Annotated in this window: 57 protein-coding genes, 2 tRNA genes and 1 rRNA gene (1 of these 60 running past the window's edge); 59 read left to right on the plus strand and 1 reads right to left on the minus strand. The window is 34.6% G+C overall.

Annotation, left to right across the window (positions count from 1 at the left end):
• From rrf to rsmI, 12 genes are all read left to right on the plus strand, one after another.
• Positions 1–116: ribosomal RNA gene (rrf, locus tag ACSVDA_RS18115) — 5S ribosomal RNA — on the plus strand.
• 252 nt (positions 117–368) lie between these two features.
• Positions 369–563, plus strand: a complete 195-nt coding sequence (locus ACSVDA_RS18120; RefSeq protein WP_485884921.1) for a sigma factor G inhibitor Gin — start codon at positions 369–371, stop codon at positions 561–563.
• 251 nt (positions 564–814) lie between these two features.
• Positions 815–2,254: an aminotransferase class I/II-fold pyridoxal phosphate-dependent enzyme gene (locus ACSVDA_RS18125; protein ID WP_485884923.1), complete on the plus strand. Its 1,440-nt coding sequence runs from the start codon at positions 815–817 to the stop codon at positions 2,252–2,254.
• Positions 2,255–2,270: 16 nt separating this feature from the next.
• Positions 2,271–2,909 (plus strand): dTMP kinase, encoded by a 639-nt coding sequence (gene tmk, locus ACSVDA_RS18130; protein WP_485884925.1) that lies wholly within the window; start codon positions 2,271–2,273, stop codon positions 2,907–2,909.
• A 139-nt stretch (positions 2,910–3,048) separates the two neighbouring features.
• A complete protein-coding gene (locus tag ACSVDA_RS18135; RefSeq protein WP_214484105.1) occupies positions 3,049–3,378 on the plus strand; it encodes a cyclic-di-AMP receptor in 330 nt (109 codons plus the stop codon).
• A 20-nt stretch (positions 3,379–3,398) separates the two neighbouring features.
• The gene (locus ACSVDA_RS18140) at positions 3,399–3,839 is read left to right on the plus strand and encodes a YaaR family protein (protein WP_485884927.1); all 441 of its coding nucleotides are present in this window, start codon (positions 3,399–3,401) and stop codon (positions 3,837–3,839) included.
• 7 nt (positions 3,840–3,846) lie between these two features.
• Positions 3,847–4,851 (plus strand): DNA polymerase III subunit delta', encoded by a 1,005-nt coding sequence (gene holB / locus ACSVDA_RS18145; protein ID WP_485884929.1) that lies wholly within the window; start codon positions 3,847–3,849, stop codon positions 4,849–4,851.
• A gap of 1 nt (position 4,852) precedes the next feature.
• Positions 4,853–5,680: a competence/sporulation regulator complex protein RicT gene (gene ricT / locus ACSVDA_RS18150; RefSeq protein WP_214484102.1), complete on the plus strand. Its 828-nt coding sequence runs from the start codon at positions 4,853–4,855 to the stop codon at positions 5,678–5,680.
• Between the two features lie 13 nt (positions 5,681–5,693).
• A complete protein-coding gene (gene yabA / locus ACSVDA_RS18155) occupies positions 5,694–6,056 on the plus strand; it encodes a DNA replication initiation control protein YabA (protein WP_214484101.1) in 363 nt (120 codons plus the stop codon).
• Between the two features lie 186 nt (positions 6,057–6,242).
• Positions 6,243–6,983 carry a tRNA1(Val) (adenine(37)-N6)-methyltransferase gene (locus ACSVDA_RS18160; RefSeq protein ID WP_485884932.1) on the plus strand — a complete coding sequence of 247 codons (741 nt, stop codon included), beginning with the start codon at positions 6,243–6,245 and terminating at the stop codon, positions 6,981–6,983.
• Positions 6,973–7,269, plus strand: coding sequence for a GIY-YIG nuclease family protein (locus ACSVDA_RS18165; RefSeq protein WP_485884934.1), 297 nt, complete (start codon positions 6,973–6,975; stop codon positions 7,267–7,269). Before ACSVDA_RS18160 ends, ACSVDA_RS18165 begins: the two co-directional genes overlap by 11 nt.
• On the plus strand, positions 7,241–8,113 hold the full coding sequence (gene rsmI, locus ACSVDA_RS18170; RefSeq protein ID WP_485884936.1) for a 16S rRNA (cytidine(1402)-2'-O)-methyltransferase: 873 nt from the start codon (positions 7,241–7,243) through the stop codon (positions 8,111–8,113). The genes ACSVDA_RS18165 and rsmI overlap by 29 nt, the downstream gene beginning before the upstream one ends.
• 273 nt (positions 8,114–8,386) lie before the next feature.
• Here rsmI and abrB read toward each other — a convergent pair whose 3' ends face one another.
• Positions 8,387–8,665 (minus strand): transition state genes transcriptional regulator AbrB, encoded by a 279-nt coding sequence (gene abrB / locus ACSVDA_RS18175; protein WP_410626667.1) that lies wholly within the window; start codon positions 8,663–8,665, stop codon positions 8,387–8,389.
• A gap of 464 nt (positions 8,666–9,129) precedes the next feature.
• On the opposite strand from abrB, the gene metG reads away from it, so the two are divergent.
• The 47 genes from metG to lysS all read left to right on the plus strand — a co-directional run.
• Positions 9,130–11,112 (plus strand): methionine--tRNA ligase, encoded by a 1,983-nt coding sequence (gene metG, locus ACSVDA_RS18180; protein WP_485884999.1) that lies wholly within the window; start codon positions 9,130–9,132, stop codon positions 11,110–11,112.
• A gap of 173 nt (positions 11,113–11,285) precedes the next feature.
• Positions 11,286–12,053 carry a TatD family hydrolase gene (locus ACSVDA_RS18185; RefSeq protein ID WP_485884938.1) on the plus strand — a complete coding sequence of 256 codons (768 nt, stop codon included), beginning with the start codon at positions 11,286–11,288 and terminating at the stop codon, positions 12,051–12,053.
• A 239-nt stretch (positions 12,054–12,292) separates the two neighbouring features.
• A complete protein-coding gene (locus ACSVDA_RS18190; RefSeq protein WP_485884940.1) occupies positions 12,293–13,468 on the plus strand; it encodes a ubiquitin-like domain-containing protein in 1,176 nt (391 codons plus the stop codon).
• 190 nt (positions 13,469–13,658) lie between these two features.
• Entirely contained in the window at positions 13,659–14,222 is a 564-nt protein-coding gene (gene rnmV, locus ACSVDA_RS18195; protein WP_485884942.1) for a ribonuclease M5, read from the plus strand.
• Positions 14,215–15,093: a 16S rRNA (adenine(1518)-N(6)/adenine(1519)-N(6))-dimethyltransferase RsmA gene (gene rsmA / locus ACSVDA_RS18200; RefSeq protein WP_485884944.1), complete on the plus strand. Its 879-nt coding sequence runs from the start codon at positions 14,215–14,217 to the stop codon at positions 15,091–15,093. Before rnmV ends, rsmA begins: the two co-directional genes overlap by 8 nt.
• Positions 15,094–15,436: 343 nt before the next feature.
• Entirely contained in the window at positions 15,437–16,318 is an 882-nt protein-coding gene (gene yabG / locus ACSVDA_RS18205; RefSeq protein ID WP_485884946.1) for a sporulation peptidase YabG, read from the plus strand.
• Positions 16,319–16,751: 433 nt separating this feature from the next.
• The gene (gene veg, locus ACSVDA_RS18210; RefSeq protein ID WP_214484090.1) at positions 16,752–17,021 is read left to right on the plus strand and encodes a biofilm formation stimulator Veg; all 270 of its coding nucleotides are present in this window, start codon (positions 16,752–16,754) and stop codon (positions 17,019–17,021) included.
• Between the two features lie 558 nt (positions 17,022–17,579).
• Entirely contained in the window at positions 17,580–17,765 is a 186-nt protein-coding gene (locus ACSVDA_RS18215) for a small, acid-soluble spore protein, alpha/beta type (protein ID WP_214484089.1), read from the plus strand.
• Between the two features lie 165 nt (positions 17,766–17,930).
• Positions 17,931–18,800 (plus strand): 4-(cytidine 5'-diphospho)-2-C-methyl-D-erythritol kinase, encoded by an 870-nt coding sequence (gene ispE, locus ACSVDA_RS18220; RefSeq protein ID WP_485885001.1) that lies wholly within the window; start codon positions 17,931–17,933, stop codon positions 18,798–18,800.
• A 56-nt stretch (positions 18,801–18,856) separates the two neighbouring features.
• Positions 18,857–19,681, plus strand: coding sequence for a pur operon repressor (gene purR / locus ACSVDA_RS18225; protein ID WP_320211132.1), 825 nt, complete (start codon positions 18,857–18,859; stop codon positions 19,679–19,681).
• Between the two features lie 21 nt (positions 19,682–19,702).
• Positions 19,703–20,077, plus strand: coding sequence for a RidA family protein (locus tag ACSVDA_RS18230; protein ID WP_485884949.1), 375 nt, complete (start codon positions 19,703–19,705; stop codon positions 20,075–20,077).
• A 133-nt stretch (positions 20,078–20,210) separates the two neighbouring features.
• The gene (gene spoVG / locus ACSVDA_RS18235) at positions 20,211–20,498 is read left to right on the plus strand and encodes a septation regulator SpoVG (protein ID WP_214484085.1); all 288 of its coding nucleotides are present in this window, start codon (positions 20,211–20,213) and stop codon (positions 20,496–20,498) included.
• A 446-nt stretch (positions 20,499–20,944) separates the two neighbouring features.
• The gene (glmU, locus tag ACSVDA_RS18240; protein ID WP_485884952.1) at positions 20,945–22,318 is read left to right on the plus strand and encodes a bifunctional UDP-N-acetylglucosamine diphosphorylase/glucosamine-1-phosphate N-acetyltransferase GlmU; all 1,374 of its coding nucleotides are present in this window, start codon (positions 20,945–20,947) and stop codon (positions 22,316–22,318) included.
• Between the two features lie 77 nt (positions 22,319–22,395).
• Positions 22,396–23,343: a ribose-phosphate diphosphokinase gene (locus tag ACSVDA_RS18245; protein ID WP_485884954.1), complete on the plus strand. Its 948-nt coding sequence runs from the start codon at positions 22,396–22,398 to the stop codon at positions 23,341–23,343.
• 86 nt (positions 23,344–23,429) lie between these two features.
• Complete coding sequence (locus ACSVDA_RS18250) at positions 23,430–24,056, plus strand: 50S ribosomal protein L25/general stress protein Ctc (protein WP_485884956.1); 627 nt, start codon at positions 23,430–23,432, stop codon at positions 24,054–24,056.
• A 294-nt stretch (positions 24,057–24,350) separates the two neighbouring features.
• Positions 24,351–24,908 carry an aminoacyl-tRNA hydrolase gene (pth, locus tag ACSVDA_RS18255; protein ID WP_485884958.1) on the plus strand — a complete coding sequence of 186 codons (558 nt, stop codon included), beginning with the start codon at positions 24,351–24,353 and terminating at the stop codon, positions 24,906–24,908.
• 69 nt (positions 24,909–24,977) lie between these two features.
• Positions 24,978–25,208 (plus strand): anti-sigma-F factor Fin, encoded by a 231-nt coding sequence (gene fin, locus ACSVDA_RS18260; RefSeq protein WP_214484080.1) that lies wholly within the window; start codon positions 24,978–24,980, stop codon positions 25,206–25,208.
• Between the two features lie 396 nt (positions 25,209–25,604).
• A complete protein-coding gene (gene mfd / locus ACSVDA_RS18265; protein ID WP_485884960.1) occupies positions 25,605–29,138 on the plus strand; it encodes a transcription-repair coupling factor in 3,534 nt (1,177 codons plus the stop codon).
• A 183-nt stretch (positions 29,139–29,321) separates the two neighbouring features.
• The gene (gene spoVT, locus ACSVDA_RS18270; RefSeq protein ID WP_485884962.1) at positions 29,322–29,858 is read left to right on the plus strand and encodes a stage V sporulation protein T; all 537 of its coding nucleotides are present in this window, start codon (positions 29,322–29,324) and stop codon (positions 29,856–29,858) included.
• 285 nt (positions 29,859–30,143) lie between these two features.
• A complete protein-coding gene (locus tag ACSVDA_RS18275; RefSeq protein WP_485884964.1) occupies positions 30,144–31,745 on the plus strand; it encodes a putative polysaccharide biosynthesis protein in 1,602 nt (533 codons plus the stop codon).
• Entirely contained in the window at positions 31,745–33,211 is a 1,467-nt protein-coding gene (gene yabN / locus ACSVDA_RS18280; RefSeq protein ID WP_485885003.1) for a bifunctional methyltransferase/pyrophosphohydrolase YabN, read from the plus strand. The genes ACSVDA_RS18275 and yabN overlap by 1 nt, the downstream gene beginning before the upstream one ends.
• Before the next feature lie 121 nt (positions 33,212–33,332).
• Positions 33,333–33,593, plus strand: a complete 261-nt coding sequence (locus ACSVDA_RS18285; RefSeq protein ID WP_485884966.1) for an RNA-binding S4 domain-containing protein — start codon at positions 33,333–33,335, stop codon at positions 33,591–33,593.
• 155 nt (positions 33,594–33,748) lie between these two features.
• Positions 33,749–34,054 carry a sporulation protein YabP gene (gene yabP / locus ACSVDA_RS18290; protein WP_214484075.1) on the plus strand — a complete coding sequence of 102 codons (306 nt, stop codon included), beginning with the start codon at positions 33,749–33,751 and terminating at the stop codon, positions 34,052–34,054.
• Positions 34,051–34,701, plus strand: coding sequence for a spore cortex biosynthesis protein YabQ (gene yabQ / locus ACSVDA_RS18295; RefSeq protein WP_485884968.1), 651 nt, complete (start codon positions 34,051–34,053; stop codon positions 34,699–34,701). Before yabP ends, yabQ begins: the two co-directional genes overlap by 4 nt.
• A gap of 2 nt (positions 34,702–34,703) precedes the next feature.
• Entirely contained in the window at positions 34,704–35,075 is a 372-nt protein-coding gene (locus ACSVDA_RS18300) for an FtsB family cell division protein (RefSeq protein ID WP_485884970.1), read from the plus strand.
• An 89-nt stretch (positions 35,076–35,164) separates the two neighbouring features.
• Positions 35,165–35,569, plus strand: coding sequence for a S1 domain-containing RNA-binding protein (locus tag ACSVDA_RS18305; RefSeq protein ID WP_214484072.1), 405 nt, complete (start codon positions 35,165–35,167; stop codon positions 35,567–35,569).
• A 428-nt stretch (positions 35,570–35,997) separates the two neighbouring features.
• Positions 35,998–36,071 (plus strand) — tRNA-Met (locus ACSVDA_RS18310).
• A gap of 30 nt (positions 36,072–36,101) precedes the next feature.
• A tRNA-Glu gene (locus ACSVDA_RS18315) sits at positions 36,102–36,173 on the plus strand.
• 375 nt (positions 36,174–36,548) lie between these two features.
• Positions 36,549–39,023 (plus strand): stage II sporulation protein E, encoded by a 2,475-nt coding sequence (spoIIE, locus tag ACSVDA_RS18320; RefSeq protein ID WP_485884972.1) that lies wholly within the window; start codon positions 36,549–36,551, stop codon positions 39,021–39,023.
• A gap of 69 nt (positions 39,024–39,092) precedes the next feature.
• Positions 39,093–39,830 (plus strand): vWA domain-containing protein, encoded by a 738-nt coding sequence (locus ACSVDA_RS18325; protein WP_485884974.1) that lies wholly within the window; start codon positions 39,093–39,095, stop codon positions 39,828–39,830.
• Complete coding sequence (locus ACSVDA_RS18330) at positions 39,799–40,779, plus strand: protein kinase domain-containing protein (protein ID WP_485884976.1); 981 nt, start codon at positions 39,799–39,801, stop codon at positions 40,777–40,779. The genes ACSVDA_RS18325 and ACSVDA_RS18330 overlap by 32 nt, the downstream gene beginning before the upstream one ends.
• Before the next feature lie 102 nt (positions 40,780–40,881).
• On the plus strand, positions 40,882–42,267 hold the full coding sequence (tilS, locus tag ACSVDA_RS18335) for a tRNA lysidine(34) synthetase TilS (protein WP_485885005.1): 1,386 nt from the start codon (positions 40,882–40,884) through the stop codon (positions 42,265–42,267).
• 21 nt (positions 42,268–42,288) lie between these two features.
• Positions 42,289–42,831, plus strand: a complete 543-nt coding sequence (hpt, locus tag ACSVDA_RS18340; protein WP_320211149.1) for a hypoxanthine phosphoribosyltransferase — start codon at positions 42,289–42,291, stop codon at positions 42,829–42,831.
• Between the two features lie 105 nt (positions 42,832–42,936).
• Positions 42,937–44,868 (plus strand): ATP-dependent zinc metalloprotease FtsH, encoded by a 1,932-nt coding sequence (ftsH, locus tag ACSVDA_RS18345; RefSeq protein WP_485884978.1) that lies wholly within the window; start codon positions 42,937–42,939, stop codon positions 44,866–44,868.
• Positions 44,869–45,277: 409 nt separating this feature from the next.
• Complete coding sequence (locus ACSVDA_RS18350) at positions 45,278–46,057, plus strand: type III pantothenate kinase (RefSeq protein ID WP_485885007.1); 780 nt, start codon at positions 45,278–45,280, stop codon at positions 46,055–46,057.
• A gap of 68 nt (positions 46,058–46,125) precedes the next feature.
• Positions 46,126–47,004, plus strand: coding sequence for an Hsp33 family molecular chaperone HslO (gene hslO / locus ACSVDA_RS18355; RefSeq protein ID WP_485884980.1), 879 nt, complete (start codon positions 46,126–46,128; stop codon positions 47,002–47,004).
• A gap of 411 nt (positions 47,005–47,415) precedes the next feature.
• Entirely contained in the window at positions 47,416–48,342 is a 927-nt protein-coding gene (locus ACSVDA_RS18360; RefSeq protein ID WP_485884982.1) for a peptidyl-prolyl cis-trans isomerase, read from the plus strand.
• A gap of 104 nt (positions 48,343–48,446) precedes the next feature.
• On the plus strand, positions 48,447–49,370 hold the full coding sequence (cysK, locus tag ACSVDA_RS18365; protein WP_485884983.1) for a cysteine synthase A: 924 nt from the start codon (positions 48,447–48,449) through the stop codon (positions 49,368–49,370).
• 514 nt (positions 49,371–49,884) lie between these two features.
• Entirely contained in the window at positions 49,885–51,300 is a 1,416-nt protein-coding gene (trpE, locus tag ACSVDA_RS18370; RefSeq protein ID WP_485884985.1) for an anthranilate synthase component I, read from the plus strand.
• 76 nt (positions 51,301–51,376) lie between these two features.
• Positions 51,377–51,955 carry an aminodeoxychorismate/anthranilate synthase component II gene (gene pabA, locus ACSVDA_RS18375; protein WP_485884987.1) on the plus strand — a complete coding sequence of 193 codons (579 nt, stop codon included), beginning with the start codon at positions 51,377–51,379 and terminating at the stop codon, positions 51,953–51,955.
• An 8-nt stretch (positions 51,956–51,963) separates the two neighbouring features.
• A complete protein-coding gene (gene pabC / locus ACSVDA_RS18380; RefSeq protein ID WP_485884989.1) occupies positions 51,964–52,833 on the plus strand; it encodes an aminodeoxychorismate lyase in 870 nt (289 codons plus the stop codon).
• Between the two features lie 74 nt (positions 52,834–52,907).
• Positions 52,908–53,684 (plus strand): dihydropteroate synthase, encoded by a 777-nt coding sequence (gene folP / locus ACSVDA_RS18385; protein ID WP_485885009.1) that lies wholly within the window; start codon positions 52,908–52,910, stop codon positions 53,682–53,684.
• On the plus strand, positions 53,677–54,036 hold the full coding sequence (gene folB, locus ACSVDA_RS18390) for a dihydroneopterin aldolase (protein ID WP_485885011.1): 360 nt from the start codon (positions 53,677–53,679) through the stop codon (positions 54,034–54,036). The genes folP and folB overlap by 8 nt, the downstream gene beginning before the upstream one ends.
• Positions 54,037–54,564 (plus strand): 2-amino-4-hydroxy-6-hydroxymethyldihydropteridine diphosphokinase, encoded by a 528-nt coding sequence (gene folK, locus ACSVDA_RS18395; protein ID WP_485884991.1) that lies wholly within the window; start codon positions 54,037–54,039, stop codon positions 54,562–54,564.
• Positions 54,516–54,728, plus strand: coding sequence for a helix-turn-helix domain-containing protein (locus ACSVDA_RS18400; protein WP_485884993.1), 213 nt, complete (start codon positions 54,516–54,518; stop codon positions 54,726–54,728). The genes folK and ACSVDA_RS18400 overlap by 49 nt, the downstream gene beginning before the upstream one ends.
• A 43-nt stretch (positions 54,729–54,771) precedes the next feature.
• Entirely contained in the window at positions 54,772–55,773 is a 1,002-nt protein-coding gene (gene dusB, locus ACSVDA_RS18405; protein ID WP_485884995.1) for a tRNA dihydrouridine synthase DusB, read from the plus strand.
• A 442-nt stretch (positions 55,774–56,215) separates the two neighbouring features.
• A protein-coding gene (gene lysS, locus ACSVDA_RS18410; protein WP_485884997.1) for a lysine--tRNA ligase crosses the window boundary here: on the plus strand, positions 56,216–57,671 show its 5' portion. 29 nt of this gene lie beyond the right edge of the window; only the first 1,456 of its 1,485 coding nucleotides appear in the window; its start codon is at positions 56,216–56,218; its stop codon lies off the right edge, out of view.

The following is a 57,671-nucleotide window of genomic DNA, read 5'->3' on the forward strand; positions in this document are numbered from 1 at the left end:
TCTGGTGGCGATAGCGAAGAGGTCACACCCGTTCCCATACCGAACACGGAAGTTAAGCTCTTCAGCGCCGATGGTAGTTGGGGGTTTCCCCCTGTGAGAGTAGGACGTTGCCAGGCAATTAAAAGTACAGAGCATTAGGCTATGTGCTTTTTTTGTACGCTTTTTTATGCAATGTACAAGTATCATTGAATATGTATACTTTAAAAATTTTGAAGATATGTTGTACTTATTGAATATAGACATACACATTTATTTTAAATAAGAAATACACTAATAGAAATAGTAAAAAAATATTCTATAACCAAAATTCTAAATTATGTATAAATTTTAAAAATACTGATGATAATATGTGTATGGAGGTGGAGGTGTTGAGTTCACTTGTAGTAAAAAAACAACTTATTGGGGAAACGTGTTTAATATGTGAACAGAGAAAGTATCAAGGGATTCATTTATATAAGACATTTATTTGTATTGAATGTGAAAAGAATATGATAACAACAGATACTAGCGATCCAAAGTATCAGTTTTATCTACAACAGTTAAAGAAGGCAACATCTTCATAGAGCAGTACCATATCACACTACAAATAATTATTTACTAAAATATTATAATTAATTACTGAACACTTGTGTAGAAAAATACATAGGTGTTTTTATTATAGGCGGATAGTCGCATAATAACAATGTTTAGATCTTAATCTTAAAAGCAAATACTAACTGTTGTAATAGACCTTATTTAATAAGATTTAAGACCTGAAATAAGTTATAATAATGAGGTATGTAAAGTATATAATTCAGTTCTAGAAGGAGTAGTAATGGATCAAAAATTAACACCTATGTTTGATGCGTTAGTTCAACATATTAATTATAACCCGCATTCTTACCATGTTCCTGGTCATAAAAATGGTGCTCTCTTCCCCAAAAAAGGTTTACACTTCTTTGAAAATATATTAAGGATAGATGCGACTGAATTAACAGGGCTAGATGATTTACATGCACCTGAATCTGCTATTGCGCAAGCGCAACAATTAACAGCTGAGTTATATGGTGCAGACCAGAGCTTTTTTTTAGTTAATGGTAGCACAGCTGGTAATTTAGCAATGGTACTTGCTGTATGTGAGGAAAATGACACTGTTCTTGTACAAAGGAATAGTCATAAGTCTATTTTTAATAGTATTCAATTGGCAGGGGTTAAGCCAGTTTTTTTAGCCCCTTATTATGATGACAAAGTAAAAACTGCAGCTCATGTCCCAATTGAAACGATTAAACAAGCAATTAAAGAACATCCTAAAGCGAAAGCTATCATTTTAACAAATCCCAATTATTATGGGCAGTCAGTTGACTTAACAGAGGTTATTTCATTTGCTCATGATTATAATATTCCAGTACTAGTTGATGAAGCACATGGTGCTCATTTTAATCTAGGTCAGCCATTCCCTATTTCTGCAATTGAGTGTGGAGCGGATATTGTTGTTCATTCCGCACACAAAACCTTACCCGCAATGACTATGGGTTCATTTATTCATGTGAAAAGTAATCTTGTCGATATAAATAATTTGGTGTATTACTTACAGCTATTTCAAACAAGTAGTCCCTCTTATCCAATAATGGCTTCTTTGGATTTAGCAAGATACTATCTTAACGATATGAAAGATACTGGAAAAATCAATCAACTTGTTGAGAAAATAAATCAATATACTGAAATTTTACATTCTATACCACAGATTCAAGTAGTGAGAACAAACAATCCATCTATACTAACTGATCCATTGAAGGTTACCGTTCAATCTGATTGTGTATTATCTGGGTATGATCTCCAAAAATTGTTTGAGGATTATGGAGTTTATACAGAATTAGCCGATCCTGATAATGTGTTGTTTATATTTCCATTATCAAATGATGATAACTTATTTAAGCCGTTACTTTCTATAGAAAATATATTACGTTCTGTCGAAATAACTAAGATGAAGAGTTCTAACGTAAAAATGTATTCGAACGATAACATTTCCACTTTAACTATTTCATATAGCCAGTTAAAAAGCTACAATAAGAAAGTAATTCCGTTAAAAGATGCGGTAGGTCAATTATGTGCTCAAATGTTAATACCTTATCCGCCAGGAGTACCACTTTTAATAGTAGGAGAAGAAATTACAGAATCTCATATTGAAAGAATCCTTAACTTTAAGGCATTGGGTGCAAAATTTCATGGTGGACAATTATTGAAGCAAAACGAGATAGAAATTTTTGATAGATAGCAAAGGAGAATATTGAGTGTCTGGATATTTTTTTTCATTCGAAGGCCCTGAAGGTGCTGGAAAAACAACAATCATTGATAAATTAGCAAATTATTTATATAAAAAAGGGTATGATGTCATTTCAACTCGTGAACCTGGTGGCATTGCCATTTCAGAGCAAATTAGGAAAGTAATATTAGATCAACACAACGATAAAATGGATGGTCGTACAGAAGCTTTATTATACGCAGCTGCAAGACGTCAACATCTCGTTGAAAAAGTAATCCCAGCCTTAGAGGAAGGGAAAGTAGTATTGTGTGACCGTTTTATAGATAGCTCACTTGCTTACCAAGGTTATGCTAGAGGAATTGGTATTGATGAAGTTTTTGGGATAAATAAGTTTGCCATTAACAACTTAATGCCTCATTTTACTTTATATTTTGATATAGAACCAATTGTCGGACTACAAAGAATTCAACAAAATAATAAAAGAGAGGTTAATAGGTTGGATATGGAGAATATCTCCTTTCATGAGAGGGTGCGTGAAGGATATTTATTACTAGTTGACCGTTTTTCAGATCGTATTAGACTAGTCGAGGCAGACAGGACGCTTGAAGAAGTGTTTAATGAAGCAAAAATGCATATAGAGCATTTTATAGAAGGACATGAACGATAATAATTTAAAATACATGATAAGTACCTAGATAAAGTGGTGGAAAATGATGTTATAATAAACGAAACATAAACGATATTTTCCAACATCCTAAACATGATGATAAAGAAATTTCGTGATAAAATGATAGGAGGCTGATGTTATGAAATTAATTTTAGCAGTCGTCCAAGATCAGGATAGTAATCGATTATCAAATGCACTAGTTGACCATAATTTTCGAGCGACAAAGCTTGCAAGTACTGGTGGTTTTTTAAAATCTGGAAACACAACATTTATAATTGGTACAGAAGACATTCGTGTTGAAAAAGCCTTACAGGTCATAAAAGAAAGTTGCCAACATCGTGATCAATTAGTTGCCCCTATTTCTCCAATGGGCGGAAATGTAGATACTTACGCATCATATCCGGTTGAAGTAGAGGTAGGAGGAGCTACAGTATTTGTTCTTCCAATCGATCAATTTCACCAATTTTAGACGGATATGAGGTATTTATAATGAAAATTAATCAAGATGTAAAGACAACCATTGAAAAGGCTCAACCAGAAATTAAGCAATCATCTAGTAATCAAATGAAGTTTCATGAGCTTGTACAGAAACAAGATTCGAAAATGCATGTTGAACAATTAAACAAGCTTATGAAAGATATTGAAGTAGCTGGTAATCTGCTCGCTCGCTCAAGAACCTTTAAAGATTTAACTAAGTATAAAGCGTTAGTGAAACGCTTTGTTGAGCAAGCTGTTGATTTCGGCATGGACTTAAAGCAATCTCATAGTTGGAATTCTAGAGGACAGGGTAGAAAGCTAAAAATTATCGAAAACATCGATCAAGAATTGATTGATTTAGCTGATACACTGATTGATAAAGAAAGTAATTCAATTTCTCTATTAAATAAAATAGGGATTATAAAAGGATTATTAATAAATTTGTATACGTAAGAGAGTGATGTTTGTGGTAAATGATACGTGGGACAAGCTAGAAACCTATCAACCGACAATAATAAAAATGCTCACTAATAGTATACTTAAGGATAGAGTAGCCCACGCATATATATTTGAAGGTGGTCGAGGGACGGGAAAAAAACATGTTAGCCTTATGTTAGCTAAAAGCATGTTATGTAAACATTTGAATGGAAGCATCCCTTGCCAAAATTGTATTAATTGTCGTAGGGTAGATTCGAAAAACCACCCTGATGTGCATATCATTGAACCAGATGGCCAATCAATTAAAAAATCACAAATTCAAGATTTACAAAGTGAATTTTCTAAAACTGGAGTAGAGTCATCCAAAAAGTTATATATTATTGAACATGCTGATCGGATGACGACAAATGCTGCTAACAGTCTATTGAAATTTTTAGAGGAGCCTGATTCTGATACAATAGCTATTCTCCTTACAGAAAATATACAAAAAATGTTAAATACTATTATTTCTCGTTGTCAAGTGTTATCTTTTCAACCAATTGCTTCAATTGTTATGAAAGATTTCCTACTAGATAAAGGGGCCCCACCCCATTTAGCTGCACTAGTGGCTCAAATGACCAATAATTTTGAAGAAGCAACTGAATTATGTCAAGATGATTGGTTTGCGCAATCTAGGATGATAGTGATACAATTATATGAAATGCTAAATATGAATTATGCTAAAGCTTTATTATATATTCAAGAGAAGTGGCTCTCTCATTTTAATGATAAAGACAAGCTTGATAGTAGTTTAGACTTATTATTACTTTTGTTAAAAGATTTACTATATATTCAGTTAGGTGAAAATGAATACGTTGTGTATACTGACCAATTAGAAAAATTAAATCAATATGCCCTTCATATTTCTCAAAATCATATTGCTGAACAAATGTCAGCAGTTTTAGAGGCCAAAAGTCGTTTACACACCAACATGAATCCACATTTATTAATGGAACAACTTGTATTGAATTTGCAGGAGGGATTTTAATTTGTATGATGTAGTTGGTGTACGTTTTAAAAAAGCTGGGAAAATTTATTATTTTGATCCAGGGGAATTTAAAATAGATGATGGAGAATTTGTTATAGTAGAAACAGTACGTGGAATTGAATTCGGCAAGGTAGTTATAAATAAAAAACAAGTTGATGAGAGCGACATAGTTCTTCCATTAAGAAAAGTTATTAGAATTGCTGAATCAAAAGATAAACTTATTGTTGAAGAGAATAAACAAGCTGCACAAGAAGCATATGAAGTATGTATCGAAAAGGTTAATCAACATGGCTTGGAGATGAAATTAGTAGATGTAGAATATACCTTTGACCGAAATAAGGTGATTTTCTACTTCACAGCAGATGGCCGCGTTGATTTTAGAGAACTAGTGAAAGATCTTGCAGCTATTTTTCGAACAAGAATTGAATTGCGTCAAATTGGTGTTCGTGATGAAGCCAAAATGTTAGGTGGTATAGGTCCGTGTGGAAGAATGCTCTGCTGTTCGACATTTTTAGGGGACTTTGAGCCAGTCTCTATAAAAATGGCAAAAGACCAAAACCTCTCTTTAAATCCTACTAAAATATCTGGTCTATGTGGCCGGTTGATGTGTTGCTTAAAGTATGAAAATGATGAATACGAATCTGCTAAACAACTGCTACCTGATATTGGTGAGAAGATCGTAACACCTAATGGAGCAGGCCGTGTAGTTGGATTGAATATATTAGAACGTGTATTACAAGTTGAATTAAACGATAGAGAACGAGTAATTGAATACACATTGGATGAACTAATGAACGAGGGAGCTGTATCAATTCAAGCCACAGATTAATGAGGTGGATTTTGTGGATAAAAAAGAGATTTTTCATTCAGTAAGCAGTATGGAGGAGCAAATAGGGCATTTATATCGTCAACTGGGAGAGCTCAAAGATCATCTTGCACAATTATTGGAAGAAAATCACCATTTGATAATTGAGAATGAGCATCTTAGACGTAGATTAGAGCAAACCTCAGAAGAGCCAAAAAAATTAAAGAAGAACAAATCTAATAACAAAAGGAAACAAAATAAGCAAGTTGATATTGGGGAGGGTTATGATAATTTAGCCCGTTTATATCAAGAAGGCTTTCATATATGTAATGTTCACTATGGTAGTGTTCGTGCAGAAGGAGATTGCTTGTTTTGTTTATCATTTTTAAATAAAAAATAATGTATAGTCTTCCACTTTGGAAGACTATTTTTACTAGGAATTTTAATAAAGAAGTGTTGAACTTTTAATTAGGCACTTGTCACTTAAATTTAAGTGACAGAAGTGTATTATATGATAAGAAAAGGTGTCGAATGTGTTTAGTTCTTCATGCGACAACATTGTTATAAACAGAAAGGAGTGTCTATGATGGTTAAGCTTATAGGGGATGAGCGATTAGATCATTTACTTGGTGAAAATATGCGAATTATTCAGAGCCCATCGATGTTTGCCTTTTCACTAGATACAGTTTTATTAGCTAAATTTGTTTATGTACCAATTCAAAGGGGTAATTTAATTGATTTATGCTCTGGAAATGGCGTTATTCCATTATTACTTAGTAAAAGGACAAAAGGGCATATTACAGGAGTCGAAATCCAAGAAAAAATTTATCAGATGGCTGAGAGAACAATTGCATTTAATAAACTAGATAGCCGGATAAAATTTATTCATGGCGATATAAAAGATATGCCCACATTATTAGGACAAGGAAAGTTTGATATTGTTACTTGCAATCCACCTTATTTTCCAACACCTAGTAATGAAGAAATTAATAAAAATGAACATTTAGCTATTGCTAGACATGAAATTTATTGTACGCTAGAGGATACAATTAGAGTAAGTAGTATGCTACTTAAACAGGGAGGGAAAGCGGCATTTGTACACCGACCAGGTCGTCTTATTGACATGATTACTTTAATGAGGAAATATCGTTTAGAGCCAAAAAGATTACAATTCGTTTACCCTCGACATGGAAAAGAAGCAAATACCCTATTAATTGAAGCGACCAAGGATGGAAGCCCAGATTTGAAGTTATTACCCCCGCTAGTAGTATATAATGAACACAATGAATACACTGACGATGTGAGGAACATTCTATATGGAAAGTAAACAGCATTTCATATATGTGTTAGAATGCAGTGATGGAAGCTATTATGCTGGTTATACAAATGACCTTAAGAAACGCATAAGAACACATAATGAGGGCAAAGGGGCAAAGTATACGAGAGGGCGTATTCCCGTATCATTACTGTTTGCCAAATCGTATGCTACAAAAAGTGAAGCACTTCGGGCAGAATGGGATTTCAAGCAACTTAAAACACGACAGAAGAAAGAGCAATTTATAGCAAAGGAGAACAAGCTAAAGTATGTGGCAACAAAACAGCTTTCAAAATGAAGATATAGAAGGATGCTTATATCTTGTTCCAACACCTATTGGTAATTTAGAAGATATGACATATAGGGCAATACGTATACTTAAAGAATCAGACATTATAGCAGCAGAAGATACAAGACAAACGAAAAAGCTATTGAATTACTTTCAAATATCAAATGCAGTCATGAGTTATCATGAGCATAATAAAGAAACGAGTGGCGAAAAAATAATAAACCTGCTTAAATTAGGAAAAAAGGTAGCATTAGTTAGTGATGCAGGGATGCCGACAATCTCTGACCCAGGTTTTGAAATTGTTGTTGCAGCATTAAAAGAGCAGTACAAGGTGATTCCATTGCCAGGTGCAAATGCAGCATTAACATCGTTAATTGCTTCTGGAATAAAAACACAACCTTTTTATTTCTACGGCTTTTTACCTCGTCACAAAAAAGAAAAACGTAAACAATTGGAGCTTTGTAATCAAGTACAAGAAACGATGATATTTTACGAATCACCGCATAGGTTGCAAGAGACGTTAAAAATGATGTTAGAACAATTAGGTGATCGCCCTGCAGTCCTTTCTAGAGAGTTGACAAAAAAGTATGAAGAATTTATTAGGGGAACGATACAAGATCTATTTCAATGGTCACAGCAATCGAATGTGCGTGGTGAGTTTTGTATTATAGTAGAAGGAAGTAGTATAGAAAGTCATATGGAAAATCAATGGTGGGAAGAATTAACTGTTGTAGAGCATATCGATTATTATATAAATAAACAATCGTACACGTCAAAGGATGCGATAAAAAAAGTAGCAAAAGATAGAGATATGGTAAAAAGAGAAGTTTATCAACAATACCATGTAAGGTAGAATACAAATTATCATCCTTTTTCCTAGGAAATAAAAGGATGTGTCACATTAATTGTTTCTTTTCGCAATAAGAGCTAAACACGAATATTACTAACTTTCTGGACATCTCTCTTCTCTAAAGACAATAAAAGTCATATGATACACTACATTAGTTTCTCAAATTAAAGTAAAAACAACAAAGTTTATGAAAAATAGCCAAATAAAAAGAAAAAAGCGCCTTCTAGACATTCCGTATAATAGAAATGTAAGGCGCTTATTTTTATGATAACTTCATTATTTTACTAGGTTTGATTTAATTTCATCTATTAGCTTTTCTGCACCTTCAGGACTTAGAATAATTTTACCCTCGGCAAGAGTTAAGTTATCATCAGATACTTCCCCTGTTACTTGACAAGTCATATTAGGCTTGTACTTTTTCAATATAATTCTATCATCATCAACGTAGATTTCTAGTGCATCCTTTTCTGCAATTCCTAGTGTACGTCGAAGTTCGATCGGTATTACTACACGACCTAACTCATCAACCTTACGAACTATACCTGTAGATTTCATAATAAATACTCCTCTCACTAATACAAAAATTTTTATTATCTCTTAAATTCGTCATTATTCGACAAATAATTATTTTCTTAATAATACCAGTGTTTCCCATGCTAGTCAATGAATTTAATTGAAATATATGTAGTGTTTTTAAAAAAATGGTATTATATATAGAGATAACTATTGTTTTAATAGGATTTAACTTAAAATGCTATAATATCACTAAATGGTAAATATTTAGAAAATAATCCATTTATTTTTAACATTTTCAAATAACTTACCAATGTAGTTAAGAATTATTATAAATAAAATTCGACAAATTTCAACTATAAATCGACAAAAAACTACTGGAAAATAAATACTAATATAATTTGAAATTTGATTTGACTATACATTTTAAAATAAAATAAACAATAAATCCTATACACTAGTTAAAGAAGCTTATCTTTATAGTAAACTAAGGTTTATAATTATTGATTTGTTTTTTACATAAGGAGGAAAAGATGAAACAAGGAGCTAAAAACTTTTATATTACTACCCCAATATATTATCCGAGCGGCAAATTGCATATAGGACATGCTTATACAACGGTCGCGGGTGATGCAATGGCCCGTTATAAAAGGCTTAAAGGTTATAATGTGATGTATTTAACCGGAACGGATGAACACGGTCAAAAAATTCAGCAAAAGGCTGATGAAAAAGGGATTTCACCTCAAAAGTATGTAGATGACATTGTGTCAGGAATACAGGATTTGTGGAAAAAGTTAGATATTTCGTATGATGATTTTATACGAACGACGCAAACAAGGCATAAAGATATTGTTGAGAAGATATTTGATCAACTTGTTAAACAGGAAGATATTTATTTAGATGTTTATGAAGGCTGGTACTGTACACCATGTGAATCTTTCTACACTGAACGTCAATTAGTCGACGGAAAATGCCCAGATTGTGGACGTGCTGTAGAAAAAGTGAAAGAGGAATCATATTTCTTTAAAATGGGGAAATATGTTGATCGACTGTTAAAATTCTACGAAGACAATCCTCATTTTATTCAGCCAGAATCGCGAAAAAATGAAATGATTAATAATTTCATTAAACCTGGCTTAGAGGACTTAGCTGTATCAAGAACAACGTTTGATTGGGGAATAAAAGTTCCTGGTGATCCTAAGCATGTTATTTACGTGTGGATAGATGCTTTAACAAATTATATTACGGCATTGGGATATGGCTCAGAAAATGATGAAAAATTTCAAGCTTATTGGCCAGCGGATGTACATCTTGTTGGTAAAGAAATAGTACGTTTTCATACTATTTATTGGCCTATCATGCTTATGGCATTGGACTTACCGCTTCCAAAGAAAGTATTTGCTCACGGTTGGCTTCTCATGAAGGACGGCAAAATGTCGAAATCGAAAGGTAATGTTGTTGATCCTGTATCTTTAATTGACCGATATGGCTTAGATGCATTACGTTACTATCTACTTAGAGAAGTTCCCTTTGGGGCAGATGGCGTGTTTACGCCTGAAGGGTTTGTTGAAAGGATAAATTTTGATTTGGCTAATGATTTAGGTAACTTACTCAATAGAACTATTGCTATGATTCAAAAGTATTTTGATGGGGAGATACCTGAGTATAACGGCTCTAAAACAGATTTTGACAATGAACTTGTAACAATGAACGAAAAAGTTGTAGAGAAATATAGTGATGCTATGGAGAAAATGGAGTTTTCAGTTGCGCTTTCTTCCGTGTGGCAACTAATTAGTCGATCAAATAAATATATTGATGAAACCCAGCCATGGTTGTTAGCGAAAGATGAAAACAGTAGAGAACAGCTTGCTTCAGTTATGACACATTTAGTGGAATCACTTCGTAGAGTTGCAATCTTATTACAGCCATTTTTAACACAGACACCCTCACTCATGTTTGAGCAAATGGGAATTACTGATGAAAAATTAAAGCAATGGGATAGTTTAGCACAATTTGGGTTTATTCCACCAAATGTAACAGTTAACAAAGGGAAACCTATTTTTCCAAGGCTGGATATGGAGGAAGAGGTTGAGTATATTAAACAACAAATGCAAGGTGATGTTGTTGAAAAAACTGAGAAAATTGATAAAGCTGAGCCTGAACTAGATGAAATTACGATTGATGATTTTATGAAAATAGATTTACGGGTTGCAGAGGTTATACATGCTGAGCCAGTGAAAAAAGCAAATAAATTGTTAAAACTTCAATTAGATTTAGGGTATGAACAACGTCAAGTGGTATCAGGAATAGCAGAGCATTATAAGCCTGAGGAGTTAGTTGGACAAAAAGTCATTTGTGTAACGAACTTAAAACCAGTTAAACTTCGTGGCGAGTTATCGCAAGGAATGATTCTAGCAGGTAAAAATGAGGGCATGCTATCTTTAGCATCTGTTAATCAAAATCTACCTAATGGAACGAAAATAAAATAGTATAGTACACAGCATAGGGTTGTCTTTGTTGTCTTATTTGTAGGTGAATAACAAGACTTTTAGGTTTTTAATTAGAGGTGTTCCGCTCATTAAAAAGTGGAACACCTTAATTTAATCTAAATTTAACACCATTGTAATGCTAGAGAATTTTATAATTGAAAAGAGGTTTTAAGATGTTATTTGATACACATGCACACCTAAATGCAACGCAATTTGACGAGGATGTAGTAGATGTCATTAATCGTGCTAAAATGGAAGGTGTATCCCATATTGTTGTTGTTGGTTTTGATCGTCAAACAATTACTCGAGCTATGGAACTTACTGAAATGTATGACTTTATTTATGCTGCAGTTGGTTGGCATCCAGTTGATGCAATTGATATGGTTGATGAGGACCTATCGTGGATTGAAGAATTGGCAAGTCATCCAAAGGTAATTGCGATTGGTGAAATGGGGCTGGATTATTATTGGGATAAATCACCAAAAGATGTTCAAAAAGAAGTATTTCGCAAACAAATTAAACTAGCAAAAAAGGTGAGCTTACCAATTATTATTCATAATCGCGAAGCAACAGCTGATGTGTTACAAATTCTTGAGGAAGAGAATGCTGAACAAGTTGGTGGGATTATGCATTGCTTCACAGGAAGTGTAGAGGTAGCTAAAAAGTGTATAGATATGAACTTTTATATTTCACTCGGTGGTCCTGTCACATTTAAAAATGCAAAAAAGCCAAAAGAAGTCGCAAAGGATATACCGTTAGAAAATCTTCTCATAGAAACAGATTGTCCATATTTAGCTCCACACCCTTATCGTGGGAAGCGTAATGAGCCGAGCTACGTGAAGTATGTTGCTGAATCCATTGCTCATTTAAAAGGAATTACAGTTGAGGAAGTTTCTGAAAAAACAACTTTAAATGCAAAAAAATTATTCGGCATGAAATGATAAATTTCTTTGTCTTTTGCTGAAGAGACTTGTCTAACGATAACTGACCTTGAGTAAATTCTACATCCTTTACTATTGTAGGTGATGGAAGTGTCGATAAGTCTCCCTTTTCTTTTTTAATTATTTTTTGCATAATGTTGTATATCGAAAGTGAAAAGGAGGTCAGGGTTGACAGATAGTAACTAACTATATATAATCTCTCCGAGGAGAAGGAGGCGTTTTTCATCGAGTTATCAAGATTGAAAAATCTGTTTTTTAAGCCCTTCAAGAAAGAGAGATTAGCTATAATTATTAGTAGTTTCATAGCTATCTCAGCTGGATTAGTCTTTATCATTTTCCAAGCTACGAAGGAAAGAGTTACTCTAACTCTTGATGGTTATACGCAGGTAGTTAATACACATGCGAATACAGTTAATGAGCTGTTAGACGATTATGATGTCAATGTAAAACCTGCAGACAAAGTAAATCCATCGGTGGATACACCAATAAGTAATAATATTGAAGTGGTGTGGGAGCCAGCAAAGCTTGTTCTCTTTGTAAATGAGAGGGAAGAGCAAGCGTATTGGACAACTGCAAAAACAGTAAAAGAATTTCTGGCAGAAAATGAAATTGAATTAACAAGTCATGACCGAATTCGACCAGAATTAAGTACAGATATAAGCAATGAAGTTGTAATAACATTGGAAAAGGCATTTCAAATTACACTAAATGTCGGCGGAGAAGATAAACAAGTATGGTCTACTTCGACTACTGTCGCTGACTTTTTAAAGCAGCAAGAGATCACTCTCAATTTACTTGATCGTGTTGAACCAAACTTAACGGAGCGAGTGAAGAAGGATTCGGTTATTACTGTGACGAGAGTTGAAAAAGTCACCGATGTAGTGGAAGAGCCAGTCGACTATGCAGTTGTTACAAAAAAAGATAGTAAATTATCAAAAGGTGCTTCAAAAATTCTTTCTGAAGGTAAAGAAGGTTTAGTTGAAAAACAATATGAAGTTATCTTAGAAAATGGCAAAGAAATTTCAAGAACATTAGTAAATACATCAACATTAAAAGAAAGTCTTGACCGTGTTGTAGCTGTAGGTACTAAGGAAGAAATTCAAGTATCCCGTGGTACTGAAGGTGGGGAAGAATTTTATGTATCTTCTACCGCATATACTGCAAGTTGTAATGGCTGTAGTGGAATTACCTCTACGGGCATAAATTTAAAAGCAAACCCTCAAGCAAAAGTAATTGCCGTAGACCCTAGTGTTATACCTTTAGGAACTAAAGTATATGTAGAAGGCTATGGTTACGCTATAGCAGGAGATGTTGGTTCTGCTATTAAAGGCTATAAAATTGATGTGTTTTTCCCGACGAAAGATGAAGCTTATCGATGGGGTAACAGAAAAGTAAAAATAAGAATAATTAATTAACACTTTGTTAATGCGGAGGATTTTTCTATCCTCTGCATTTTTACGTTATAATTGTTTAAGCTAAGTTGTTTTAGTATAGATTGTGTAAAAAAGCAGTTAAAAATAAAAAAAAATGCAAAGAAATTTACTTTCTACATGTTAGACGATTGAATGGGTTAAAAAGTTTCAACTTTTGGAGGAAAAAATAAAAATGATTATAAAAGAAATAATTGTTGTTGAAGGTCGGGATGATACAGTAGCTGTTAAACGTGCTGTGCAAGCCGATACGATAGAGACAAATGGATCAGCGATAAATAGTATTGTAATTGAACAAATTCGCTTAGCGCAACGTAAGAGAGGTGTTATTATATTTACTGATCCAGACTTCCCTGGTGAGCGAATAAGAAAAATAATATCTGAACAAGTATCAGGTTGTAAGCATGCTTTTCTACAAAAGTCTGAAGCTATTGGGAAAAACGGAAAAGGTATAGGGGTTGAGCATGCTTCGCCAACTGCGATACAACAAGCCCTAAAGGATGTAAAGCAAGAAATTGAAGATATACAGGAAGATATACCTTTTCAAGATCTTGTAGATGCAGGTTTAATTGGCGGTCAGCAAGCAAAATTAAGACGTGAACGATTAGGCAAATATCTCAAGATTGGTTATACAAATGGTAAACAACTACACAAACGTTTAATAATGTTTCAAATATCTAGAGATTCATTTGCAGCTGCATTACGTAAAGTGCTACAGGAGGAGCAAATTCATGAATAAAGATATAGCAACACCTATTCGTACGAAAGCAATTCTTGAGAAGTATGGTTTTTCTTTCAAAAAAAGTTTAGGACAGAATTTCTTAATTGATACGAATGTGTTACGTCGCATTGTAGACCATGCTGAGTTAGGTGAAGAGAGTGGAGTAATAGAAATAGGGCCTGGTATTGGAGCGCTTACTGAACATTTGGCGAAAAGTGCTAACAAGGTAGTTTCTTTTGAGATAGATCAACGCTTATTACCAGTATTACAAGAAACGTTAAGCATTTACGATAATGTTAAAATTATTCACTCAGATTTTCTTAAAGCAAATGTTGAACTTGTTATAAAAGAAGAGTTTGGCGAAATGAAAGATTTAATGGTAGTTGCAAATTTACCATACTATGTTACAACGCCAATTATTATGAAATTACTAATAGAACAAATCCCAATCAGGGGTATTGTTGTTATGCTTCAGAAAGAAGTTGCTGATCGGATGACAGCTGCTGCAGGAACGAAAGATTATGGCTCCCTGTCTATTGCTGTTCAATATTACACAAAGGCTGAGAAGGTAATGACAGTACCTAAAACAGTATTTGTTCCTCAGCCAAATGTTGATTCTGCTGTTATCCGTTTAACAAGACGCGATCATCCAGTGGTCAATGTAGAAAATGAAGATCACTTATTTACTATTGTTCGTGCGTCATTTGCACAACGAAGAAAAACAATATTAAATAATTTAGTTAATCAATTACCAAATGGAAAGCAGAAGAAAGAAGTGATAGAAGAAGCGTTAAGAAGTGCGAATATTGACCCGAAACGTCGTGGGGAAACATTAGCTATTGAAGAGTTTGCGCTACTCAGTAATACTCTGTTAAGGCTCTTCTCGTAAACTTTGTTGCTATTGTTAAGTTAGGACCATACCATAAAAAGTGGTTTTAAAAGTTAGCCATTGTCACGAACTCTAGTTGATTACGTGTTTATTTCTTTATGGGAAAAGCAACAATACATGTGAAAACAACCTTTGTTAAATACATATGATATATAACATTACAATTAGCTTTTCAAGCCTCCCTTAGTACATGATGTCCTCACGTATTAAGGGTCTTTATTTTTTGGGGGATTAGGACACTTAGGGATTTCTTTTCACAACAGACATAGATGTTGCATAGCCTAAGTAAAGGAAAACATTTGGATTTAAAGAGTCGCCTCAAATTGTTGCTGGAGTGAAGAGTATGGATGCATGTATTGGCGATATTGTTGCTCGCAAGTCGTATAATTGTGATTTGTTATTTCGTGTGATCAACATTAACAATGATAAGCTTGGAAATAAAATTGTGATTTTGTATGGGGAAGATGTCAGACTTGTAGCAGATGCTCCTTATGAAGATATTGTTGTGATCAATGAGAGGGAACAAAAGAAAAGAAAAAAGGTCGATGAAGAGAAGATTGAGCAATCTTATAAGCTGTTCCGTCAAGAGTACCAACTCATTAGGCAAAAGAGTGAATATTATGCAACAGAAGGTTATGCTAACACATTTGATTTTTTTCAATTGCCGGGTAAAGTGTTGCATTTAGATGGTGACCCGTTATATTTAAAGAAATGTTTGGCTTTGTATGAGAAGATTGGTGTTCCGGTTTTTGGAATACATTGTAATGAGAAAGAGATGCCTCAAAAAGTAACTGGCTATATTGAGAAATTCAGGCCGGATATTCTTGTTGTAACAGGTCATGATGCATATACAAAGGCCAAAGGTGATAAATCTGATTTGAAAGCATATCGACATTCAAAGTATTTTGTCCAAACAGTTCGCCAAGCACGAAATAAAATACCTCATTTGGACCAGTTAGTCATCTTTGCTGGTGCGTGTCAATCTCATTTTGAATCACTAATAAGAGCGGGGGCTAATTTTGCTAGCTCACCTTCAAGAATTAATATTCATGCTTTAGATCCTGTGTATATTGTATCAAAAATAAGTTTTACTCCATTTGTTGATAGAATAAATGTTTGGGAAGTACTTCGTAATACACTTACAGGAGAAAAAGGATTAGGAGGGATTGAAACAAAGGGCGTGTTGAGAACTGGGATGCCATATAAACTACAACAAGAAGAATAGAAAATGCTAACTGGGTTGTCATTTGTGACGACTCAGTTTTTTATAAAGTCTGTTTTTATTAACTTTGTTGTTATTGTTATCATATTTAGTACCCAAAAAGTGGTTTTATATTGTAAGTCATTGTTATACAGATGAAAAGATGCCCCCAATGATAGATGTATGTAGGTTTATATTCTTTATGTGAAAATAACCATCTATAAGAAAAATAGCCCATATAAAAATAATTAATTATATAACTTTTTTAAACAAATTTCTAACATAAAAAAACAATTTACATAACTAATTAATAATTGGTAAAAATATTTGTAGAGGAAAGTGGAATTTTGTTGTATTATTTTCATTGACAAACAAAATAGATCGTTGATATAATGAAATTTTTATTTGACTATTTTTTGTTAATTTGCTATAATTGATATCGTGAGGTGGAGCGATTATGGGAAAAACATTGTCAGATATAAAAAAGGCATTAGATGGGAATCTAGGCAAACGGCTTACCTTGAAAGCAAACGGTGGTCGTAGAAAAACGATTGAACGTTCGGGTGTTCTGGCAGAAACATATCCATCCGTTTTTGTAGTGGAGTTAGATCAAGCTGAAAATGCGTTTGAACGTGTTTCATATAGTTATGCAGATGTCCTAACTGAAACAGTTCAATTAACATTTTCTGAAGACGCATCAGGGAATATAGCTGTTAACGGGCAGTAAACCTTAGTTTGCTGCTTTTAATTTTGACTGTTTTCGCATAGATTTTTGTATTTCGTAATTTAAAAAATAATACACGTTTACAACTCGATTTCGTGGTGGTATCTTTTCTTCTATGAAACGATGACTGTTACGTAAAACGACAAAATCTTTATCTTCTAGTTGAGGAGAAATAGCAACTAAGTTTAAAAAAGAGCCTTTAAATTGGCTGTTTTTTACGTTTAAAGTTGTTTTTGTATAAAGAAATGAACTTGAAACAATAAGCGTTCTTAGTTATATGTCTTCGTTTTTAATGATAGCAAGCTAATAGCGTAAAAAGCCTTAGCTAATTTTCTACTTTAGCAAAAAGCCGACGAAGAGAGTCGGTATTTTATATAGATACAATATATAACATTTTACATATGGTGAGTGTTGATGTCTTAAGAAAATATATAATGCATTTCTTAAGCTCCAGTTTTTAGCCTACAACTATGTTAAAAGGAATATTTAGGGTTTCATATTATTAGTAATTTTGTCCTTATACTAAGAGTGTCGTAGTTATTTTGAAAGGAGTTGCTTTTGTTGGGTAGACGCCGCGGAATAATGTCGGATCGATTTAAGGAAGAACTAGCAAAAGAACTTGGTTTTTATGACACCGTTCGTAACGAAGGCTGGGGAGCGATTCGTGCAAGAGACGCAGGTAACATGGTGAAGCGCGCAATTGAACTTGCTGAAGCAAACCTTGTAAATAATGATAAACAAAAGTAATAAATAAACTAATAAATAACTGCGATAACCGAAGCCTAGTAGCTTCGGTTTTCTTGCATTACAATCGATGGAAGTCAATATTCAATTTCTGCAATGAATATTATGTGTTTAATTTATGGTAAAATGACGATATAACAATGGAAGAACGAAAAGTAGGTGAAGATTTTGAGGCTTTTGGTTAAGGCGCCAGCTAAAATTAATTTATCCTTAGATGTATTACATAAGCGTCCTGATGGATATCATGAAGTGAAAATGATTATGACTACGATAGATTTAGCCGATCGAATCGAGTTAATTGATTTAGAGGAAGATACCATTTCTATCGTATCGCATAGTCGTTTCGTTCCTGATGATAGTAGAAATTTAGCATATCAAGCCGCACAGTTATTAAAAAAGAAGTTTGGAGTGCGAAAGGGAGTTTCGATAGGTATTACAAAGACGATCCCTGTTGCGGCTGGTCTAGCAGGAGGTAGTAGTGATGCAGCAGCCACATTACGGGGCTTGAATAAATTGTGGAACCTTGGATTAACAATTGATGAATTGGCGTCATTAGGTGCTGAAATAGGTTCGGATGTATCATTTTGTGTTTACGGAGGAACCGCACTTGCGATGGGACGCGGAGAAAAGATTATTCGCATTGACCCACCACCGCATTGTTGGGTTGTGTTAGCAAAACCATCAATAGGTGTTTCTACTGCAGAAGTATATAGAAGACTAGATCTTAATAATGTAGAACACCCAAGAGTAGATGAAATGGTAGATGCTATTCGAGCGCATGATTATCCTTTAATATGCTCACTCTTAGGTAATGTTTTGGAAGATGTTACATTTCAGATGCAGCCTGAGGTTGCACAAATTAAAGAGCAGATGAAACGTTTTGGTGCAGATGCAGTATTGATGAGCGGAAGTGGACCAACGGTGTTTGGTTTAGTTCAACACGACTCTAGAATGCAGAGAGTGTACAATGGGTTAAGAGGATTTTGTGATCAAGTATTTGCGGTAAGAATGCTTGGTGAAAGAATCACTCTTGATTAAATACGTATGTTAATGATATATTTACATAAAATATTCGTATTTTGGAGGAATTGAGAATGAAAATACGAAGAAGCGGTCGATTAGTCGATATGACAAATTATTTATTGCAGCACCCTAATCAACTTCTACCTTTAACGATTTTTTCAGAAAGGTATGATTCAGCGAAATCATCAATTAGTGAAGATTTGGCGATTGTTAAACAAACTTTTGAACAGCAAGGTATTGGGACTTTGCTAACAGTGCCAGGTGCAGCTGGTGGTGTTAAATATATTCCTGGCGTATCTTCTGAAGAAGCTACGTTAACAATTAATGACTTATGTCAATTAATTGCGAAACCGGACCGGTTGTTACCGGGAGGGTATTTATATATGACAGATATATTAGGTCATCCTCAACTTGTAAACCAGGTTGGTCGATTATTTGCAGCTGTATATGGCGATCGTCCCATAGATGTGGTTATGACAGTTGCTACTAAAGGGATCCCTTTAGCTTACGCAGTTGCATCATACTTAAATGTCCCTGTAGTAATTGTTCGACGTGATAGCAAAGTGACTGAAGGATCAACAGTAAGTATTAACTATGTTTCTGGATCTTCAAAAAGAATACAAACGATGGTTCTTTCGAAAAGAAGCTTAGATGAGGGAGCTAACGTACTTATTATCGATGATTTTATGAAAGCTGGAGGAACGATAAACGGCATGATAAGCATGCTCGAAGAATTCAAAGCAAATGTATCAGGGATTGGTGTACTTGTTGAATCAGAGGGCCTTGAAGAGAGACTTGTTGATGAATATATTTCGTTAGTAAAACTCACTGAGGTAGACGTTAAAGCTAAGAAAATTGAAGTTAATATAGGTAATTATTTTAATTTCTTGCAGTAACTAGAGGATGGAGGAATCGTTATGAAAAAAATCCAAACAAACCGGGCTCCTCAAGCCATTGGTCCGTACTCTCAAGGGATGGTTGTAAATAATTTGTTTTTTAGTTCTGGACAAATTCCGCTAAAACCTAACGGTGAACTTGTACAAGGGAATGTTGATGAACAGACACACCAAGTTTTTGCTAATTTGAAAGCTGTATTACAAGAGGCAGGCGCTTCATTCGATACAGTTATTAAAACTACAGTTTTTATAAAAAATATGGATGACTTTGCTGAGATAAATGAAGTTTATAGTGAATATTTTCCTAACCATAAACCTGCAAGATCATGTGTTGAAGTTGCAAGACTACCGAAAGATGTTCTAGTAGAGATTGAAGTAATCGCATTGATTAAATAAAAAGTATAAAATTCCTATGTTTACTATACCGACCTAATATTTTCAAAAAAATTTACATAATTTGCAGGAAAACTCAAAAATTGTGTTGAATAACATACTAAGTCTTTTAAATTGGGAAAAGGTGGTGAACAGAATGGAAGTAACAGATGTAAGATTACGCCGCGTGAATACCGATGGTCGTATGAGAGCGATTGCATCAATTACTTTAGATCATGAGTTCGTTGTACATGATATTCGAGTAATTGATGGGAATAACGGCTTGTTTGTTGCGATGCCAAGTAAACGTACTCCAGATGGGGATTTTCGTGACATAGCCCACCCGATTAACTCGACAACTCGTGGGAAGATTCAAGACGCAGTTTTAGCAGAATATCACCGACTTGGTGAGATAGAAGAATATGAAGAAGCGGGTGCTTCTTAAGAAACATTAATATTTTTACACCAAGAGAGCCTTCACAGATGAAAGGCTCTTTTTAACGTAAGTGTATGGTATGACTAGACTTATTTAAAATGATGTAAACACGCTTTCTACAAAGCATTTTTGTTGTCTAAGCTATTTTCATATTAATCTAATACTAACAGTAAATACATATACAACTACATTGCGTGGTATCTTTTCTTCAAAAAACGCTGACAACCGCATAACAATCTGCTTATATTAGTTAAAAGAGCAACAAGTTCACGAAAGAGACTTAGGTTGAACTTTTCCCTCAAATAAATCTTTTCTTTTATTTAATAAATGATCATATGTTCATACTATAATATTCATTCTGACAATATAATGTACTTACGGATGTTTCCTTGAAATTGAAGGCTATTTGAGATAATATTCATAGTGGATAAATAGGTTACAATGGAGGCCTGTAGATGAAAAACCGATTTGCGGTAATATTGGCCGCTGGGCAAGGTACAAGAATGAAGTCAAAATTATATAAAGTTTTACACCCTGTTTGTGGCAAGCCGATGGTTCAACATGTTGTCGAAGAAGTTACAAAAATAGGTGTATCGCAGTTGATAACTGTAGTAGGACACGGTGCTGAACAAGTGAAAGAGCAGCTTGGTAATAGTAGCGATTTTGTGTTACAAAAGGAGCAGCTAGGTACAGGGCATGCTGTATTACAAGCAGCTCCGCAATTAGAACAGCAAGACGGTATAACTATTGTTCTATATGGTGATACCCCACTTATTACTGAAGCTACTATGAAATCTTTGTTGGAGCACCATGAACATACAAAAGCAAAAGTTACTATTCTAACAGCTATTGCAAATGATCCGACAGGCTATGGAAGAATTGTTAGAGACGACATTGGTAAAGTCGAAAAGATTGTTGAGCATAAGGATGCCAACCATCAAGAGCTTAGTATTAAAGAAATTAACACAGGAATTTATTGTTTTGATAACAAAGCGTTATTTCATGCATTAAAGAAAGTATCAAATAATAATTCACAAGGTGAGTATTATTTACCAGATGTAGTAGGAATCTTAAAAAATGAAGGTGAGACAGTGTCTGTTTACCAAACACAGTCTTTTTCAGAAACATTAGGAGTAAATAACCGAATTCAACTTGCAGAAGCTGAACAAATAATGAAAGAGCGAATAAATAATTACCATATGTTAAATGGAGTGACAATAATTGATCCACATTCAACATATATATCACCAAATGTTCAAATTGGTCAGGATACAATTATACACCCTGGAGCTATCATAGAGGGAGATACAGTTATTGGAACTGATTGTACAATAGGTCCTCATACAGAGTTGAAAAATTGTCAAATAGGAAACCGTTCAGTAATTCGTCATTCAGTGGCACACCAAAGTGAGATTGGTAATGAAGTCAATATTGGTCCTTTTGCACATATTCGACCTGATTCTTTAATAAAAGATGAAGTGAAAATTGGTAACTTTGTAGAAGTGAAGAAGTCTATCATTGGAGATGGCAGCAAAGCTTCGCATTTAAGTTATATTGGAGATGCTGAGGTAGGTAAAGGTGTCAATATTGGTTGCGGTTCAATAACAGTGAACTATGATGGTCAAAATAAATATTTAACTAAAATAGAAGATGGTGCTTTTATCGGATGTAATTCTAATTTAGTGGCGCCAGTTACAGTTGGAGAAAGAGCATATGTGGCTGCAGGCTCTACAATTACAAAAGATGTTCCTGGAAGTGCACTATCTATTGCTCGTGCACAACAAGTAAATAAAGAACAATATGTTAACCGTTTGCGAGAAAAGAAATAATTTGTTCTGATATGTTTTAACAACGTCTGGATTTGTTACAATAACTAAGATAATGATTATCGGAGGTTAGTAGGAGAATGCAATCAATCGATCCAAAATTAAAAGTATTTACACTTAGCTCAAATCAAGGTGTAGCTGAAGAAATTGCTAAAGTTATAGGAGTCGAATTAGGAAAAATTGCAGTTGCTCGCTTTAGTGATGGTGAAATACAGATTAATATCGAAGAAAGCATCAGAGGCTGTGACGTATATATTATTCAATCAACAAGCTCACCAGTGAATCAGAATTTAATGGAATTATTAATTATGATTGATGCTTTAAAACGAGCGTCTGCAAAAACCATTAACATTGTTATGCCGTATTATGGATATGCACGTCAAGATAGGAAAGCTCGTTCTCGTGAGCCGATTACTGCCAAACTAGTTGCTAACCTCATAGAAACTGCTGGAGCAACACGTGTTATAACACTCGATTTACACGCTCCACAAATACAAGGCTTTTTCGATATTCCTATTGATCATTTAATGGGTGTACCGATTTTAGCAGATTATTTCAACAGTAAAGGTCTTGAGGATATAGTGATTGTTTCTCCTGATCATGGTGGTGTGACCAGAGCAAGGAAAATGGCTGATCGTTTGAAAGCACCTATCGCAATAATTGATAAACGTCGACCTAAACCAAATGTAGCTGAAGTGATGAATATTGTTGGTAATGTTCAAGGTAAAACTGCCATTTTAATTGATGACATTATTGACACAGCAGGAACGATTACATTGGCTGCAAATGCACTAGTCGAAAATGGTGCTTCAGCGGTGTATGCATGCTGTACACATCCGGTTTTATCGGGTCCAGCTATCGAAAGAATACAGAATTCAAATATAAAAGAGTTAGTCGTTACAAATTCTATTGAATTACATGATGATAAGAGAATCGAAAAAATTGTAGAACTTTCTGTTGCTCCTCTAATAGCAGAAGCTATTGTCCGTGTGCATGAGCAAGAATCAATTAGTGCTTTATTTGATTAATTATTATTATTAGGTTTATCTCTACCCGGTTTTGGGGAAAGTTACTCATAGAACGAGTATATAAACCAAACGGGTAGGTGAATAGAATGTCATTATTGCAAGCAAATGAGAGGCAAGATTTTAAGCATTCATCAATTAGGAAATTGCGGGAGGAAGGTAAAATTCCTGCAGTTATTTATGGTGAGAATTATGAAAGTAAGGCGATCTTTATTCATGGGGCAGACTTTCTGAAAACGATAAAAGAAGCTGGGCGCAATGGTATTATTACGCTCTCACTTAATAATGATCAACATTCAGTGATGTTGCATGATATTCAAAAAGACCCATTAAAAAGTGACATATTGCATGCGGATTTTCAAGTTGTTAATATGAAGTCAGAAGTAGAGGTTGATGTAAACATTCAACTCATAGGTGATGCAATTGGTGTCAAGGATGGCGGAGTACTCCAACAACCGTTACACCAAGTATCTGTAAGAGCGTTACCTGCTAATATCCCAACTTCCATTGATATAGATGTGTCTAACCTGGAAGTTGGTCAAACGATATCTATTGGTGACATTCAAACAGTAGATAAATTTGACATTAATCATGATATGAGTGCAGTAGTTGCATCAGTTTTACCTCCGAAACAAGAAGATGAAATTAATAGTGGTGAAGAACAAGAAACTGGGCAACCTGATAATGTTGAAGGTAGAGAGACAGATGACGAGTAGGTATGCTTACGCATAAGGTGATTAGCCAAAATTGAGTTGAACTTACTAGAGATTAACAAAACTTTATCTACGTTTTGTCGAAGTTGCTTAACCCCATCCTTCAAAAGCATCGTTGTGCTTTTCGTAGGCATGGGGTTCTAGTGCTTGTTGGATGTGTATGCGCAGCTAGCGAGTTATATAATGTCTAGCTACTACAGCACCTATCCATCCAAGGCAACTTTTAAATTTCATCTGAAGGCAAATCTAGATGAGTCAGGTGTTTGCGTTTTTTATTATACATATGGGGGAATCTTGATGAAATTAATTGTAGGTTTAGGAAACCCTGGTAGAGAATATGCTCTTACAAAACATAATGTAGGATTCATGGTTATTGATCAGTTATCTACACGATTTAATATCGATTTAGATAAATCTAAGTTTTCAGGATTATTTGGAACAGGTATGTTTAACGGTGAAAAAGTAATATTATGTAAACCGCTTACATATATGAATTTATCAGGAGAATGCATTTGGCCTTTAATGGACTATTTTGACATACCTACTGAAGATTTATTGATTATCTACGATGACCTTGATTTGCCAACAGGAAAAATTCGTTTAAGAACAAAAGGCAGTGCTGGTGGACATAATGGGATTAAATCCACAATTAATCATCTTGGCACTCAAGAGTTTAAAAGAGTACGAATAGGAATTGGGAGACCAACGAATGGCATGGCAATTCCAAATTATGTTCTCACAAAATTTATTGATGATGAAATTGAAAAGATAAATGATGCTATAAAGGTTTCAACAGATGTATGTGAAGATTGGATTTCATCACCTTTTTTACAAGTAATGAATAAGTATAATTAATCAATGAAATTGAATAACTTCCTAGTATTGAGTAAATACTATCACTAAAACCAATTGGGAGGATAACAAATGTCACTCCATTATTATTGCAGACATTGTGGTATAAAAGTTGGTAGTATTGAAAGAGTATCACTATATACTGAAAGTTTAGGATTTCAATTACTTTCTGACCAGGAACGTCAAGAGATGTTGTCCTACGAAGATAACGGTGATATCAAAGTGCTAACAATTTGTGAGGATTGTCAAGAAGCATTAAATCGAAATCCAGATTTCCATCTATATGAAACATTTATTCAGTGAGAAGCTTTGGTCTAATACCAAAGTATTTTCCTGTTTAATGTTGATCATTATGTTGTTTTCCTTGATAGCAAATAAACATATATACAAATATATATATAGTTCTTAATATCATTTCTTTTTTTACGGTAACAACGCATACAATTCGATCTAGCTTCTAATAGAAACGTATGCAACAAAGAAGTTTTTTTATTTATTTTGGCTGTTTTCGCATTGAATGTAGTTTTTCGTACTAAGATATAAAGTTCGATGCGTTTTTTCTTCTCATTAACAAATGAAAGTCGCACTAACTTTAGCAATAGCAACAAAGATTTAAAAAAATTCGTAAAAAGTGTAACGCATTTTATATAACTAGAATATTATTAAACCCTGCTAAGTCATTCGAGAGGAGGGGGTTGAATGTTAGGTATACAAGAATATTTCTTATATAATGATGATTTGGCTTCAATTGTAAACGGCATTGATGAGGGGCTTAAAGAGCAGCTAGTCGCTGGATTATCAGGATCAGCTAGATCTTTATTTTTTGCTTCAATCTATAAAGATACAAATCGCCCGTTACTAATAGTGACACATAACCTCTTTCAAGCGCAGAAGATTTATGATGATTTACTAGGGTTGTTAGGTAGTGATCATGTATTTCTATACCCAGTTAATGAAACAATTGCGTCTGAGATAGGAACTGCAAGTCCAGAATTAAAAGGACAGCGTCTAGAGGTTTTGGATTATTGGTGTTCATCAAAAAAAGGTATAGTTATAGCACCTGTTGCTGCTATAAAAAGGTTACTTCCCCCAAAAAAAGTTTGGGATAGCTATCAATTAAATTTCTCAGTAGGAAATGACATAGACATAGATCAATATTTAAATAAAATTGTCTTAATGGGTTACTCTAGAGCATCAATGGTTACAGCACCCGGAGAGTTCAGTGTTAGGGGTGGTATAATTGATATATACCCATTAACTGAAGAGTTTCCAATTAGAATAGAACTTTTTGATACAGAAATAGAGTCAATACGGACATTTGCAATTGATGATCAACGGTCATTGCAAAAGGTAGAAAAAGTAACCATTGGTCCGTCAACTGAAATTCTAATAAGTAAAGATAAAATCGATCACGTAATTAACTCAATAGAAGGTAAACTTGGAGAAAGTTTGAAAAAAACAAAAGACAGTGATGTTAAAAAATTATTAGTGGAAAACATTACTGCTGAAATAGAACAATTAAAAAATGACCAACTTCCGAGTCAAGTATTTAAGTACTTATCTCTTTTCTATGAAAAGCCTGCAAGTCTACTAGACTATGTACCTAATAACGGTCTTATTTTATTTGATGAAATGAGCCGTATCCAAGATATTACTACAACTTTAGATAAAGAAGAAGCTGAATGGTACACGAGCCTACTTTCCGAAGGTAAAATTATTCATGATTTACAGCTGTCTCATCATTTTTCTACTCTTATACAAAAGATAGACAAGCCGATTATTTATTTTTCTTTGTTTTTACGGCATGTTCAGCAAACAAGTCCACAAAATATTGTAAATATTACTTGTAAGCAAATGCAAAGTTTCTTTGGACAAATGCATGTGTTGAAAACTGAATTAGAAAGATGGAAAAAAGGAAATTATACTGTTGTAATCTTGGCTCCGAATGAAGAAAGGCAGAAGAAGATACAACATGTACTTGAAGATTATGATTTGAATTTTGCTACAACTGATAGCAATGACAAAATAATAGCAGGTACAAATCAAATCGTTCTAGGTGATTTAAACACTGGTTTTGATTTGCCTTTACAAAAGCTAGTAGTTATTACTGAAGAAGAATTGTTTAAAAATAGGACGAAAAAAACAAAACCGAGACAGAAGCTATCCAATGCAGAAAGAATTAAGAGCTACTCAGAGTTAAAGGTTGGCGATCATGTTGTTCACATTAACCATGGTATCGGTAAGTATATTGGAATTGAGACGCTAGAAATCAATGGTATACACAAAGATTATCTCCATATTGAGTATCAAGGTAGTGACAAGCTATACGTTCCTGTAGAACAAATAAATCAAGTACAAAAGTACGTTGGATCAGAAGGTAAAGATCCAAAAGTGTATAAGCTTGGTGGAACAGAGTGGAAACGGGTTAAGAAAAAGGTTGAGTCCTCAGTACAAGATATAGCTGATGACTTAATTAAGTTATATGCAGAGCGAGAAGCGAGTAAAGGGTATAATTATAGCCCTGATGGTGATATGCAGCGAGAGTTTGAGTCGGCTTTCCCATATGAAGAAACCGTAGATCAACTACGTTCAATTGGTGAAATTAAGAAAGACATGGAAAAAGAGCGCCCTATGGATCGGTTATTATGTGGTGATGTAGGGTACGGTAAGACAGAAGTAGCAATCAGAGCAGCATTTAAAGCAATTGTTGATGAAAAGCAGGTTGCTATCCTTGTGCCGACAACGATTTTAGCCCAGCAGCATTATGAAACTATTCAAGAACGGTTTCAAGATTATCCAATTAATATAGGTTTACTTAGCCGATTTAGATCTCGTAAGCAACAACTTGAGACAATTAAAGGCTTAAAAGATGGAACAATTGATTTAGTTGTAGGCACTCATCGAGTGTTGTCTAAGGATATTTCATTTCGTGATTTAGGGATGTTAATTATTGATGAAGAGCAACGGTTCGGTGTAACACATAAAGAGAAGATTAAGCAAATGAAAGCTAATATTGATGTATTAACTTTAACAGCAACACCTATTCCTAGAACGTTACATATGTCCATGTTAGGCGTCAGGGATTTGTCTGTAATTGAAACACCACCTGAGAATAGATTCCCAGTGCAAACTTATGTAGTTGAGTATAATGGTGCACTCATTAGAGAGGCCATTGAAAGAGAACTATCTAGAGGTGGCCAAATATACTTTCTTTATAACCGTGTTGAAGATATTGAACGCAAAGCCGAGGAAATCTCAATGCTCGTTCCAGATGCACGAGTTGCGTATGCACATGGAAAAATGACTGAAAACGAGCTGGAATCTGTCATACTTAATTTCTTGGAAGGTGAAATCGATGTCCTTGTTAGTACAACTATCATTGAGACAGGTGTTGATATTCCAAATGTTAATACATTAATTGTATTTGACGCAGATAAAATGGGCTTATCACAATTGTATCAGCTTAGAGGAAGGGTCGGTCGTTCGAATCGTGTAGCTTATTCATATTTTACACATCGTAAAGATAAAGTCTTATCAGAAGTTGCTGAAAAAAGATTGCAAGCAATAAAAGAATTTACAGAGTTAGGCTCTGGTTTTAAAATTGCCATGCGTGACTTGTCAATAAGAGGAGCAGGGAACTTGTTAGGGTCACAACAACATGGATTTATTGACACTGTTGGATTTGATTTATATTCCCAAATGCTGAAAGAAGCAATTGACGCACGAAAAGGAAATGAACCAATTGCTACAGATCCAGATATAGAAATAGACGTAGAAGTTGATGCATATATCCCTGACCAATACGTTTCTGATGGTCGACAAAAAATAGACATGTATAAACGTTTTAGAGCGATTACTACACTAGATGATTTAGAAGATCTTCAAGAGGACATGACAGACCGTTTTGGGGAATACCCAGATGAAGTATCTTATTTATTTCAAATTGCTGAAATTAAAGTTTACGCAATACAACAAAAAATACTATCAATTAAACAAGTGAAACATGAAGTAACAATATTATTTAGTGAAGAGCAAAGTGGTAATGTTGAGGTTCAAAGGTTTGTTCAGCTTACACAACAATATGGGCGATTGATTGGGTTAGGGATGGAAGGAAAACAACTAAAAGTTGTTTTCCACACAAAAGGTATTCCTGCTCAGCAATGGTTAGCATCAATGTACGATTTCCTAAAAAAACTAGCTGACGTTAAGGAAGAACAATTAAAAACTGTATAAAAATGTTTAGCTGTATTAATAATTGGCGATACTGTATGTTTGTTTTTATTTTTAAAATTTATGCTTTCTTTATGTATAGTTCTTTGTTTGAAGAGGATACTAATGTCAACAATGGTGATTTATACATGAACAACACTTTAATCACCATCATTTAATCATCAGATGAAAGTGAGGCATCTTTAGATGAAAGCAACTGGAATTGTTCGTCGAATTGATGATTTAGGCCGAGTGGTAATCCCTAAAGAAATACGGAGGACATTACGAATTAGAGAAGGTGACCCGCTAGAAATTTTTGTTGACCGAGATGGAGAAGTGATTTTAAAAAAATATTCTCCTATCAGCGAATTAGGTAATTTCGCTAAAGAGTATGCAGAGGCTTTATTTGACAGTTTAGGACATAATGTATTAATATGTGATCGAGATGTGTTTATAGCAGTAGCGGGAGGCTCCAAAAAGGACTATATTAATAAAAGTATTAGCAGAATGATTGAGAAATCTATGGAAGATCGTAATACTGTACTTAATACTGAAGAAAAAGAAATAGCCTTTATAAGTGATCAAGAAGAGCAATTGTCATCTTATGCTATAGGTCCAATCATTGCAAATGGAGATCCAATTGGAGCAGTTATAATTTTTTCAAAAGATACAGTGATTGGGGAAGTTGAGCAAAAAGCTGTTGATACAGCAGCAGGTTTTTTAGCAAGGCAAATGGAACAATAAAACAAACAAAAGGCGGCAAACATGCGGCCTTTTCTTATTTATTGATAAATCTTTTCTTCTTTATTGTTATTGTTTTGTAATATAACAATAAAGAAGAAAAGAGGCTATTTAGTTGATGAATTTTTACGCTTTAAAGCCCCTATCCTCCCGAGATCGCTTCTCGTTTAAGTTAAAGTACCTTCTGTGATATGCTCTCGTTGCTCTTCATATATAGCAACAGCGGAAGTAAAGCATGACTTTCTTCAATTTTTTTGAAGGGGTGAGTTGGTGAACATCCATTCCGATTTGCAAAAAAAAATTTTTTTGCAAGGAACAGTTATATTATCTATTGCAGGGATCGTAACTAAGCTACTTAGTGCAGGATATCGGATACCTTTCCAAAATATTGTTGGAGATATCGGGTTTTATATATATCAGCAAATATACCCATTTTACGGAGTATTTTTAACGTTATCAACCTATGGGTATCCAGTTATTATTTCTAAGCTACTGATTATTTCATTTGAACAGCAAGATTATAAAAGAGTTAAAAAAGTTGTTGTGGTCTCCTTTTTATCCTTACTTGTTGCAGGAATCGTTTTTTGTAGTATGTTATATTTTTTTGCAAATAGGATAGCAAGTATCATGGGTGACCCGGAATTAACCATTTTGATTAAAGTTATAGCTTTTTCATTTTTATTAATGCCATTTATCTCGGTATTAAGAGGATATTTTCAAGGACAGAAGAATATGGTTCCAACCGCTGTTTCACAAATGGTTGAACAATTTATTAGAGTAATAACTATTTTAATATTTTCTATACTCCTGGTTTCACATGGATATGGCATGTATGCTACCGGTGCCGGAGCACTTTTCGGATCGATCACAGGTGGATTAACAGCAATTGTAATTTTATTAATATATTATAAGCAAAATAATCTATTACATACAGAACGCCCGTTAATATTTAATAAAAAGGAAAATGCCGAAATAATTAGGGTCTTATTTATACAAGGGGGACTTATTTGTATTAGTGGGATGATCCTTATCCTCGTTCAATTAGTGGATTCGTTTACGCTATACTCATTATTAATCTCAAGTGGTATGGGTGACAATATAGCTAAAGGTGCAAAAGGAGTCTATGATCGTGGATGGCCACTTATTCAATTAGGAACTATTGTATCAACATCAATCTCACTATCTTTAATTCCAATCATTTCTAGTGCATATATCCGTCAAAATATACAATCTATTAAAGAGAAGGTTAATTTATCTATCAGAATTAGCATTGTTGCTGGTGTAGGTGCATCTGTGGGGTTAGCTTTTATTATTGAACCGACAAATATTATGCTCTTTCAAAATAATCAAGGGACAGATGTGTTAAGGATACAAGGTTTTACTATACTCTTTAGTTCACTTATCTTAACAACTTCATCTATTTTTCAAGGTATGAACAATTACATGATTCCCGCAATTAGTGTTGTCGTAGCGTTAATTTTAAAAGGGTTGTTAAATGTTCTACTTGTTCCTATTTTAGGAACAAAGGGTGCTGCATTTGCAACTATCATTTCACTATTGATAACTGTATTATTTCAGTATTATTTATTATATAAGAAATTACGAGGGTCTATATGCAGAATCAAGGATGTTGTCACCATAATAGAAGCAGCTATAGTAATGGGAATAGGTTTATATGTATATATTCAATTTACAAACCTATTGTTGGTATTTATTAATAATCGACTTTTTTCTGTTTTGCAAGCAATTACTGCTGTAATGATCGGTATTATATTATTTCTCTTCGTCATTATTAAAAGACAAGTTTTTACCCAAAGTGAGCTGTCAATCATTCCATATGGAAATAAGCTAGCCTATTTTAATAGAGCAAATAAGAAATTAGGTGATTAATAATGAAGAAAATAACTGTAATGGGTTTAGGAGCTGGCGATTTAGAGCAATTACCTCTAGGAGTTTATCGATTGTTACAAAAGGCTGATCACATTTATATAAGAACAAATGAGCACCCAGTCGTACAGGATCTTATGAAAGAAGGACTACATTTTAATTCTTTTGATAAGGTATATGAAAAATACGATCAATTTGAAGAAGTATACGAAGAGATAGTAAATGTTTTAATTTCAGAAGCGCAGCATAAAGAGATATTATATGCTGTACCTGGTCATCCATTTGTGGCTGAGAGAACAGTTCAACTATTAGTGGACAAGTGTAGTAAGTATGGTATTGAAATTAATATTGCTGGAGGGCAAAGTTTTCTTGATTCAACATTCACATCATTGCAAATTGATCCGATTGAAGGGTTTCAGTTTCTAGATGCAACGTCACTACAAAGGCAACAAATTCAATATAATCAACATATTATTATATGCCAAATGTATGATCAATTTATTGCATCTGAGGTGAAGCTAACACTTATGGAGGATTTGCCTGATGATTATGAAGTAATGATCCTTACAGCTATTGGTAGCGAGGCTGAAGAAGTAAGAAAAGTACCATTATATGAATTGGATCGTCAGTCTACCATAAGTAATTTAACAAGTTTATATGTACCTCCTGTAAATGATGAGAAATTGCTTTATCATACATTTTCTTCATTACGTTCTGTTATCGCAATTCTTCGTGGGCCAGATGGTTGTCCATGGGATAAAAAGCAAACGCATCAATCATTAAAGAAATATATTCTTGAAGAAGCATATGAGCTTGTAGATGCGATTGACAATGATGATGTTTGGAATACAATTGAAGAGCTCGGAGATGTACTTCTACAAGTTATGTTACATGCTCAAATTGGAGATGATGACGGATTATTTAACATTGATGATGTGGTTAGAAGTATAACAGAAAAAATGATTCGACGTCATCCACATGTTTTTGCAGGGGAAAGAGTAGTTGATAGTGATGAAGTAGTCTCTAATTGGGAACAAATTAAGCAAGATGAAAAAAAGGGAATGAAACACTCTTCATCATTACTTGAGGAGGTCCCAAAGAGCTTACCGGGCTTATTAAGAGCTTATAAATACCAAAAAAAAGCAGCTCAGGTGGGGTTTGATTGGGCTGATGTCAGTCCGATGTGGGATAAAGTGAGGGAAGAAATAGAGGAGTTTCAAGTTGAAGCATCCAATCACAACCAAAAGAATATGCTAACCGAGTTTGGTGATATTCTTTTTGCTATTGTAAATATATCTCGTTATTATAAAATTGATCCAGAAGAAGCGATAACAAATGCAAATAATAAATTTTTTAAGCGGTTCCGTTTTATTGAAAACACTGTGAGGGATGAAGGGAAAGAGTTTGAATCCTTATCTTTAGAACAATTAGATGAAATTTGGACATCTGCAAAGAAAAAAGGATTATAATGAGAATACTAGGGCGAATACGCTTACTCTTCATGTAGTTTTGATAACGTGATTTATGTTATAAGCTATCGAACTAAAAAGACAGATGCGAAATATAAGATAGACGAAAGAAGTGAAAAATATGAGACTAGATAAATTTCTTAAAGTTTCTCGTTTAATTAAAAGGAGAACACTAGCAAAAGAGGTTGCAGACAAAGGAAGAATTTCGATAAATGGTATTCAAGCAAAAGCAAGTTCAACTCTTAAAGTTGGGGATGAACTAACGATTCAATTTGGTCAGAAAGTTGTAACGGTCAAGGTAGAAAAACTTGTTGAGACAAGTCGTAAAGAAGAAGCTAATGACTTATACACGATTGTTAAAGAAGAGAAAAAAGAGGCGTAAACCTTAAAAATTTACCGTTGCCTAACTTAATGAACATACGTTGAGCAACTGGTTGCTAAGTTTTATAGGCTTGTTCTAAAATGATTGTCCCGAACATACATTGATATAAATGTTTGCTATGAAGCATGTCTTCAGCATAAAAGCGAGGGATGATCATGGATCAATATTATGAAGGTAGCTCAAATCAAAAAGGAACGATTAAAGAGCACGACTTAGTAATGAGAGGACGCAGAATTCTTGACATAACAGGTGTCAAACAGGTTGAAAGCTTTGATAATGAAGAATTTTTGTTAGAAACTGTGATGGGATTTTTAGCTGTTCGTGGCCAAAACCTACAAATGAAAAACCTAGATGTTGATAAAGGAATTGTCTCAATTAAAGGGAAAATATTCGATATTGTATATTTAGATGAACAATATGGGGAGAAGGCTAAAGGTTTTTTTAGCAAGTTGTTCAAATGAGTTTAACGACTCAATTTTATACAATGATGTCTATGATTGGTATTGGGAGCTTTTTAGGAGCAGCTCTCGATACTTATGGACGCTTTTTACAGCGGTCATACCGAGCAACGTGGTTAGTTTTTATAAATGATATTATGTTTTGGTGTATGCAAGGCTTTATTATATTTTATGTTTTGTTACTCGTTAATGAAGGAGAACTTAGGTTTTATATCTTTATAGCTATTTTATGTGGTTATGCTGCCTATCGTAGTCTTTTTCAATCGTTATTTTTAAGCTTGCTGGAATTTATAATAAAATTAGTAATTTCGACATATCAAATTGTAAAAAAGCTCGTTCACTATATTATCATAAAACCAATTCAATTATTGTATCATTTTATTGCTATACTGGTTATAGGGATTTTAAACATATGCTATACGACTATCCGTTTTCTGGTAAAAGTACTTATTAATTTTGCACAACTATTGTTTATACCAGTGAACAAGCTAGTTAAGCTTGTGTTTCAACTACTCCCTAGCTCTTGGAGAAACTTTTGTGTAGTTTTTTTAAAAAAACTTGCAGGATATTTTAAAAAAATAAAGAATGTACAACATATCATAATAAAATGGTGGAAATCAATCCTAAGTTTTTTAAGGAGGAAGTTTTAGAGATGAGTGCGTTACGAAAGCAGAAGAAAGTTATAGAGCTGCAAACGACATACTCTAGTCAGCATGAGAAAAATCAACAGGTATTAACTAATAAGCGTCGTGGTTTAATGAGACGGTTAGCTGCTTTGGCATGTCTAGCTGTAGTTACCGCCTTTTTTATTAGTTCTACACTCATCTCTCAATCGAAAATAATTGCAGAAAAGGAAGTTGAGAAACAAAAACTTGAATATGAGTTAGCTGATTTAGAAAAAGAGCAATTGTATTTGGAAGGTGAAATTGTTAAGCTTAACGATGATGAGTATATAGGAAAAATTGCTCGAAGAGATTTTTTTCTATCTCAAGAAGGTGAAGTTTTATTTAATACATCTGAGTGAAGTTGATTAGTCTTGTTGACACTCAATTTTCAAATTATGTATAATAAAAAAAATGATTTTTTTATTTTTTAAGGAGGAACACTTTTTTTATGTCGATTGAAGTAGGCAGCAAGTTACAAGGGAAAGTAACAGGTATTACAAATTTTGGTGCGTTCGTGGAGCTGCCAGAAGGCTCAACAGGTTTAGTACACATAAGCGAAGTTGCTGACAATTATGTGAAAGATATTAATGAACATCTAAAGGTTGGCGACGAAGTTGAAGTAAAGGTAATAAATGTTGAGAAAGATGGTAAAATTGGCTTATCAATTAAAAAAGCAAAGGAGTCACCGCGACCTCCTCGTAAAGGCAGTAATCGCCCTCCAAGGGATTTCCGTCCTAAAGAGAATTTTGAGCAGAAGATGGCTCGTTTCCTAAAAGAAAGTGAAGATCGTTTATCATCTTTAAAACGGAACACAGAGTCAAAACGAGGTGGACGAGGAGCACGAAGAGGATAACTTGCTGCTGATCATTTTATAGTGCGTGTTCAAAAAGGATATAGAAGAACTATTTCACTGAGAACTATTAAAGATACTATGTTTCGACTTGTTAACGCAGAAACATACGATACGTATGTGTCCCGCAAAATGGTGGAAAACCTAATAACAATCGCAAGTAGTATCTTATTCAAGTTTAAACAGTCATTTCTTCTTACTTTTTGAGCAGCCTCTTATAGATAGTCTGGCAGGTAACATGTATATCAAGCACCCACGGGTGCTTTTTTATTAGCTCTCTTCGTAAATTCTATTGTTATTGTATTTGACTCTTTAATTTCTAGCTGAAGTCATTTGTAAATTTTTAATAAATGATATGAAATTAGTTTTTAATGTAATTAAGGTATTGACTAAAATGTTATTCCTTAGTATCATATTCTTTGTCGTATTATGGCGGTGTAGCTCAGCTGGCTAGAGCGTACGGTTCATACCCGTGAGGTCGGGGGTTCGATCCCCTCCGCCGCTATTTAAAAAGTGTCATTTTATCATTTCTTTTGGCCCGTTGGTCAAGTGGTTAAGACACCGCCCTTTCACGGCGGTAACACGGGTTCGAATCCCGTACGGGTCATCGTAAAAGTCAGTTCTTAATGAACTGGCTTTTTTTATTAGGTTATTTGAGTCAACTTTGTCGTATAAAGTTGAGGTGATTGGCTACTTTAAAGAGCCGGGGTGCGATCAGCTCTAGTTGTATTGTATTCAATAAAAAAACATATCTAATTTACCGTTCGAGAGATAATGACGGAATAAATTATCTGAATATTCGATATTATTATTGTTGGTTTGTGAAAAATAGGATTAAATTCTTCAGATTATGTATGCTTATTGTATGTTATTAAGAATTGAGTCGAACACTTTTTTATATCTCCATGTTGTTTTGACAAAAAATATTATGGCTTAGAAGTATAATAACAATCAACTATAAAAAGTTGGGGAGTGAATAAATATGGAAAAGACTGAACGGAATGTCATTGAACCTATTACGAACGTGAATTTTAAAAGTACAAAGCTATCGTTAGACAGCTGGATTCAAAAGAACAAGCAAAAACTATTAAAAATAATAATTAACAGAGGGGTTCTTATTGTTTTTATTGGCTTTTTACTTGGACGAGCATTAATATTAGCAGAAGTTACACCATTCGCATTACCTTTTTTTGCTGCCGTTTATGTCATTCAAAAAAATAGAATCTGGTTAGCCATGCTGGCGTTGCTTGTTGGTGGTATAAGTTTATCCTTTCAAACTTCCATATTCATTCTTGCATCAATAGTATTATTTCTATTTTTAAATAGCATAACGAGAAGGTTTAGCAAAGATACACTAAAAGTAGTTCCATTCCTCGTGTTCTTATCCTTATGTATGTCCAAGCTCTCAATCTTGTATTTTATAAACAACGAAATTGATCTGTATAATTTGATGTTGGTTGGTGTTGAGTCAGGTCTAGGTTTTATACTAACGCTAATATTCCTACAAAGTGTTACGTTAGTTGCATTTCGGAAACGAAAACAAACTTTAAAAACAGAAGAAATTATTTCCTTAATTATATTATTGGCTTCTATTATGACAGGTTTGATTGGTTGGTCCATTTATGACTTGTCAATTGAATATATTGCTTCAAGGTATTTTGTTCTCCTACTTGCTTGTGCTGCAGGTGCCACGATTGGAACGACAGTAGGTGTGGTTACCGGGTTAATATTAAGCCTTGCAAATATCGGAAGTCTATTTCAGATGAGTTTGCTTGCATTTTCTGGATTACTTGGAGGTTTACTAAAAGATGGCCGGAAAATAGGCGTATCAGTTGGACTTCTCATTGGTACTCTTTTATTAGGAATGTATAATGACGCTAATCAGCTTCAATTAAGTGTTATTGAATCGTTATTAGCCATTTTTATATTTCTATTAACTCCTCAATCATTCATTTCGCAAATCGCAAAATATATACCAGGAACAATTGAAAATATGTCTGAGCAACAACAGTATTTACAAAAAGTAAGAGATGTCACGGCAAGTCGTGTATCCCAATTTTCATCAGTTTTTCAAGCTTTATCTAGTAGTTTCGAAAATTACAATCAATCTGCTAATCATATGGATGAGGACGTTGAAATTGATTATGTTTTAAGTAATGTCACAATGAGGACATGCCAATTATGCTATAAAAAAGATCAATGTTGGACGAACAATCTTAATAAAACATATGATTATATGAAGAATATTATGCATGAATATGAGCAATCCACATTGGAAGAGAATTATCATCTACAGCGTGAGTGGAATAAGCATTGTATAAAACCAGATAAGGTTATAAATGTAATTAAGGATGAGTTGACATTACATTACGCCAATCAGAAGTTGAAAGAACAAATTCGAGAGAGTAGGAAGCTGGTTGCTGAACAGTTGTTAGGCGTATCCCAGGTGATGGGGGACTTTGCTAACGAGATTAAACGGGAAAGAGATAACCATCATGTACAGGAGGAGCAAATATTAGATGCTGTGCAAGGTTTCGGGGTTGAGATAGGGCATGTCGAAATTTATTGTTTAGAACAAGGAAATATTGACATAGAAATGAGCATTCCATTTTGCAATGGCCGAGGGGAGAGCGAGAAGTTAATTGCACCTATGCTTTCTGATATTTTACAGGAGACGATCATTGTTACAAAGGAGGAATGTGCAGCATATCCTAATGGCTATTGCCAAGCGACATTTGGATCAGCAAAGACATACAAAGTTGATACAGGTGTTGCTCATGCAGCAAAAGGTGGAGGATTAATATCCGGTGATAGTTACTCAACGATTGAATTAGGGGCAGGGAAATATGCAATTGCGATTAGTGATGGAATGGGAAATGGCCAGAGAGCACACCATGAAAGTAATGAGACTCTGGAGTTGTTACAAAAAATTCTAAAATCGGGCATAGAAGAAAAGGTAGCGATTAAATCGGTAAACTCTGTTCTTTCTTTAAGAACAACTGATGAGATATTCTCAACCCTCGACCTAGTCATGATTGATTTGCAAGACGCGAGTGCTAAATTTTTGAAAATCGGGTCATCACCTAGCTTTATTAAGAGAGGAGAGAAAGTTATTAGTATTTGTGCTAGTAACTTACCTATGGGAATTATTCAAGACTTTGAGGTAGATGTTGTTAGTGAGCAATTGAAAGCAGGGGATCTATTAATTATGATGAGTGACGGAATTTTTGAAGGTCCCAAGCATGTAGAAAATTACGATATTTGGATGAAGCGAAAAATAAAAGATTTACAAACGAAAGATCCTCAACATGTCGCAGATTTAATTATGGAGGAAGTGATCCGTACTCGTTCAGGAAACATTGACGATGATATGACAATCGTAGTAGCAAAGGTTGATCATAACACTCCTAAATGGGCTGCAATACCTGCTCATATGTATGAAAAAAAAGCGCAGTAAAGAGTACGAAGTATAAAAACTTTTTATTCAGTCGAAGATGGTAATAACCATTTGAGGAGGGAATAAAAGGTGGATAAAGGTACATTAAAACAAATATTACTCATAACTGATGGGTGCTCAAATCATGGAGAAGATCCTGTGGCTATGGCAACACTTGCTAAAGAGCAGGGAGTGACAGTTAACGTTATTGGCGTGATGGAAGAGGATAAAATAGAAAATCGTGGATTAGCGGAAATAGAAGGTATTTCAATGGCAGGAGGAGGAGTTAGCGAGGTTGTCTATACTAAGCAATTGTCACAAACTGTACAAATGGTAACTAGAAAAGCAATGACACAAACATTACAAGGAGTGGTAAATAAAGAATTACAGCACATACTTGGTTCAGGAACTTCAATGGAGGACTTATCACCTGAAAAACGTGGAGAAGTGATGGAAGTGGTTGATGAGCTAGGGGAAACTGCTGAGTTAGAAGTTCTTATTCTTGTAGATACGAGCGCTAGTATGAAGCATAAATTACCAACTGTGAAAGAAGCGTTGTTGGATTTGTCGATTAGTTTAAATGCGCGTATTGGCTCGAATCGGTTTTCAGTGTTATCATTTCCAGGCAAAAAGAAAGATGTCGAGAAAGTCCTGGATTGGAATCCACATCTAGATTCATTAACTAAAATATTTCCTAAGTTAACATCAGGAGGGATGACCCCTACAGGGCCTGCCATTAGAGAGGCATTGACTTATTTTAAAAAGAAACGATCGTTAAGGAGCTTGATTTCTCGAGATGAACAATATTTCGAAGAAACAGGCATGTAGTGTACCAGTTGGGACGGTAATTGTCGGTAAGTGGCATAAAAATAAATATAAGATTAAAAGTTTACTTGGTAAAGGTGCTACGGGATCAGTTTATTTATCAGAAAGTCCTACCGGTCTAGTCGCTGTTAAGATTAGTGATAGTAGCATGTCAATATCGTCAGAAGTTAATGTACTTAAACATTTTTTGAGGGTCCGGAGGTCATACTTGGGACCTTCTTTGCTAGATGTTGACGATTGGGAGCGTCGTGGCTTTGACTCTCCTACGGCTTTTTATGTAATGGAATATATAAAAGGAGAGGCATTATTACAATTTATAAAGAGGCGTGGTAATGAATGGATTGGCATATTATGTTTACAATTATTAGCTGAACTTGACATACTTCATCGTGAAGGGTGGGTCTTTGGTGATCTAAAGCCAGATAACCTATTAGTGACAGCTCCTCCTCCGAAAATACGGTTACTAGATGTGGGGGGAACGACATTAATAGGGAGATCAATAAAAGAATTTACTGAGTTTTTTGACCGTGGTTATTGGGGAAAGGGTTCTAGAAAAGCTGAACCATCTTATGATTTATTTGCAGTAGCGATGATCATTATAAATATAGCCTATCCAAATAGATTTTCTAGAAGTAGGAATGGAGGAGATGAACTTAAGAATGCTATAAAATCAAATGTATTATTAAGGAAGTATTCAACTGTTTTAGAAAATGCAATAGAAGGGAAATATAGTAGTGCATCTAATATGAGAAAAGACCTATTACTCGTAATGAATCAACAATATGTTTCCAATAAGCAAACTACGACCAATCAGTCAATTAAGAGTAGCTCTATAAGTAATAGAAGGAAAGGCGGAAAAAGGAGTAAGAAAAAGAGCTTTTTAGAGTTTACATTATTATTTCTAGTAATAATTGTTGTCTATTGGCTATACATATATAGTCAGTTATTATGAATTTGAGTTGCTAGCCATCTTTTTTGCAGAAACTTAGATAATCATGTACGATAGGGGGACAAGATTCTGTAGAACGATGAGTAGTAGAGGGTTGAATTGCAGATGATAAATAAGCTAAATGATTTTATTAAACGTCATGAGTTAATTACAGAAAATTCAACGATCATTGTAGGTGTATCTGGAGGGCCTGATTCCTTAGCACTTCTTCACTTGCTTATTGGTTTGAAAAGGAGCTTCGGTTTAAAGTTAGTTGTAGCTCATGTAGATCATATGTTTCGTGGTAAGCAATCAGAGAATGAGATGCGATTTGTTGAACAGCATTGTAGCTCATTAGGGATTATTTGTGAAGCAACACAAATAAATGTGAGTGAATATAAACAAAAAAAGAAAATAAGTACCCAAGTAGCTGCGAGAGAATGCAGGTATCGTTTTTTTTCGTCAATGATGAAAAAATATGAAGCTCAATATTTAGCTCTTGGTCATCATGGAGATGATCAAATTGAGACAGTTTTAATGAAGCTCGTTAGAGGAAGTACAGGGTTAGGTTATGCAGGGATTCCTGTAAAGAGACCGTTTAGTATCGGTCATATTATACGCCCCCTATTAAGTTTAAGTAGAGAAGAAATTGAGCATTATTGTCAAAGCATTGGGTTAGAGCCCCGTCGAGATCCAAGTAACGAAAAGGATGATTACACCCGCAATCGAATTCGACATCATGTGCTTCCTTATTTAAAACGAGAAAATGAACGAGTGCATGAAAGAGTTCAACAATTTAGTGAGATGATGATAGAGGATCAAAATTATTTAAAGGAATTAACAGAAAATGAATTGAATAAAGTAGTGAAGAAGAAAGACAATACTATTATTATTAGTAGAGAGTCTTATCTTAAGTTACCTATTCCTTTACAAAGGAGAGGGATTCAACTAATATTAAAATATCTTTATCAGGAGGTTCCACCATCTCTTTCCTCAATACATATTAACGACTTTCTAGCAGCTCTGAATAATGATCATCCATCAGGAACATTACATTATCCAATGGGTTTGAAAGTTGTTAAATCCTATGATGATTTTATCTTTACATATGATGAAAGAGCAATAAAAGCATATAATTACGTTCATGAAGTTCCTAGTCAAATTGAATTGCCTAATGGTGACCTAATTTTTAGTGAAATCATAGAGCAATTACCGAATAGGGTAAATGGGAACCATTCTATTGTCTTAGACATAAACAGTGTCGAGTTACCGCTAGTTATTCGTACGAGGAAACCTGGCGATAAGATGACATTAAAAGGATCTGATGGGACAAAAAAGATTAAAGATATTTTTATTGATCAAAAAATCCCTTTATATGAAAGGGATGAGTGGCCTGTTGTTGAGGATAGATATGGAAGAATCATTTGGTTACCTGGCTTAAAAAAGTCTTCTTTTGAGACTGAACTTAATGGAAATAAACAATATATTTTATTACAGTTTAAGAAGCATTGATCTTCTAGGAGGAAAGTAGTCATGAATCATGATATTCAAAAAGTATTAGTTACAGAAAAAGAAATTCAAGAAAAAGTAAAGGAATTAGGTGAAGTTCTAACAAAAGATTATCAAGAGAAATTCCCACTAGCTATTGGCGTGTTAAAAGGCGCAATGCCTTTTATGGCTGACTTATTAAAAAGGGTTGACACATACCTTGAAATGGACTTTATGGATGTTTCTAGCTATGGTACATCAAGAGTATCATCTGGAGAGGTAAAAATATTAAAGGATTTAGACACATCTGTAGAAGGACGAGATATCTTAATTATCGAAGACATTATCGATAGTGGCTTAACTTTAAGCTATCTAGTGGAATTATTTCGCTACCGTAAGGCCAAATCAATTAAAATTGTTACATTATTAGATAAACCTTCTGGACGCAAGTCTGATGTAGAAGCAGATTATGTAGGCTTTATTGTACCTGATGAATTTGTTGTAGGTTATGGCTTAGATTATCTTGAGAAATATCGCAATTTGCCATACATAGGGGTCCTTAAACCTGAAGTATATACGGAATCATAAATAATATTTTTAAAAAGCAAAATAATAACAGTAAATTAATTGTATTGGTATGTTTTTCTATGATACTATTGAGTATAGTTTTTTTACCGTGGGAGGAGGTAAGGAATGAATCGGATTTTTCGTAATACTATATTTTATTTATTAATTTTTCTAGTTGTTATTGGTATAGTTGGTGTCTTCAACAATACTAATCAAACAACTGAGGAAATGTCATATGATGTATTCATAGCTAATTTAGAGGGCAATAATGTTAAATCTCTTGCAATACAACCTGCACGAGGGGTATATGAGATTAAAGGTCAATTAAGATCTTATGAGAGTGAAGAGCAGTATTTTATTACATACACACCAACACCTTTTTCAGAGGCAATGTTACAGCGGATTGATACAATTGCAGCAGAAAATAGTGTAGTCGATTTTGTTCCAGCAAAAGAAACAAGTGGATGGGTTACGTTTTTCACTTCAATCATTCCATTTGTGATCATCATTATTTTATTTTTCTTCTTGCTGAACCAAGCTCAAGGCGGTGGAAGCCGTGTGATGAACTTTGGTAAAAGTAAAGCTAAACTTTATAATGAAGAAAAGAAAAAAGCAAAATTCAAAGATGTGGCTGGTGCTGATGAAGAGAAACAAGAGTTAGTTGAAGTCGTTGAGTTTTTGAAGGACCCTAGAAAGTTTGCAGAACTAGGCGCTCGCATCCCAAAAGGTGTTTTACTAGTTGGCCCTCCAGGTACAGGTAAAACATTATTAGCTAGGGCTGTTGCCGGAGAAGCTGGCGTACCTTTCTTCTCCATAAGTGGTTCTGATTTCGTGGAAATGTTTGTTGGTGTCGGTGCGTCTCGTGTTCGTGACTTATTTGAAAATGCGAAGAAAAATGCTCCTTGTATTATCTTCATTGATGAGATCGATGCCGTAGGACGTCAACGTGGTGCTGGCCTTGGTGGAGGTCATGACGAGCGTGAACAAACATTAAACCAATTGTTAGTTGAGATGGATGGCTTTGGTGCGAATGAAGGAATTATTATTATAGCAGCAACAAACCGCCCAGATATTTTGGACCCTGCATTACTTCGCCCAGGTCGCTTTGACCGTCAGATTACTGTCGATCGACCAGATGTTAATGGAAGAGAAGCGGTGTTGAAAGTACACGCACGCAATAAACCGCTAGCAGATTCTATTGATTTAAAAGCAATCGCCATGCGCACTCCTGGTTTTTCAGGTGCTGATTTAGAGAATTTATTAAATGAAGCTGCTTTAGTAGCGGCAAGACGCGATAAAAAGAAAATTGATATGCTCGATATGGATGAGGCTACAGACCGTGTAATTGCTGGACCGGCTAAAAAGAGCCGTGTCATCTCTGAAAAGGAACGGAAGATCGTTGCTTACCATGAAGCTGGACATACAATTATCGGTGTTGTACTGGATGAAGCAGATGTCGTACATAAAGTGACGATTGTTCCAAGAGGTCAAGCCGGTGGTTATGCAGTAATGCTACCTAAAGAAGATCGCTACTTTATGACTAAGCCTGAGTTGCTAGATAAAATTACTGGCTTATTAGGTGGACGTGTTGCTGAGGAGATCATTTTCGGTGAAGTGAGTACGGGTGCTCATAATGACTTCCAACGAGCAACTGGTATTGCAAGAAAAATGGTAACAGAATATGGTATGAGTGATAAGCTTGGACCATTGCAATTTGGTCAGGCTCAAGGAGGTCAAGTGTTCTTAGGCCGCGACCTTCATAACGAGCAAAACTATAGTGATGCCATTGCACATGACATTGATATAGAGATACAAAGATTTATTAAAGAATGTTATGCGAAAGCTAAAGACATTTTGACAGAAAACCGTGATAAGCTCGAACTAGTAGCAAAAACCTTACTTGAGGTTGAAACACTTGATGCTGAACAAATTAAGTATTTAATAGATAATGGAAGATTACCTGATCGTATTGAAGAGAGCAGTTCGGATGATGTGAAAGTAAACATTAGCACTAAAAAAGAAGAAGCTCCATCTGATGATCAAGATCAACAAGATTAATTTAGCTTTGTGATCGAAAATTAGTAAAGATGAAGGGTTAAGAAGATGTCTCGGTTTTTCGAGGCATCTTTTTTGAAGGCTCTTTTCGTAAACTTTGTTGTTATTTATACAAAATTACGACAGTAAAAAGAAGTCTTGTATAATTATCTTCATATTATAGAAGAAAAGATGCCATGAAACTATTGTTGTTTCCGTGTTATATCTTAGAACGAAAAGCAACAAGCATTGCGAAAACAGACTTTTTGAATATGCTTGGGCTCTTCTGTTGTTGACTAAATCTGATTGGTATACTAGCATAAGCTGACACCATGCGCTTTTGTAACCATTTGTGGTATGATGAGGAATATGTTGTTATTTTTATGTAGTAATAGTTTTGAATAACAGTTATTTTGATAAAAGTGGTGATGAAATGATTTTTGTCTTAGATGTCGGGAATACTAATACCGTTTTAGGTGTTTATGAACAAAATGAGCTTAAATATCATTGGCGGATTGAAACGAGTAGAAATAAAACTGAAGATGAATATGGCATGATAATCAAAGCGTTATTTAAGCACGTAGATTTAGATTTTTCAAATATTGACGGCATCATTATTTCTTCTGTCGTTCCACCAATTATGTTTGCGCTGGAAAGAATGTGTCACAAGTATTTTAATATAAATCCGTTAATCGTTGGCCCAGGAATAAAAACAGGTTTAAATATAAAAATAGATAATCCAAGAGAAGTAGGGGCAGATCGAATCGTAAATGCAGTAGCGGGAATGCATTTATATGGAAGTCCACTTATCATTGTCGATTTTGGTACTGCAACAACTTATTGTTACATTAATGAGCAGAAACAATATATGGGTGGGGCTATAGCTCCTGGGATTGCCATTTCAACGGAGGCGTTATATTCCAAAGCAGCTAAGTTACCTAGAATAGAAATTGCACATACAGATCATGTTATTGGCAAGAACACAGTTTCTGCAATGCAATCTGGAATATTGTACGGTTATGTTGGTCAAGTAGAAGGAATTGTAAAGAAAATAAAAGCTCAAGCTAATGTTTTACCAACAGTTATCGCTACAGGTGGACTTGCATCATTAATTGCTGATGAGTCAACTGTTATAGATGTTGTCGATCCATTCTTAACGTTAAAAGGTTTACAACTGATTTATCAAAAGAATCAAGATTCTTATAAAAACTAATTGTGTTTTAACATACTTATTGAATTAATTATTATATAGTTGCATCAGTGAAAGGGGTATTAACAACCATGTCTGATTATTTAGTAAAAGCCTTAGCTTATGATGGGCAAGTCAGAATATATGCAGTAAAGACAACAGAAACTGTCGGAGAAGCTCAGCGTCGTCAATATACATGGCCGACAGCCTCAGCCGCATTAGGAAGAACAATGACTGCAGGCGTAATGATGAGTGCGATGTTAAAAGGTGACGAAAAAATTACGATTAAAGTAGATGCTGGTGGGCCAATTGGAGCAATTATCGTGGATAGCAATGCACATGGAGAAGTGAGAGGGTATGTATCCAATCCACAAACACACTTCGATCTAAATGAACATGGCAAGCTAGATGTGGCAAGGGCCGTAGGGACAAATGGTTTTTTAACTGTGGTGAAAGATATAGGTTTGCGTGAGAATTTTACTGGTTCAGTTCCGATTGTTTCTGGAGAGTTAGGTGAAGACTTTACATATTATTTTGTAACATCTGAGCAAACCCCATCATCTGTTGGAGTAGGTGTTCTAGTTAACCCTGATAATTCTATTCTTGCTGCAGGTGGGTTTATTATACAACTCATGCCAGGCACAGATGAGGATACGATTGTTGCAATAGAAGAAAGGTTAAAAACGATAGAGCCTATATCTAAATTAATTGAAAAAGGGTTATCCCCTGAACAAATTATTTGTGAACTAATAGAAAAAGATCATGTGAAAATATTAGACAAACAACCCGTAACTTTTAAATGTAACTGTACAAAAGAAAGGTTTGCAAATGCAATTATTAGTTTAGGTCCTGACGAAATAGAAGAAATCATTGTGGAGGAAGGCCAAGCTGAAGCACAATGCCATTTTTGTAATCAAAAGTATTTGTTTTCAAAAGAAGAACTTGAGGCTCTTAAAAAAGAAGCGATGTAATTGAGTAAGACTCTTTCCATCAGAGGCTTTAAATAATGGCTCTTTCCTAAATTTTGTTGTTATTTATACAAAATTACGATAGTAAGTCTTATATATGATTCTGTGTTTATTAGTATGAAAAACAACAATCACTGTGTAAACAGCATAAACAAATAATAGCTTTTCACGGTAACTTTGTTATTAGCATAGTAAGATATTTTATTGTGAAACTAGTATCATTTACATATGATAAGATGTTACGAATATTTGTTGAATACGGGTTTAATTCATACAACGATAAAGCACAACCTATACAGAATAAACGTCAAAAGATAGATGTCTCGAAAGTTAGCTATATGGATGTCTTGTCTTGTTGTGAAAAAAACCATAATGAATACGAAAATTACCTTTAGCAAAATGGAGGGGGTAAAGTTGAGTAAAAAAGCGTTATGGATACTTGTTTTTGGCCTTGTAATTTTAAACTGTTTTACAATCTTAATTTTGATTGATGACAAGCAAGATGTAGTTGATGTTACAAAGCCTGTTAATTTTAATGAAAAGATTATACAAACAGAATCAGAAGAAATTATTGCATCTGTAGGGAATGAAGATATATATAGACAACAGTGGCTCAATGAGTTAGAAGCTGAATATGGAAAAGCAACTTTACAAAATATAATCGATAGAAAAGTAATTGAACTATTAGCTGAAAAATATAATATACAAACAGATGAGGAGTCCGTTGAGAGAGAGTTAAAGATGATTAAAAAATATTTCTCACTTGCTAATGATGATTGGGATGACGAGAAATGGAGAGAACAAATCCGTTACAGCATGTTACTTGAACAATTACTAACAAAAGATGCAAACGTTCAAGAGGACGAAATAAGAGACTTTTATGAAAAAAACAAAGAATTATATAATATTGAAACAAAGTATCATCTATCACATATAGTTGTAAAATCAAGGGCAGAGGCAGAACAAGTCTATAATGAATTAAAAGAAGGGTCGAGTTTTGATGTGCTAGCCATGGAGAAATCTGTTGATGAATTTACCGCTAATTATGGAGGGGAGCTAGGTGTCCTTTCATCTGATAGTAAATTAGTACCTAAAGAGTATTTTGAAACTGCTGAACAATTAAAACAAAATGAATGGAGTCAGCCGATAACAGTAGAAGGTGGTTTTGCAGTCGTTCTTTTACATGAGAAAATAGACGGAATTAACTACTCTTTTGAAAGTATGAAGGACCAAATAAGAAGGCAAATAGCACTCGAACAAATGGATGGCCCGATATCTGCACAACCATTTTGGGATGAGGCAGAAGTGTCTTGGTTTTATGGTAAAGATGCAAATAAATAAATCTTTTTAAATGAGACTTGAAAATAATTGACAATTTCTATAATTTCGAGTACATTTATTGTATACAAAACAAATCAAAATACTCGGAATTAAGAGGTGATAAAATGAAAATTGTTAATTCTGTTAATGAGTTAATCGGCCAAACACCAATTGTAAAGTTAAACCGTCTTGTCGAAGACGATTCTGCTGAAGTATTTTTAAAGTTAGAATTTATGAATCCTGGGAGTAGTGTAAAGGATAGAATTGCTTTAGCAATGATTGAAGCAGCGGAAAAGAAAGGGTTACTAAAACAGGGTGATACAATCGTTGAACCGACAAGTGGTAATACAGGAATTGGTTTAGCGATGGTTGCAGCAGCCAAAGGCTATAAATCGATCTTAGTAATGCCAGAAACAATGAGTTTAGAAAGAAGAAATTTACTAAAAGCTTACGGTGCAGAAATCGTGTTAACTCCTGGTAGTGAGGGAATGGGCGGAGCAATACGTAAGGCTAGTGAATTGCGTGAAGATCACGGATACTTTATGCCACAGCAATTTAAAAATGAGGCAAACCCTGAAGTTCATAAGCTAACTACAGGAGTAGAAATAGTTGAACAAATGGGTGATCAATTAGATGCATTTGTTTCAGGGATAGGAACTGGCGGAACAATTACTGGAGCAGGTTCAGTATTAAAAGATAAATATCCAAATGTAAAAATTGTGGCTGTTGAACCATCAGATTCACCTGTATTATCTGGAGGTAAACCAGGACCGCATAAAATTCAAGGTATTGGTGCAGGATTCGTACCAGATATTTTAAATACGGATGTGTATGACGATATTTTGAAGATTACTACTGAAGAAGCATTTGAATATGCACGTCGTGCTGCTAAAGAGGAAGGTATTTTAGGTGGGATATCGTCGGGTGCAGCAATATGTGCGGCATTAAAAGTAGCGAAGCAGCTAGGAAAAGGAAAAAAAGTTTTAGCAATTATTCCAAGTAATGGTGAGAGATATTTGAGTACACCACTATATCAATTTGAAGAATAGAACTTTATAAGAAATAATTTTTTAAAAAACAGCGCCTTAACGGAGCTGTTTTTTTGCTGATTGTTGCTTTGCATTCTAAGGTATAAGCACGTATATCCAATATACGTGGCATCTTTGCTACGTTTAAAATTATTGAGTTCTCATAAAACTCTTTAGCAACAAAATTTGCTAAAAGAGTCTTTTTTAAAATGTTGATTTCGTATTATGTAGTGTTTCATACTAAGACATAAGAACGTATAAATCTAACGTTCGTAGCATCATTAAAGGCTATGATAGTTGCCTTAATTGATCAAGCATAGATACAATATTTACGAAATTTACGAGAAGAGCTTTTAATTAAAGAGGTAAGGTTCTAGCTATAGTGATAAACACGGGAGATATATTAACTATTTTAAGTCTTCATAACTCTTTTTACACTTTCATTCGAAATTTTAGATGCTGGAAGGTGAACTCTTAGAGACATTCTTGTACAATAGGCTTATCAGTTTTAGTTTGGAGTAAGGAGTGTGACACGATGCAACAAAGAAGACCTGTAGCTAGGAAATTACCTATAAAAGAAGATGAGTGGTTTAAAAGATATAAATACTTATCAAAAGATGAACCGTATCACATGCTACTTGAAAGTGGGCGTGGAGGGAAATATAGCATAATTGGTCTAAGGCCGTTTGCAACAATTAAAGGAAAAAATAATCAGGTTGAAATTATAGAACATGGTCAACGCTCTACAATAGAAGGGGATCCACTTGTAGTTCTTAAGGAATGGATGAGGAAATATAAAACTGAACATGTACCTAGCTTACCAGATTTTCAAGGTGGTGCTATTGGCTATATAAGCTATGATTATGTTCGACAAATTGAGAAATTACCTACAGTGGCTGCTGATGATTTACTTACACCTGATATTTGTTTTTTTATTTTTGATGACATTTTTGTTTATGATCATAATGAGAATATACTATGGCTAATGACAATTGATAACGGAGATGATGAAAAAACACAGAAACGTTTAGATCATTATGAGAGGATGTGGAGTGTAGAGATAAGTCATGAACTAAATTTCGCTTATCCTACACATGCAAATCAGCATCAAAATGTATCAATGTCTGAAGAAGAATTTAAAGAAGCGGTAGAAAAGGTAAAAAATTATATTGCACAAGGTGATGTCTTTCAGATTAATTTATCCGTACGGCAATCAAAATCCATTACAAAGCACCCTATTGACATTTATGAACAATTACGTGAGTTAAACCCATCCCCATATATGGCATATTTGGAAATGGGCGATGTTCAAATTGTCAGCGGTTCTCCAGAGCTTCTTATTAAAAAAGATGGAGAAGAAGTGAGTACGCGTCCGATTGCAGGGACCCGCTCTCGTGGGACAACTCATGAAGAAGATGTTAAGCTTGCCAATGAGCTTATTCAAAATGAGAAGGAACGGGCTGAACATGTTATGCTCGTTGACTTGGAGCGGAATGACTTAGGGCGAGTTTGTAGATATGGAACGGTAGAAGTTGATGAATTTATGATTATTGAGAAATATTCACATGTAATGCACATCGTCTCAAATGTGAAAGGGAAGTTAGGTGAAAATAAGAATGCGTATGATTTAATTAGAGCTGTCTTCCCTGGTGGAACGATTACTGGGGCACCTAAAGTGAGGACGATGGAAATTATAGAAGAGTTAGAACCTGTACGTAGAGGAATGTATACAGGGTCAATTGGTTGGATAGGCTTCTCAGATAATCTTGAATTAAATATAGTTATTAGAACAATGGTTGTAAAGGATGGTATTGCTCATATTCAAGCAGGTGCAGGTATTGTAATTGATTCAAATCCAAAATATGAGTATAAAGAGTCATTAAAAAAAGCTAAAGCGCTGTGGAAGGCTATAGAATTATGTGAAGCTAAGGAAGTAAACTCATTCGAGTAAATTTGAACATTGAAGCTTGCTAACTTTTCACTTGAAGGGATGCTAAAGCACAAAAAATATTGATGAGGTGACGATAATGATTTTAATGATCGATAATTATGATTCTTTTACGTATAACCTAGTACAATACTTAGGTGAATTAGGAGAAGAGTTGGTAGTAAAGCGTAACGATGAAATAACGATAAAAGAAATTGAGGAGTTAAACCCAAGCTTCATTATGATTTCCCCTGGGCCATGTAGCCCTAATGAAGCAGGTATAAGCCTAGAAACTATCCAATATTTTGCTGGGAAAATTCCACTTTTCGGAGTGTGTTTAGGACACCAATCGATTGCTCAGGCATTTGGTGGAGATGTTGTAAGAGCTGATAAATTAATGCATGGAAAAACATCTCAAATTTTTCATAATCAAAAAACAATTTTTAAAGATATTGAAAATCCTTTAACTGCAACGAGATACCATTCTTTAATTGTGAAAAGAGAGACTTTACCTGATTGTTTTGAAATTACAGCTTGGACTGAAGAAGATGAGATTATGGCGATCAGACATAAAACCTTACCTATTGAAGGTGTTCAATTTCATCCAGAGTCTATTATGACTGCTTTCGGTAAACGGCTACTTAAAAATTTTATTGATCAATACAGGGAAGTAAAATAAATCAGTTTATGTATATTTACTTAGACGGCAATATTTTTAAAAAAGAAGATGCGAAGATTTCTCCATTTGACCATGGGTATATGTATGGAATAGGTTTGTTTGAGACACTTGCAGTATATGATGGACACCCTTTTTTGTTGGACGATCATCTTTCAAGGTTAAATGAAGGGTTAAACAGTTTAGCAATAGATATAGAGCTGAATCGAGATGAGATTTTTTCAATAATTACTCGTTTACTTAACAAGAATAACCTTTCAAATGCTTATGTTAGATTGAATGTTTCAGCTGGAGTAGGAGATATCGGTTTGTCGGTTGAACATTATACAGAGCCTACCGTCATTATATATATGAAACCACTACAAGTACCAGCTGTAGAAAAAACTGGTGTATTTCTAAAAACAAAGAGGAATACACCAGAAGGAAAAAGTCGTTTAAAGTCACATCATTTTTTAAACAATATTTTTGGGAAGAGAGAGATAGGAGTAGATGCGACAAAGGAAGGGATATTTCTATCTCAAAAAGGATTTATTGCAGAGGGGATTGTGTCGAATGTTTTTTGGGTAAAGAACGATAAAATCTACACACCTTCTCTGGAAACAGGGATTTTGAACGGAGTTACAAGACAGTTTGTAATGACTCTTGCAAAACATAATGGTCTGCATATTGATGAAGGGTTATTTAAACCAGATGAAATACTAATGGCTGATGAGGTGTTTGTAACAAATTCGATTCAAGAATTGATACCGATAAATAAAATAGAACAAAGATATTTTCAGGGAAATAAGGGCATCGTTTTTAATACTTTGAAGAAGCAGTACAATGAAACGAAAAAATCGTTATGGAGTAGGGTTGACCTACAAAGCTTTTGGAAGGAGTGAAACGTGTGAAAGGTCAGCCTTTACAGTTATCATGTGGACCTTATCATCTAGATTTTACTAAGAAGACCTATATTATGGGTATAGTCAATGCTACACCTGATTCATTTTCAGATGGGGGTAAATATAATTCGATTGAATTAGCTGTAAAACATGCCGAGAGAATGACTTCTGAAGGTGCTGATATTATTGATATCGGAGGAGAATCAACACGCCCTGGGGCAAACAAAGTGTTGTTAGATGAAGAATTATCAAGAGTTATTCCAGTTGTAAAAGAAGTTGCGGCAAATGTGAATGTGGCGATATCTATAGATACGTATAAGGCTGAAGTAGCTAAGCAGGCAATTGAGGCTGGTGCTCATATTATCAATGATGTTTGGGGTGCTAAGGCTGATCGAAAAATGGCCGAGGTAGCTGCACATTATCAAGTTCCAATTGTATTAATGCATAATCGGACTAACCGTAATTACCAAAACTTTATTGTTGATGTGCTTAATGATTTGAGAGAGTGTGTGTCTATAGTTAAATCTGCCGGAGTGAAAGATGACAACATCATTTTAGATCCTGGTGTTGGTTTTGCAAAATCTTTTGAACAGAATCTTGAAATCATACGACATTTAGATGAGTTAAACAAGCTTGGATACCCTGTGTTATTAGGGACATCTCGAAAGTCTTTCATTGGACAAGTTTTGGATTTACCACCAGCTGAACGTGTAGAAGGTACCGGTGCGACTGTTTGTTTAGGTATAGAAAAAGGATGCCATATCGTAAGAGTTCATGATGTTATGCAAATTTCTAGAATGGCCACGATGATGGATGCCTTGGTAGGGAAAGGTGTGAAGAACAATAGATAAAATAGTTGTAAATGAAATGATGTTTTATGGTTATCATGGGGTATTTACTGAAGAAACAAAATTAGGACAGCGGTTTTTAGTAGATGTTGAGCTTCACCTCGACTTATCAAGTGCCGGTCAAACTGATCAATTACAGAATACAGTTAACTATGGTGAAGTATATGAAATTTGCCAACGTATTGTGGAGGGAAAACCATATAAGTTAATAGAAGCAGTGGGCGAAAGAATTGCAGCTGATTTATTAGCAACATTCGTTCCAATAGAAGAATGTACTGTGAAAATAACAAAGCCTGGCCCGCCAATTCCGGGTTATTATAAAGATGTAGCAGTATTCATAACAAGGAGTCGCTAAATGACACGAGAAGCTTATATTGCACTAGGTTCTAATCAAGGTGATAGACAATTATATATGTTTAAAGCTATTAAAAGTTTACAATTGCATCCTCAAATTACTATAATGAAAACTTCATCAATTTATGAAACAAACCCTGTTGGTTATACAGATCAGGATCAATTTCTCAATATGGTAATTAAAGTTAATACAGACCTTTCAGCACTTGATTTATTAACGATTTGTCAGCATACAGAAGAACAATTAGGAAGAAAAAGGGAAATTAGGTGGGGTCCTCGAACAATTGACCTTGACATTTTGTTATATAATCAAGAAAATATTGAAACAGAGCAACTTATTGTTCCACATCCACGTATGCTTGAAAGAGCGTTCGTCATGGTACCATTGTTAGAGATCGATCAACATGCTGTCCTTGTAAAGGATGTCGATTCATCATCGGTTAATATCAACAAATTAATTGATAGAGAAGGGGTACATGTATGGAAACGGAGAATTGGGGAAGACGTATTCGAGCTTTTCGAAAGCTAAAGGGCTATACCCAAGAAAGTTTTGCAAAAGATCTTGGGGTTTCAATAACTGTGTTAGGAGAGGTTGAGAGAGGAAATCGATTACCTAGCGAAGAGTTAATGAAAAATATTTCGGATAAACTTGAAGTAAGTATAGGTGAGTTATCGCCATTTAGTGACCTATAAGTCAATTATATAGATTAGAAGTATTCAACAAGGAGGGACAAATATGCTAAAGATTGGTGATTTACAAATGAAAAACCCTGTTGTGTTAGCTCCTATGGCTGGTGTATGTAATTCAGCCTTCCGTCTAACTGTAAAAGAATTTGGTGCAGGGCTTGTTTGTGCAGAAATGGTAAGCGATAAAGCCATTCTATATAAAAATGCAAAGACGTTAGGTATGCTCTATATTGATGAACGAGAGAAGCCGCTCAGCTTGCAAATATTTGGTGGAGAAAAAGAGACTCTTGTAGAAGCTGCGAAATTTGTAGAACAAAACACAACAGCTGATATTATTGATATTAATATGGGATGTCCTGTTCCCAAAATTACAAAGTGTGATGCAGGTGCAAAATGGTTGCTTGATCCAGCTAAAATATATGAGATGGTTGCTGCTGTCGTTGATGCTGTACAAAAACCTGTCACTGTGAAAATGCGTATGGGTTGGGACGATGATCATATATTTGCAATTGAGAATGCAATGGCAGTTGAACGTGCCGGAGGAAAAGCTGTATCGTTACATGGGAGAACTCGTGAGCAAATGTACGAGGGTAAGGCAAACTGGGATATCATTAAACAGGTAAAACAAGCGGTTAATATACCGATCATCGGAAATGGTGATGTTGAAACTCCACAGGATGCAAAAGCGATGCTAGAGCAAACAGGTTGTGATGGGGTAATGATAGGACGAGCGGCATTAGGTAATCCTTGGATGATATACCGTACAGTCAAATTTCTTGAAACGGGTGAATTAATTGAAGAACCTGGAATTCGAGAAAAGATAGATGTTTGTATTTTACACCTTGACCGACTAATTGCTCTGAAAAATGAGAACATAGCTGTGAAAGAAATGAGAAAGCATGCAGCATGGTATTTAAAAGGGATTAAAGGCAATGCAAGAGTAAGGAATGCTATAAATGATTGTCATAATAGAGCAGACTTAGTAAATCTACTAACAAAGTTCGTTAATGATGTGGAAAATAAACAGCAAAGTGTAGCGAAAGTTGTTTGACATCAAGTATGGCCTAGAATATAATAACCCCTAAAAGACGTTTATATACTGCCAGTCTATCGCTGGCAGTTTTTCTAAAGGAAGAAAAGTATCACCCTTTCACCTTGAAGGCATAAGCAACTTCAACGGAAAGGGTTCCAACGCTTTTTAGAAACTAAATTCTTTAGACTTAACTCAATTTCAGATTAACTCGGCACTGTCGGGTTTTTCTTTTTAACAATGGCAGATTTCGTATAGATTGTTATTTTCTTTCTTAAATAGAAACACGTATGCAGCTAGCGACCGGGATATCTTTTTCTCCTTTCATATTCCTTTATTCTATTTTGGTAAAGATAACAACTGAGTTAACCGAAAGAGCCCTTGAATAAGTTACGCTTCTTTTGAACTAGAAGTATATAAAATCTCTTTTTTTGTTAGAAAAATAATATTGGAGTTGATAGGTATGAGTACAGAAGAGTTGAATGATCAGTTAATAGTCAGACGAGAAAAATTACATAAGTTAGAAGAAAACGGGATTGATCCATTTGGAAAACGTTTTGAACGTACACACTCCGCTAAAGAGCTGATTTCCACCTTGGATCACTACTCTAAGGAAGAGTTAGAACAAAATGAAGTACAAGTTAAAATAGCAGGTAGAATAATGACAAAACGAGGGAAGGGTAAAGCTGGTTTTGCGCATATTCAAGATTTGACAGATCAGATCCAAATATACGTTAGAAAAGATGCGGTAGGTGATGCACCATATGAGACTTTTACCATCGCAGACATTGGAGATATCATTGGAATTTCTGGTACTGTTTTTAAAACAAAAGTTGGGGAGCTTTCTATTAAAGCAACTTCATTTGAATTATTAACAAAATCACTTAGACCATTACCTGATAAATATCATGGTTTAAAGGATATAGAGCAAAGATATCGTCAGCGATATTTAGATTTAATTACTAACCCTAAAAGTAAGCAAACGTTCATATCTAGAAGCCAAATTATTCAATCCATGAGACGTTATTTAGATAACAATGGATATTTAGAGGTAGAAACTCCGATGATGCACTCAATCGCAGGCGGAGCTTCGGCAAAACCTTTTATTACTCACCATAATGCTCTAGATATTCCCTTATATATGAGAATTGCAATTGAATTACATTTAAAGAGATTAATTGTTGGTGGCTTAGAAAAAGTTTATGAAATCGGTCGTGTATTTCGTAATGAGGGTGTATCTACTCGTCATAACCCAGAATTCACAATGCTTGAACTTTATGAGGCGTATGCGGATTTTGAAGACATTATGTCATTAACTGAAAATATGATCGCTCATATTGCAGAGGAAGTACTCGGGTCTACAACTGTTTTGTATGGTGATGATGAAGTAGAATTAAAGCCAAAATGGAAAAGACTACACATGGTTGACGCAATAAAAGAATATGTCGGCGTAGACTTTTGGAAAGAGATGAGTGTTGAAGAAGCACGTGTTCATGCGAAAGAGCATGGTGTTGAAATAAATGATAATATGCTATATGGACATATTGTAAATGAATTCTTCGAACAAAAAATAGAGGATAAACTTATACAACCGACATTTATTTATGGTCATCCAGTAGAAATTTCTCCTCTAGCTAAGAAAAACGCACAAGATCCACGTTTTACTGATCGTTTTGAGCTGTTTATCGTTGGTCGTGAACATGCCAACGCATTTACCGAACTGAATGATCCTATTGATCAAAGGCAACGTTTTGAAGCACAAATAAAAGAGCGTGAGCAAGGCAATGATGAAGCGCATATGATGGATGAGGACTTTGTTGAGGCGTTGGAATATGGAATGCCACCAACAGGGGGATTAGGAATTGGAATTGACAGATTAGTCATGTTGTTAACGAATGCTCCATCCATTAGAGATGTGC

The sequence above is a fragment of the Cytobacillus sp. Hm23 genome (assembly GCF_051842895.1).
In the GTDB taxonomy this organism is placed as follows: domain Bacteria; phylum Bacillota; class Bacilli; order Bacillales; family SM2101; genus Nanhaiella.

Coding starts and splice junctions, on each gene's coding strand:
- trpE (WP_485884985.1), top strand. CDS start 49,885: ATGCAACAAAGAAGACCTGTAGCTAGGAAATTACCTATAAAAGAAGAT.
- ACSVDA_RS18125 (WP_485884923.1), top strand. CDS start 815: ATGGATCAAAAATTAACACCTATGTTTGATGCGTTAGTTCAACATATT.
- veg (WP_214484090.1), top strand. CDS start 16,752: ATGGGAAAAACATTGTCAGATATAAAAAAGGCATTAGATGGGAATCTA.
- ACSVDA_RS18140 (WP_485884927.1), top strand. CDS start 3,399: ATGAAAATTAATCAAGATGTAAAGACAACCATTGAAAAGGCTCAACCA.
- glmU (WP_485884952.1), top strand. CDS start 20,945: ATGAAAAACCGATTTGCGGTAATATTGGCCGCTGGGCAAGGTACAAGA.
- spoVG (WP_214484085.1), top strand. CDS start 20,211: ATGGAAGTAACAGATGTAAGATTACGCCGCGTGAATACCGATGGTCGT.
- spoIIE (WP_485884972.1), top strand. CDS start 36,549: ATGGAAAAGACTGAACGGAATGTCATTGAACCTATTACGAACGTGAAT.
- abrB (WP_410626667.1), bottom strand. CDS start 8,665: ATGAAATCTACAGGTATAGTTCGTAAGGTTGATGAGTTAGGTCGTGTA.
- purR (WP_320211132.1), top strand. CDS start 18,857: ATGAAAATACGAAGAAGCGGTCGATTAGTCGATATGACAAATTATTTA.
- ftsH (WP_485884978.1), top strand. CDS start 42,937: ATGAATCGGATTTTTCGTAATACTATATTTTATTTATTAATTTTTCTA.
- ACSVDA_RS18185 (WP_485884938.1), top strand. CDS start 11,286: ATGTTATTTGATACACATGCACACCTAAATGCAACGCAATTTGACGAG.
- ACSVDA_RS18135 (WP_214484105.1), top strand. CDS start 3,049: ATGAAATTAATTTTAGCAGTCGTCCAAGATCAGGATAGTAATCGATTA.
- rnmV (WP_485884942.1), top strand. CDS start 13,659: ATGATTATAAAAGAAATAATTGTTGTTGAAGGTCGGGATGATACAGTA.
- pth (WP_485884958.1), top strand. CDS start 24,351: ATGAAATTAATTGTAGGTTTAGGAAACCCTGGTAGAGAATATGCTCTT.
- hpt (WP_320211149.1), top strand. CDS start 42,289: ATGAATCATGATATTCAAAAAGTATTAGTTACAGAAAAAGAAATTCAA.
- ACSVDA_RS18160 (WP_485884932.1), top strand. CDS start 6,243: ATGGTTAAGCTTATAGGGGATGAGCGATTAGATCATTTACTTGGTGAA.
- ACSVDA_RS18250 (WP_485884956.1), top strand. CDS start 23,430: ATGTCATTATTGCAAGCAAATGAGAGGCAAGATTTTAAGCATTCATCA.
- ACSVDA_RS18165 (WP_485884934.1), top strand. CDS start 6,973: ATGGAAAGTAAACAGCATTTCATATATGTGTTAGAATGCAGTGATGGA.
- mfd (WP_485884960.1), top strand. CDS start 25,605: ATGTTAGGTATACAAGAATATTTCTTATATAATGATGATTTGGCTTCA.
- ACSVDA_RS18400 (WP_485884993.1), top strand. CDS start 54,516: ATGGAAACGGAGAATTGGGGAAGACGTATTCGAGCTTTTCGAAAGCTA.
- yabG (WP_485884946.1), top strand. CDS start 15,437: ATGGATGCATGTATTGGCGATATTGTTGCTCGCAAGTCGTATAATTGT.
- folP (WP_485885009.1), top strand. CDS start 52,908: ATGGGTATAGTCAATGCTACACCTGATTCATTTTCAGATGGGGGTAAA.
- ACSVDA_RS18230 (WP_485884949.1), top strand. CDS start 19,703: ATGAAAAAAATCCAAACAAACCGGGCTCCTCAAGCCATTGGTCCGTAC.
- ACSVDA_RS18245 (WP_485884954.1), top strand. CDS start 22,396: ATGCAATCAATCGATCCAAAATTAAAAGTATTTACACTTAGCTCAAAT.
- pabA (WP_485884987.1), top strand. CDS start 51,377: ATGATTTTAATGATCGATAATTATGATTCTTTTACGTATAACCTAGTA.
- yabQ (WP_485884968.1), top strand. CDS start 34,051: ATGAGTTTAACGACTCAATTTTATACAATGATGTCTATGATTGGTATT.
- rsmI (WP_485884936.1), top strand. CDS start 7,241: ATGTGGCAACAAAACAGCTTTCAAAATGAAGATATAGAAGGATGCTTA.
- ACSVDA_RS18330 (WP_485884976.1), top strand. CDS start 39,799: ATGAACAATATTTCGAAGAAACAGGCATGTAGTGTACCAGTTGGGACG.
- ACSVDA_RS18285 (WP_485884966.1), top strand. CDS start 33,333: ATGAGACTAGATAAATTTCTTAAAGTTTCTCGTTTAATTAAAAGGAGA.
- tilS (WP_485885005.1), top strand. CDS start 40,882: ATGATAAATAAGCTAAATGATTTTATTAAACGTCATGAGTTAATTACA.
- folK (WP_485884991.1), top strand. CDS start 54,037: ATGACACGAGAAGCTTATATTGCACTAGGTTCTAATCAAGGTGATAGA.
- spoVT (WP_485884962.1), top strand. CDS start 29,322: ATGAAAGCAACTGGAATTGTTCGTCGAATTGATGATTTAGGCCGAGTG.
- ACSVDA_RS18305 (WP_214484072.1), top strand. CDS start 35,165: ATGTCGATTGAAGTAGGCAGCAAGTTACAAGGGAAAGTAACAGGTATT.
- fin (WP_214484080.1), top strand. CDS start 24,978: ATGTCACTCCATTATTATTGCAGACATTGTGGTATAAAAGTTGGTAGT.
- ACSVDA_RS18300 (WP_485884970.1), top strand. CDS start 34,704: ATGAGTGCGTTACGAAAGCAGAAGAAAGTTATAGAGCTGCAAACGACA.
- hslO (WP_485884980.1), top strand. CDS start 46,126: ATGTCTGATTATTTAGTAAAAGCCTTAGCTTATGATGGGCAAGTCAGA.
- rsmA (WP_485884944.1), top strand. CDS start 14,215: ATGAATAAAGATATAGCAACACCTATTCGTACGAAAGCAATTCTTGAG.
- pabC (WP_485884989.1), top strand. CDS start 51,964: ATGTATATTTACTTAGACGGCAATATTTTTAAAAAAGAAGATGCGAAG.
- ACSVDA_RS18350 (WP_485885007.1), top strand. CDS start 45,278: ATGATTTTTGTCTTAGATGTCGGGAATACTAATACCGTTTTAGGTGTT.
- cysK (WP_485884983.1), top strand. CDS start 48,447: ATGAAAATTGTTAATTCTGTTAATGAGTTAATCGGCCAAACACCAATT.
- yabP (WP_214484075.1), top strand. CDS start 33,749: ATGGATCAATATTATGAAGGTAGCTCAAATCAAAAAGGAACGATTAAA.
- holB (WP_485884929.1), top strand. CDS start 3,847: ATGTTTGTGGTAAATGATACGTGGGACAAGCTAGAAACCTATCAACCG.
- dusB (WP_485884995.1), top strand. CDS start 54,772: ATGCTAAAGATTGGTGATTTACAAATGAAAAACCCTGTTGTGTTAGCT.